The sequence below is a fragment of the Bradyrhizobium sp. MI1.3 genome (assembly GCF_055811695.1).
This window is the reverse complement of record NZ_JBVVPQ010000012.1, coordinates 121,537-168,030: the sequence shown is the minus strand read 5'-3', so window position 1 is coordinate 168,030 and position 46,494 is coordinate 121,537. Positions and strand designations below refer to the sequence as shown.

42 protein-coding genes and 2 pseudogenes (1 of these 44 only partly in view) are annotated in these 46,494 nt (G+C 64.5%); 34 read left to right on the top strand and 10 right to left on the bottom strand.

Annotated elements, in window-relative coordinates; translation table 11 throughout:
- The 4 genes and pseudogenes from AC0L3A_RS11910 to AC0L3A_RS11895 all read left to right on the top strand — a co-directional run.
- A partial coding sequence (locus AC0L3A_RS11910; protein ID WP_473254396.1) for a (2Fe-2S)-binding protein occupies window positions 1-522 on the top strand: 522 nt, incomplete at its 5' end.
- On the top strand, window positions 519-1,640 hold the full coding sequence (locus AC0L3A_RS11905; RefSeq protein WP_007596368.1) for an NAD(P)/FAD-dependent oxidoreductase: 1,122 nt from the start codon (window positions 519-521) through the stop codon (window positions 1,638-1,640). The genes AC0L3A_RS11910 and AC0L3A_RS11905, both read left to right, overlap by 4 nt.
- Window positions 1,641-1,655: 15 nt before the next feature.
- Window positions 1,656-2,003 (top strand): RidA family protein, encoded by a 348-nt coding sequence (locus AC0L3A_RS11900; RefSeq protein WP_007596366.1) that lies wholly within the window; start codon window positions 1,656-1,658, stop codon window positions 2,001-2,003.
- Between the two features lie 171 nt (window positions 2,004-2,174).
- Window positions 2,175-3,757: pseudogene (locus AC0L3A_RS11895) on the top strand (ABC-F family ATP-binding cassette domain-containing protein).
- Window positions 3,758-3,931: 174 nt separating this feature from the next.
- Here the strand turns inward: AC0L3A_RS11895 and AC0L3A_RS11890 are convergent.
- Window positions 3,932-5,266 (bottom strand): dicarboxylate/amino acid:cation symporter, encoded by a 1,335-nt coding sequence (locus tag AC0L3A_RS11890; RefSeq protein ID WP_007596363.1) that lies wholly within the window; start codon window positions 5,264-5,266, stop codon window positions 3,932-3,934.
- Window positions 5,267-5,391: 125 nt separating this feature from the next.
- On the opposite strand from AC0L3A_RS11890, the gene AC0L3A_RS11885 reads away from it, so the two are divergent.
- The 8 genes from AC0L3A_RS11885 (at window position 5,392) to AC0L3A_RS11850 (ending at window position 15,343) form a co-directional block, all read left to right on the top strand.
- Window positions 5,392-6,711 (top strand): solute carrier family 23 protein, encoded by a 1,320-nt coding sequence (locus AC0L3A_RS11885; RefSeq protein ID WP_007596361.1) that lies wholly within the window; start codon window positions 5,392-5,394, stop codon window positions 6,709-6,711.
- Between the two features lie 73 nt (window positions 6,712-6,784).
- Window positions 6,785-7,621: an SDR family oxidoreductase gene (locus tag AC0L3A_RS11880; RefSeq protein ID WP_007596359.1), complete on the top strand. Its 837-nt coding sequence runs from the start codon at window positions 6,785-6,787 to the stop codon at window positions 7,619-7,621.
- A 53-nt stretch (window positions 7,622-7,674) separates the two neighbouring features.
- Window positions 7,675-8,481, top strand: a complete 807-nt coding sequence (locus AC0L3A_RS11875; protein WP_007596352.1) for an NAD-dependent protein deacetylase — start codon at window positions 7,675-7,677, stop codon at window positions 8,479-8,481.
- 140 nt (window positions 8,482-8,621) lie between these two features.
- Window positions 8,622-10,706 (top strand): hydantoinase/oxoprolinase family protein, encoded by a 2,085-nt coding sequence (locus AC0L3A_RS11870; RefSeq protein WP_473254395.1) that lies wholly within the window; start codon window positions 8,622-8,624, stop codon window positions 10,704-10,706.
- A 2-nt stretch (window positions 10,707-10,708) separates the two neighbouring features.
- Window positions 10,709-12,367, top strand: coding sequence for a hydantoinase B/oxoprolinase family protein (locus tag AC0L3A_RS11865; protein WP_007596349.1), 1,659 nt, complete (start codon window positions 10,709-10,711; stop codon window positions 12,365-12,367).
- Window positions 12,368-12,406: 39 nt separating this feature from the next.
- Window positions 12,407-13,405 (top strand): TRAP transporter substrate-binding protein, encoded by a 999-nt coding sequence (locus tag AC0L3A_RS11860; protein WP_007596348.1) that lies wholly within the window; start codon window positions 12,407-12,409, stop codon window positions 13,403-13,405.
- A 9-nt stretch (window positions 13,406-13,414) separates the two neighbouring features.
- Window positions 13,415-14,008, top strand: coding sequence for a TRAP transporter small permease subunit (locus tag AC0L3A_RS11855; RefSeq protein WP_007596347.1), 594 nt, complete (start codon window positions 13,415-13,417; stop codon window positions 14,006-14,008).
- 30 nt (window positions 14,009-14,038) lie between these two features.
- Window positions 14,039-15,343: a TRAP transporter large permease gene (locus AC0L3A_RS11850; RefSeq protein ID WP_007596346.1), complete on the top strand. Its 1,305-nt coding sequence runs from the start codon at window positions 14,039-14,041 to the stop codon at window positions 15,341-15,343.
- Between the two features lie 50 nt (window positions 15,344-15,393).
- On the opposite strand, the gene AC0L3A_RS11845 is transcribed toward AC0L3A_RS11850, so the two are convergent.
- Window positions 15,394-16,038: a glutathione binding-like protein gene (locus AC0L3A_RS11845; RefSeq protein WP_007596345.1), complete on the bottom strand. Its 645-nt coding sequence runs from the start codon at window positions 16,036-16,038 to the stop codon at window positions 15,394-15,396.
- 116 nt (window positions 16,039-16,154) lie between these two features.
- Here AC0L3A_RS11845 and AC0L3A_RS11840 point away from each other — a divergent pair, with 116 nt between their 5' ends.
- Window positions 16,155-16,799: a TetR/AcrR family transcriptional regulator gene (locus tag AC0L3A_RS11840; RefSeq protein WP_007596344.1), complete on the top strand. Its 645-nt coding sequence runs from the start codon at window positions 16,155-16,157 to the stop codon at window positions 16,797-16,799.
- 142 nt (window positions 16,800-16,941) lie between these two features.
- Here the strand turns inward: AC0L3A_RS11840 and AC0L3A_RS11835 are convergent.
- Both AC0L3A_RS11835 and AC0L3A_RS11830 read right to left on the bottom strand, forming a co-directional pair.
- A pseudogene (locus AC0L3A_RS11835) lies at window positions 16,942-18,909 on the bottom strand (methyl-accepting chemotaxis protein).
- 117 nt (window positions 18,910-19,026) lie between these two features.
- Window positions 19,027-19,992, bottom strand: coding sequence for a 2-hydroxyacid dehydrogenase (locus AC0L3A_RS11830; protein WP_007596341.1), 966 nt, complete (start codon window positions 19,990-19,992; stop codon window positions 19,027-19,029).
- A 143-nt stretch (window positions 19,993-20,135) separates the two neighbouring features.
- Here AC0L3A_RS11830 and AC0L3A_RS11825 point away from each other — a divergent pair, with 143 nt between their 5' ends.
- The 4 genes from AC0L3A_RS11825 to AC0L3A_RS11810 all read left to right on the top strand — a co-directional run bounded on the left by AC0L3A_RS11825 (window position 20,136) and on the right by AC0L3A_RS11810 (window position 22,901).
- Complete coding sequence (locus tag AC0L3A_RS11825) at window positions 20,136-20,504, top strand: YciI family protein (protein WP_007596340.1); 369 nt, start codon at window positions 20,136-20,138, stop codon at window positions 20,502-20,504.
- Window positions 20,501-21,817, top strand: coding sequence for an RNA polymerase sigma factor (locus AC0L3A_RS11820; protein WP_007596339.1), 1,317 nt, complete (start codon window positions 20,501-20,503; stop codon window positions 21,815-21,817). Before AC0L3A_RS11825 ends, AC0L3A_RS11820 begins: the two co-directional genes overlap by 4 nt.
- Before the next feature lie 95 nt (window positions 21,818-21,912).
- A complete protein-coding gene (locus AC0L3A_RS11815; RefSeq protein ID WP_007596338.1) occupies window positions 21,913-22,449 on the top strand; it encodes an SRPBCC family protein in 537 nt (178 codons plus the stop codon).
- 38 nt (window positions 22,450-22,487) lie between these two features.
- Window positions 22,488-22,901 (top strand): VOC family protein, encoded by a 414-nt coding sequence (locus AC0L3A_RS11810; RefSeq protein WP_007596337.1) that lies wholly within the window; start codon window positions 22,488-22,490, stop codon window positions 22,899-22,901.
- Window positions 22,902-23,007: 106 nt separating this feature from the next.
- Here the strand turns inward: AC0L3A_RS11810 and AC0L3A_RS11805 are convergent, their stop codons facing one another.
- The 3 genes from AC0L3A_RS11805 to AC0L3A_RS11795 form a co-directional block, all read right to left on the bottom strand.
- Complete coding sequence (locus AC0L3A_RS11805) at window positions 23,008-23,361, bottom strand: hypothetical protein (RefSeq protein WP_007596336.1); 354 nt, start codon at window positions 23,359-23,361, stop codon at window positions 23,008-23,010.
- A gap of 433 nt (window positions 23,362-23,794) precedes the next feature.
- Window positions 23,795-24,232: a hypothetical protein gene (locus AC0L3A_RS11800; protein ID WP_007596334.1), complete on the bottom strand. Its 438-nt coding sequence runs from the start codon at window positions 24,230-24,232 to the stop codon at window positions 23,795-23,797.
- Between the two features lie 82 nt (window positions 24,233-24,314).
- On the bottom strand, window positions 24,315-25,103 hold the full coding sequence (locus AC0L3A_RS11795; RefSeq protein ID WP_473254392.1) for an SDR family NAD(P)-dependent oxidoreductase: 789 nt from the start codon (window positions 25,101-25,103) through the stop codon (window positions 24,315-24,317).
- Window positions 25,104-25,254: 151 nt separating this feature from the next.
- Here AC0L3A_RS11795 and AC0L3A_RS11790 point away from each other — a divergent pair, with 151 nt between their 5' ends.
- The 5 genes from AC0L3A_RS11790 (at window position 25,255) to AC0L3A_RS11770 (ending at window position 27,946) form a co-directional block, all read left to right on the top strand.
- On the top strand, window positions 25,255-25,620 hold the full coding sequence (locus AC0L3A_RS11790; protein WP_007596330.1) for a nuclear transport factor 2 family protein: 366 nt from the start codon (window positions 25,255-25,257) through the stop codon (window positions 25,618-25,620).
- A gap of 78 nt (window positions 25,621-25,698) precedes the next feature.
- Window positions 25,699-26,103, top strand: a complete 405-nt coding sequence (locus AC0L3A_RS11785) for a YciI family protein (RefSeq protein ID WP_007596329.1) — start codon at window positions 25,699-25,701, stop codon at window positions 26,101-26,103.
- A 38-nt stretch (window positions 26,104-26,141) separates the two neighbouring features.
- Window positions 26,142-26,504 carry a YciI family protein gene (locus AC0L3A_RS11780; RefSeq protein ID WP_007596326.1) on the top strand — a complete coding sequence of 121 codons (363 nt, stop codon included), beginning with the start codon at window positions 26,142-26,144 and terminating at the stop codon, window positions 26,502-26,504.
- A gap of 95 nt (window positions 26,505-26,599) precedes the next feature.
- A complete protein-coding gene (locus tag AC0L3A_RS11775; protein ID WP_007596325.1) occupies window positions 26,600-27,340 on the top strand; it encodes a TetR/AcrR family transcriptional regulator in 741 nt (246 codons plus the stop codon).
- Between the two features lie 120 nt (window positions 27,341-27,460).
- A complete protein-coding gene (locus tag AC0L3A_RS11770; RefSeq protein WP_007596323.1) occupies window positions 27,461-27,946 on the top strand; it encodes a DUF2852 domain-containing protein in 486 nt (161 codons plus the stop codon).
- 189 nt (window positions 27,947-28,135) lie between these two features.
- On the opposite strand, the gene AC0L3A_RS11765 is transcribed toward AC0L3A_RS11770, so the two are convergent.
- Window positions 28,136-29,299, bottom strand: coding sequence for an acyl-CoA desaturase (locus AC0L3A_RS11765; protein WP_473254391.1), 1,164 nt, complete (start codon window positions 29,297-29,299; stop codon window positions 28,136-28,138).
- A gap of 317 nt (window positions 29,300-29,616) precedes the next feature.
- On the opposite strand from AC0L3A_RS11765, the gene AC0L3A_RS11760 reads away from it, so the two are divergent.
- Window positions 29,617-30,384: a serine acetyltransferase domain-containing protein gene (locus tag AC0L3A_RS11760; RefSeq protein WP_007596321.1), complete on the top strand. Its 768-nt coding sequence runs from the start codon at window positions 29,617-29,619 to the stop codon at window positions 30,382-30,384.
- Between the two features lie 35 nt (window positions 30,385-30,419).
- Here AC0L3A_RS11760 and AC0L3A_RS11755 read toward each other — a convergent pair whose 3' ends face one another.
- Window positions 30,420-30,938: a DUF2231 domain-containing protein gene (locus AC0L3A_RS11755; RefSeq protein ID WP_007596320.1), complete on the bottom strand. Its 519-nt coding sequence runs from the start codon at window positions 30,936-30,938 to the stop codon at window positions 30,420-30,422.
- A 423-nt stretch (window positions 30,939-31,361) separates the two neighbouring features.
- Here AC0L3A_RS11755 and tolQ point away from each other — a divergent pair, with 423 nt between their 5' ends.
- From tolQ to AC0L3A_RS11700, 11 genes are all read left to right on the top strand, one after another.
- The gene (gene tolQ, locus AC0L3A_RS11750; RefSeq protein ID WP_007596319.1) at window positions 31,362-32,078 is read left to right on the top strand and encodes a protein TolQ; all 717 of its coding nucleotides are present in this window, start codon (window positions 31,362-31,364) and stop codon (window positions 32,076-32,078) included.
- A 43-nt stretch (window positions 32,079-32,121) separates the two neighbouring features.
- A complete protein-coding gene (gene tolR, locus AC0L3A_RS11745; protein ID WP_007596316.1) occupies window positions 32,122-32,571 on the top strand; it encodes a protein TolR in 450 nt (149 codons plus the stop codon).
- Between the two features lie 3 nt (window positions 32,572-32,574).
- Window positions 32,575-33,534, top strand: coding sequence for a hypothetical protein (locus AC0L3A_RS11740; RefSeq protein ID WP_007596315.1), 960 nt, complete (start codon window positions 32,575-32,577; stop codon window positions 33,532-33,534).
- A gap of 41 nt (window positions 33,535-33,575) precedes the next feature.
- Complete coding sequence (gene tolB, locus AC0L3A_RS11735) at window positions 33,576-34,922, top strand: Tol-Pal system beta propeller repeat protein TolB (protein WP_007596313.1); 1,347 nt, start codon at window positions 33,576-33,578, stop codon at window positions 34,920-34,922.
- Between the two features lie 243 nt (window positions 34,923-35,165).
- Entirely contained in the window at window positions 35,166-37,496 is a 2,331-nt protein-coding gene (locus AC0L3A_RS11730; RefSeq protein ID WP_007596307.1) for a putative bifunctional diguanylate cyclase/phosphodiesterase, read from the top strand.
- A 164-nt stretch (window positions 37,497-37,660) separates the two neighbouring features.
- Window positions 37,661-38,425, top strand: a complete 765-nt coding sequence (locus AC0L3A_RS11725) for an N-acyl amino acid synthase FeeM domain-containing protein (protein ID WP_007596306.1) — start codon at window positions 37,661-37,663, stop codon at window positions 38,423-38,425.
- A gap of 245 nt (window positions 38,426-38,670) precedes the next feature.
- On the top strand, window positions 38,671-39,159 hold the full coding sequence (gene pal, locus AC0L3A_RS11720) for a peptidoglycan-associated lipoprotein Pal (RefSeq protein WP_007596304.1): 489 nt from the start codon (window positions 38,671-38,673) through the stop codon (window positions 39,157-39,159).
- Window positions 39,160-39,346: 187 nt separating this feature from the next.
- Window positions 39,347-40,402 (top strand): tol-pal system protein YbgF, encoded by a 1,056-nt coding sequence (gene ybgF, locus AC0L3A_RS11715; RefSeq protein ID WP_007596303.1) that lies wholly within the window; start codon window positions 39,347-39,349, stop codon window positions 40,400-40,402.
- Between the two features lie 76 nt (window positions 40,403-40,478).
- Window positions 40,479-41,534, top strand: a complete 1,056-nt coding sequence (gene tilS, locus AC0L3A_RS11710; protein ID WP_007596302.1) for a tRNA lysidine(34) synthetase TilS — start codon at window positions 40,479-40,481, stop codon at window positions 41,532-41,534.
- A 268-nt stretch (window positions 41,535-41,802) separates the two neighbouring features.
- Window positions 41,803-43,725, top strand: coding sequence for an ATP-dependent zinc metalloprotease FtsH (gene ftsH / locus AC0L3A_RS11705; RefSeq protein ID WP_007596301.1), 1,923 nt, complete (start codon window positions 41,803-41,805; stop codon window positions 43,723-43,725).
- A gap of 288 nt (window positions 43,726-44,013) precedes the next feature.
- The gene (locus AC0L3A_RS11700; protein ID WP_007596300.1) at window positions 44,014-45,228 is read left to right on the top strand and encodes an ABC transporter substrate-binding protein; all 1,215 of its coding nucleotides are present in this window, start codon (window positions 44,014-44,016) and stop codon (window positions 45,226-45,228) included.
- Between the two features lie 151 nt (window positions 45,229-45,379).
- On the opposite strand, the gene AC0L3A_RS11695 is transcribed toward AC0L3A_RS11700, so the two are convergent.
- A protein-coding gene (locus AC0L3A_RS11695; protein ID WP_007596299.1) for a glycosyltransferase family 87 protein crosses the window boundary here: on the bottom strand, window positions 45,380-46,494 show its 3' portion. The gene runs 70 nt beyond the window's last position; the window shows 1,115 of its 1,185 coding nt (coding positions 71-1,185); the start codon falls outside the window, past its right edge; its stop codon occupies window positions 45,380-45,382.

Here is a 46,494-nt window from a genome sequence, read left to right as displayed (position 1 = left end):
CCGGCCTTTCGCCGCGCGGGCGCGGGGGCCGGCAGGGGGGGCGCCAACCCCGCGGGGGGGGGGGCCCGCAGCGGGGCGCGCGCGGCAGTGGAGGCGTTGGCGCCTGCGGCGGCGACAAAGCTTGCGACGATGGCGACGCTCCGCGCCGATCTCGCCAAGGCCGAGCGTGGCCGCGTTTTCCTGGACACGCTGTTCCGTCCGGCGCAGCAGTTTCGCATTCCCGCGGGCGACACCATCGTCTGTCGCTGCGAGGAGGTCACCGCAAAGGATATTCTCGACGCCGTCGCGATCGGCGCGACCGGGCCGAACCAGCTCAAGGCCTATCGCCGCACCGGCATGGGTCCGTGCCAGGGTCGGCTCTGCGGCCTCACCGTCACCGAGCTGATGGCGCAGGCACGAGGCAAGAGCCCGCAGGAGATCGGCTATTACCGGCTGCGCGCGCCGGTCAAGCCGATCACGCTCGCCGAGCTTGCCGCGGTTCCAAAGAGCGAAGACGACATCAAGGCGGTGGTGCGCGGATGACTAAAAACGTGGATGCGATCGTCGTCGGCGGCGGCATCCACGGGTGCTCGACTGCGCTGCATCTGTGTCTTGCCGGCCTGAAGCCGGTGCTGATCGAGAAGGACTATGCCGGCCGGCACGCCTCCGGCGTCAACGCCGGCGGCGTGCGCCAGCTTGCGCGGCACATCCCCGAAATCCCGCTTTCGATCCGCTCGATGGGAATCTGGGAGAAGATCACCGATCTCCTCGACGACGATTGCAGCTTCGAGAGCTATGGCCAGGTTCTCGTCGCAGAGAACGAGGAGGAACTCGCGGCCTGCCGTGCACGTGTGGCCGAGCTCAACGCGCTCGGCTTCACCCATGAGGAGCTGATCGATGCGGCCGAGCTGCGGCGCCTCGTGCCTGCGGTCGCCGAGACCTGTCCCGGCGGCGTGGTCTCGCGCCGCGACGGTGCAGCCAATCCCGCGCAGGCGACGACGGCGTTCCGGCGCAAGGCCGGGCAGCTCGGTGCGACCGTGCGCGAGGGCATTGCCGCCACGAACATCCGGCACACCGATGGCCTCTGGCATGTCGATGTCGGCGCCGAGAGCTTTGCCGCGCCCGTGCTCGTCAATGCCGCCGGCGCCTGGGCCGGGACCATCGCAGCCGCGCTCGGTGAGCCCGTTCCGGTCGAGACAGTTGCGCCGATGCTGATGATCACCTCGCGCGTGCCGCATTTCATCGACCCGGTCGTGATCCTGCGCGGTCGCAAACTGTCATTCAAGCAATTCAGGAACGGCACGGTGCTGATCGGCGGCGGCCATCTGGCAACGCCGTACCGAGATCGCAACGAGACCGTGCTGGACTGGAAGAGCCTCGCGACGAGCGCCCGCACCGTGTTCGAGCTGTTCCCGGTCATGCGCGACGCGACGATCATGCGGGCCTGGGCCGGCATCGAGGCCAAGACCAAGGACGATCTGCCCGTGTTCGGACCGAGCAGCCGCCACAAGGGCCTCTATCACCAGTTCGGCTTCTCGCTCCACGGTTTCCAGCTCGGCCCCGGCGCGGGCGCCGTCATGGCGGAGCTGATTGTCAATGGCGGCACCCAGACCCGCATCGGCGATCTCGGCATCGACCGTTTCCATCCCTCCACGCTCTAGCAACAAGAGGACATCATGAGCATCACCCGCAGCATCCGCACGCCCATCATGCACCGCGCCGTCGAAGCCAACGGCTTCGTCTTCATTGGCGGCACCATCGCCGACGACACCTCGGTGTCGATGGGCGAGCAGACCCGCAACATCCTCGGCAAGATCGCGGGCTATCTGAAGGAAGCGGGCACCGACAAGTCGCGCGTTGTGAGCACCTCGATCTTTGTCACGGATCTTTCCAAGAAGAAGGAGATGGACGCGGTCTGGACCGAGTTCTTCGGCGACAATCTGCCGACCCGTGCCACCGTCGGCGTCGCCGATCTCGGCGGCAGCGCGCTGATCGAGGTCGTGGTCACCGCGCTCAAGGGCTGATCGCGCAGGCCGGCGGGCACGTCAGCACTCCCGCGCGCTGTCGTCCCTGCGAGCCTCGCCTTGATCTCGCGCTTCGATGGGACTAGTTAGAAGCTCCTCAAACAGGATATTCGAGAGCCATGGATTTTACCCCGACCGCAAAGCCGACCTGCCTTGCTCACGGGGAATTCCATGCCTGCTTCAATCATCCTGTCCAACCTGTCGCTGTCCACGCCTGACGGCCGCTCTCTTTTTTCCAATATCGATCTGACGTTCGGCGCCGAGCGGACCGGCCTCGTCGGCCGCAACGGCGTCGGGAAGACGACGCTGCTTGCAGCGATTTTGCGCGAGCACATCCCCCAGTCGGGGCGCATTGCCGTCAATGGAACTGTCGGTCTGCTGCGGCAGGATGTCCAGCCGCTTGCGGGCGCGAAGGTGATCGATCTGTTCGTTGTGCGAGCCGCGCTCGATCTCCTTCGCCGTGCCGCGCGCGGGGATGCCTCGGCTGAGGAGGTCACCGAGGTCGATTGGACCCTCGAAACGCGGCTTGCATCCGCCCTTGCGCGCATCGGGTTCGATGTCGCTCCGGAGCTCGAGCTCGGCAGCCTGTCGGGCGGCCAGGTCACGCGGGTTCGTCTCGCCGCGCTGATCTTTGCGGAGCCGGATTTCCTGCTGCTCGACGAGCCCACCAACAATCTCGATCGGGAGGGGCGCAAGGCCGTGATCGATTTCCTTGCGTCCTGGCGCGGTGGGGCGATTGTCGTCAGCCACGATCGGAGCCTGCTCGAAACCATGGATGCGATTGTCGAGCTGACGTCGCTCGGAGCCGCGCGATACGGCGGCAATTGGAGCAGTTATTGCGAGCAGAAAGCTGCCGCGCTCGCGCTGTCGGGCACGACCTCGCGCATGCCGAGAGGCGGCTGTCCGCGATCGAGGGGAAGACGCAGGAGGCTGCGGAGAGGAAAGCGCGCAAGGACAGCGGCGGTAAGAAGAAACGCACCAAGGGCGACATGCCGCGCATCCTGGCCGGCGCGCGCAAGGACCGTAGCGAAGACACCGGCGGCAAGAACGCGCGGATCGCCGAGCGGCGGCGTGCGGATGCGCTTGAGGCCGTCGATAGGGCGCGGCGCCGCATCGAGATTCTTCAGCCGCTGTCGGTGAAGCTGCCCTCGACTCAGCTGCCGGCCGGCAGGGAGGTAGTCTGGCTCGATTGTGTCAGTGCCGGCTATCGGCCGGACCGGGAAGTCTTGCGCGAGCTATCGCTCGCGATCGTCGGTCCGGAGCGCTTGGCAATTGTCGGGCCCAACGGTTCCGGCAAGACGACGCTGCTGAAACTCATCGCTGGCGAACTACGTCCGCTCTCCGGCACCGTGCGGGTCAGGCCCGACCTTGCGCTGTTCGATCAGAAGGTCAGCCTGCTCGATCCCGCGGTCTCTATCCTGGACAATTTCAGGCGCTTCCATCCGAAGGCGGGTGCAAATGAATGCCATGCCGCGCTGGCCCGGTTCATGTTTCGCGCCGATGCCGCCTTGCAGATCGTAGGACATTTGAGCGGCGGGCAGATGTTTCGCGCCGGCCTCGCCTGCGTGCTGGGCGGAGCGATGCCGCCGTCCTTGCTGATCCTCGACGAGCCGACCAATCATTTGGACATTGAGGCAATCGAAGCCGTCGAAGCGGGCTTGAGGGCCTATGACGGCGCGCTGCTCGTCGTCAGTCATGACGAGGCGTTCTTGCAGGCGATCGGGATCACGCGCAGGGTCGAACTGGCCGGCTAAGTCCGCTGCCCATCGTTGATTAACAAAAACCCGACGCCCTGCCCCCAGCGCGTCGGGTGAAAAAAATGACTATCAATCCGTGATCCCAACGCAGCAGTTGTGACTCGCGTTGCGCCAATTTACCACTCCGGGAAACTACCGCGTTGGAACCGGACTCCGCCAAACCTGCGCGGCTTAGGAGGCGGCGCTGCCGCCCGGTTCAAGCGCCTCACCCATCTCCAGCGGATGGGCCATGGCGTCGTGCAGCGCATCACGGTCGAGCTCGCCTTCGGAGATGCTGATGACGACGCAGGCGACACCGTTACCGATCAGATTGGTGAGCGCGCGGCACTCGCTCATGAACTTGTCGATGCCGACCAGGATCGCGATCGACTGGATCGGGATGTCCGGCACGATCGAGAGCGTTGCCGCGAGCGTGATGAAGCCCGCCCCGGTCACGCCCGAGGCGCCCTTCGAGGTGATCATGGCGATGCCGAGAATGCCGAGCTCCTGCCAGATGGTCAGATGGGTATTGGTCGCCTGCGCCAGGAATAGCGTCGCCAGCGTCATGTAGATGTTGGTGCCGTCGAGGTTGAAGCTGTAGCCGGTTGGAATGACGAGGCCGACCACCGAACGCGAGGCGCCGAGATGCTCCATCTTCTGGATCATCTGCGGCAGCACCGTCTCCGACGACGAGGTGCCGAGCACGATCAGGAGCTCGTCCTTGATGTAGGCGATGAAGCGCAGGATCGAGAAGCCGGCGAGCCTTGCGATCGCCCCCAGCACGACCAGCACGAACAGCATGCTGGTGAGATAGAACGTACCGATCAGGGCGGCCAGGTTGAGCAGCGAACCGAGGCCGTAGGCGCCGACGGTGAAGGCCATCGCGCCGAACGCCCCGATCGGGGCGACGCGCACGATGATGCGGATGATGCCGAAGAACATCTTTGCGGCCTTGTCGATCGCTTCCGCAATGGGCTCGCCGGCCTTGCCGAGAAAGGCGATGGCGAAGCCCGACAGGATCGAGATCAGCAGCACCTGCAACAGATCGCCGCGTGCGATGGCGCCCAGATAGCTGTCGGGGATGATCGCCATCAGATGGGCGACGATGCCTTCTTCCTTGGCCTTGGTGACGTAGGTCGCCACCGATTTCGGGTCGATCGTGGCGGGATCGATATTGAAGCCATGTCCGGGCTGGAGCACCTCGCCGACCAGCAGGCCGACCGCGAGCGCCACGGTCGAGACGGTCTCGAAATAGATCAGCGACTTCAGCCCGACCCGGCCGACGCGCTTGAGGTCGCCCATCGAGGAGATGCCGTGCACCACCGTGCAGAAGATCACCGGCGCGATCATCATCTTGATCAGCGCGATGAAACCGTCACCGAGCGGCTTCAGGGCCTTGCCGAGATCGGGATAGAAATAGCCGACGAGCACCCCGAGCACGATCGCGATCAGCACCTGGATGTAGAGGATCTTGTACCAGGGCTGGTGCCGCCGGTGGATGGCTGGCTGGATCGCGATCTGTGTCATAGAATAGGCCCCGGAACGTATTGATCTTGTTTGATTTGCATCATGTGATGGCCGCTGCAGAAGCGACAATCACATTTTTGTCTGTTCGCACGAAGATCGGTCGCTGCACCGCAACTGGGGGGAACATGCCGATTGCAACGGGCTCCGACGAGCGAGCGCAAGGCTATTTCCCGCATTGGACTCTGAAGTCCTCCGGCGTGATCATGCCCGAGGAGCGGCTGCCGCTTGGCCAGACCGTGGTCTCCGGTCTCCAGCATTGCGTCGCAATGTCGGGCTCGACGATCATCGCGCCGCTGCTGATGGGGTTCGATCCCAATGTTGCGGTGCTGTTTTCCGGCATCGGCACGCTGATCTTCTTCGTCATCGTCGCGGGGCGCGTGCCGAGCTATCTCGGCTCGAGCTTCGCGTTCATCGCGGTCGTGATCGCCGCGACCGGTTACGTTGGGCACGGGCCGAACCCGAACCTGTCGGTTGCGCTTGGCGGCATCGTCGGAGCCGGCGTCCTCTACGGCGTGATCGCGCTGATCGTGATGTGGTCGGGGGTTGGCTGGATCGAGAAGCTGTTGCCGCCGGCCGTCACCGGCGCCGTGGTCGCCGCGATCGGCCTTAATCTCGCGCCGGTGGCGGTGAAGGCCGTGAGCGCCAATGCGTTCGACACGGGAATCGGGCTCGCGACCGTTCTGATCATCGGCGTGGTTGCCGTTGGCGCGCCTGGCCTGTGGCGCCGCCTGCCGATCATTCTCGGCGCGATCGGCGGATATCTTTTGTACCTGCTGTTCGCGAACGGCTTTGGCTTCGGCAAGCCGATCGACTTCACGCAAGTTTCGGCCGCGCCGTGGATCGGCCTGCCGAGTTTTACCACGCCGACCTTCCAGACCGATGCGATCGTTCTGATCGCGCCGGTCGCGATCATCCTCGTCGCCGAGAACCTCGGTCACATCAAGGCAGTCGGCGCCATGACGGGCCGGAGCCTCGATGACTATCTCGGCCGCGCCTTGCTCGCCGACAGCCTCGCGACCATCGTGGCGGCCTGCGGCGGCGGCACCGGCGTTACCACCTATGCTGAAAACATCGGCGTCATGGCGGCGACGAAGGTCTATTCGACCTTGCTGTTTGCCTTCGCGGCCCTGGTGTCGATCGTGCTCGGCTTCTCGCCGAAGTTCGGCGCGCTGGTCCTGTCGATCCCGGGCCCTGTCATCGGTGGACTCTCGATCGTGCTGTTCGGATTGATCGCCGCGATGGCCGGCCGGATCTGGGTCGAGAACAAGGTCGACTTCTCAAGTCCGGCAAACCTGATCACCGTCGCGGTCGCGCTCACCGCAGGCGCCGGAGACCTCACGCTCAAATTCGGTGCCTTCACCATCGGCGGGATCGGCACCGCAACCTTTGGCGCCATCATCCTGTACCAAATTTTGACATCGCCATTCGCGCGCCGCGCTGAATGAATCGCAGCGATGCGCTGAGGGATGGAACAAAAGGCCGGTTCCGTCGCTGATCAGGGCATCCCGGAGAGAACCCATGCCACAAACCGATCGCTCGACCTCGTTTCACTCGCGTCTTGTCGGCCAGTACGCGCTGGTGACCGGCGCCTCCCAAGGCATTGGCCGTGCCGTCGCAATCCGGCTCGCGCAGGAAGGTGCGACCGTCGCCATCAACTATGTCGATCACCCTGAAAAGGCCGAGGAGACGCTCGCGCTGGCACGGACGGCATCGAGCGATCGGGGCCACGGCAGGCTCGATCATGCAATCGTCAAGGCCGACGTGAGCAATGAGCAGGAGGTCGCGGCGATGTTCGAGATGGTTTTGGCGCGCTGGAAGCGCCTCGACTGCCTCGTCAACAATGCCGGCTTCCAGCGGGAATCGCCGAGCGAGTCGCTCGACATCGAAACCTATCGCCGCATCATCGACGTCAATCTCAACGGCGCCGTATTCTGCGCCCAGAAGGCGCTCGCGCATTTCGTGGCGCGCGGCGCAGGCGGCAGCATCATCAATTGCTCCAGCGTGCACCAGATCATCCCGAAACCCGGCTATCTCGCTTATTCCATCAGCAAGGGCGGCATGGCCAATCTGACGCGCACGCTGGCGCTGGAATTCGCGAGCCGTGGCATTCGCGTCAATGCGGTAGGTCCCGGCGCGATCGACACCCCGATCAACGCGGCCTGGACCGGCGATCCGGAAAAGCGCAGTGTGGTCACCAGCCACATTCCGCTCGGCCGCGTCGGCACGCCGGAAGAGATCGCGGCCGTGTTCGCCTTCCTCGCCTCCGATGAAGCCAGCTACATCACCGGCCAGACCATCTACGCCTGTGGAGGTCTGACGCTGTTTCCCGAGTTTCGCGACAACTGGGCGAGCTAGCGGGCGTCCTGGCCCATCTGGCAAAACCGAGCGCAGCAGACTACATCTGCGCCATGACAAATCATCCGCTCCGCGATTTCGTCGGCCGGCACGAAAATCTGTTCGTGCTGACCGGCGCCGGCTGCAGCACCAATTCGGGCATTCCCGATTATCGCGACAGTCACGGCAATTGGAAGCGGACCCAGCCCGTGAACTTCCAGGCTTTCATGTCGGAAGAGCATACGCGTCGGCGCTATTGGGCGCGCAGCCTGATCGGCTGGCGGCGGTTCGGCCAGGCGAGGCCGAACGATGCGCATCACGCGCTTGCCCGGCTCGAGGCGAGCGGGCGTTGCGGAATGCTGCTGACCCAGAACGTCGACCGGCTGCATCAATCCGCCGGCCACCGCCAGGTGATCGACCTGCATGGCCGGCTCGATCTGGTCCGCTGCATGGGCTGCGGAGCGAAGACGCCGCGGAGCGAATTCCAGGAGATGCTCGGCGGCGCCAATGCGGAATGGTTGACGCTCGATGCCGCCGATGCACCCGACGGTGATGCGGACCTGGAGCATGCGGATTTTTCGTCATTCAAGGTGCCTCCTTGCGAAGCCTGCGGCGGCATTCTCAAGCCCGATGTCGTATTCTTCGGCGAGAACGTCCCGCGCGACGTGGTCGCTACCGCGCAGGATCATCTGGCGCAGGCCGACGCCATGCTCATCGTCGGCTCGTCACTGATGGTCTATTCCGGCTTCCGCTTCGTGCAGGCTGCCGCGCACCGGCAAATCCCGATCGCTGCGGTCAATCTCGGACGCACCCGCGCCGATGATCTCCTTACGCTGAAGGTCGAGGAGCGCTGCGAAGCGGCGCTTGCATTCCTGCTCTGATGGCGCGGGCTGCGAACACGCCTTGCCTATTGCATGGGTGCCAAGCAGAATAGCTGGACACAGCATGTTCCTGTCATCCATGGCATGGAAATTGCTGCGCTTTTGTCCTCAGTCTTGACGATCAGCACGGAGAATTTGGAATGCTTGAGGGAGCCGAGGTGCGGCTTGCCGTTGATATCGGTGGCACGTTCACCGACATCGTGCTGGACGTGGGCGAGGTGCGCAAGACGCGCAAATTGCTGACGACACCGCAGCGGCCGGAAGAGGCGGTGCTGGACGGCATGCGACTCATTCTCGCTGATGCGCGCGCCCATATCAGCGACATCGACGTCTTCATTCACGGCACGACGCTCGCGACCAATGCCATCATCGAGCGTCGCGGCGCCAAGACGGCGTTGATCGCGACCGAGGGCTTTCGCGACGTGCTCGATATCGGCACCGAGAGCCGCTACGACCAGTATGACCTCAGCATCGACAAGCCCAAGCCGCTGGCGCCGCGATCCCTGCGCTTCACCGTGCCCGAGCGTATCGACGCCCACGGTGCCGTCCGCCTCCCGCTGGACGAAGCGGCGGTGCGTGCGCTCGCGCCACGATTGCGCGCGCTGAATGTCGAGAGCGTCGCGGTCGCCTTCCTGCACTCCTACGCCAATCCCGAGCACGAGCGCCGCACGGCCGCGATCATCAGCGAGGAGATGCCCGGCATTTCCGTGACCGTGTCTTCCGCGGTGTGCCCGGAGATCCGCGAATATGAGCGCACATCGACTGCGGTGGCCAACGCCTATGTGCAGCCCCTGATCGATGGTTATCTCGCCCGCATGTCCGACGCCTTGCAGGTCGAGCAGTACCGCGGCGCGATCTATCTCGTCACCTCCGGCGGCGGTGTCACCTCGATCGAGACGGCGCGGCGCTTTCCGGTGCGCCTTGTCGAATCCGGTCCCGCCGGCGGCGCCATTTTCGCGGCGCAGATCGCGGCGCGTCTCGGCGAGAGCAAGGTGCTGTCCTTCGACATGGGCGGCACCACGGCCAAGATCTGCCTGATCGAAAAATACCAGCCCGAGACCTCGCGCGTGTTCGAGGTCGATCGCGCCGCGCGCTTCCTGAAAGGTTCTGGTCTGCCGGTGCGGATTCCCGTGATCGAGATGGTCGAGATCGGCGCCGGCGGCGGCTCGATCGCCCATGTCGACGCGATGAAGCGCGTCACGGTCGGCCCCGAGAGTGCCTCCTCGGAGCCCGGACCCGCCTGCTACGGCCGCGGCGGCCTGCGCCCCGCCGTGACGGATGCCGACGTTGCGCTCGGCCTGATCGACCCCGACGCTTTTGCGGGTGGAACGATCAAGCTCGACTCTGAGCTCTCGAAGCGGGCGCTGCTGCGCGCCGTGGGCGAGCCGCTGGGCCTGTCGGCGGAGACTGCGGCCTATGCCGTGCACGAGGTCGTCTGCGAGAACATGGCGAGTGCGGCCCGCGTGCATGCGGTCGAGCGCGGCGAGATTGTCGGTCAGCATACGCTGATCGCCTTCGGGGGCGCGGCACCGCTGCATGCGGCGCGCGTCGCCGAAAAGATCGGCGTCTCCCGCGTGATCGTCCCTTCCAATGCCGGCGTCGGCTCGGCCGTTGGCTTCCTTGCGGCTCCGATCGCCTACGAGCTGGTGCGCAGCCGTCATGTCCGGCTCGACGATTTCGACACCGATGGTGTTTCCGACCTGCTCCAGGAGATGGTGACCGAAGCGCGTACGCTGGTCGAGACGGGTGCGGCCGGTGCGCCGGTGCGCGAGCGCCGCGCCGCCTTCATGCGCTATGTCGGCCAGGGCCATGAGATCTCGATCGAACTGCCGAACCGCCGGTTGGCGACGGCCGACCTGGCCGGACTGCGCCAGAAGTTCGAGGCGGATTATGCGGCGATGTTCGAGCGGTCGATCCCGGGTGCGGCAATCGAGGTGTTGAGCTGGTCCGTGCTCGCGACGACCGAGGCGCGCAATCCGGCTATGGTCGCGGCCGTTACGCGCAAGCCCGCCGGGAAGGCGACCGGCAGCCGCAAGTTCTTCGATGGTAGGGCAGGGGAGGTGATCGAGATCCCGCTCTATCGCCGTGAAGACATGGCACCGGGCGCGACGATTGCAGGTCCCGCGGTGATCGCGGAGGACGAGACCTCGACGTTCGTCTCTAACAGTTTTGATGCCCATATCGATGGTGCTGGCAGCATCGTCATGGAACGGAAGGCGGCCTGATCATGAGCAAGGCAAGCGGCGCGAGCCTGATCGACCTTCAGATCATGTGGCACCGGCTGATCGCCGTGGTCGAGGAGCAGGCGCAGGTGCTGCTCCGCACCGCCTTCAGCCCGATCGTGCGCGAATGCGGTGACCTTTCGGCCGGCGTGTTCGACCTCAAGGGCCGGATGCTGGCGCAGGCGGTGACCGGCACGCCCGGCCACGTCAACTCGATGGCGGAATCGGTCAAGCACTTCATCGCCCACTTTCCGATCGAGACGATGAAGGAGGGCGACGCTTACATCACCAACGATCCCTGGATGGGCACCGGCCATCTCAACGATTTCGTCGTCACCACGCCCTGCTTCAAGGACGGCAAGCCGGTGGCGCTGTTTTCCTGCACCAGCCATCTCATGGACATCGGCGGCATCGGCTTCGGGCCTGATGCCACCGACGTGTTCATGGAGGGGCTCTACATCCCCATGCTGAAGCTGATCGACCGGGGCGTCGTCAACGAGACGCTGATGGCGATGATCCGCACCAACACGCGGCTGCCGATCGACACCGAGGGCGACACCTACTCGCTTGCCGGCTGCAACGACGTCGGCTGCGAGCGCCTGGTCGAGATGATGACCGAGTTCGGCATCGACACGCTCGACGCACTCGGCGACTACATTTGCGACCGCTCGCGCGAGGCCGTGCTGGCTGAGATCGCCAAGCTGCCGAAGGGCACCTGGCGCAACACCATGGTGGTCGACGGCTATGATGCGCCGGTCTCGCTTGAGGCGACGCTGACCATCTCGGACGCGGGCATTCACGTCGATTTCGACGGCACCTCGGCCGCGTCCAGGTTCGGCATCAACGTGCCTCTGTCCTACACCATCGCCTACACCGTGTTCGGTCTCGGCTGCGTCGTCGCCTCGCAGATCCCGAACAATGCCGGCTCGCTCTCGCCGCTGACGGTGTCGGCTCCCCCTGGCGCAATCCTCAATGCGCCGAAGCCGGCGCCGGTCGCCTCGCGCCATATCATCGGCCAGATGCTGCCCGACGTCGTGTTCGGCTGCCTGCGCCAGATCATTCCCGAGCGCGTGCCCGCGGAAGGCACCTCGTGCCTGTGGAATCTCAATGTGCGCGGACAGACCCGCTCGGGCGCCGGCGGCAATTACGGGTTCTCGATGGCGGTGACCTCCAATGGCGGCACCGGCGCGCGCTTCGCGAAGGATGGGCTGTCCGCGACCGCCTATCCCAGCGGTGTGCGCGGCACGCCGGTCGAGATCGCCGAGACGCAGACGCCGCTGATCTTCTGGCGCAAGGAACTGCGGCCGGATTCCGGCGGGGCAGGGCGCACCCGCGGCGGCCTCGGCCAGATCATCGAGGTCGGCAGCGGCGTCGATGCGCCGTTCGACATTCTGGCGGCGTTCGACCGCATCGATCATCCGCCACGCGGCCGCGATGGCGGCAAGAACGGCGAGGCCGGCTATGTCGGCCTGAAGTCCGGCAAGAAGCTGCGTGGAAAAGGCTTTCAGCAGGTGCCGCCAGACGATCGGCTGGTGGTGCTCACACCAGGCGGCGCCGGCATCGGCGATCCCAGGGAGCGCGCGCCGACAGCCGTCAACGACGACATCGAAAGCGGCCTCGTGTCGGCCGACAACGCGGTTGCAGTTTATGGGCATACGCGATGACGCTTCAGGCGTCGTGCGCGTAGCAAACGGAGGGGCCTAATGATCACGCGACGGAATTTTACAGCGGGCGCAGCGACACTGCTCGCAGCCGGCCACATTTCGACCCGCGCGCGAGCTGCGACGGTGAGCTGGGACATGTCGACGGTATGGCCCGACGGCAATTTCCACACCCAGAACGCGTTTGCCTTCGCCGACGAGGTGAAGAAGCAGAGCGGCGGTTCGGTCGCGATCACCGTGAAGGCCGGCGGACAGCTCGGCTTCAAGGGCCCCGAGCATCTGCGCGCCGTGCGCGACGGCCTGGTGCCGCTTGCCGACGTCCTCAACATCCAGCAGGTCGGCGACGAGCCCTTCATGGGCGTCGAAAGCATTCCCTTTCTCTGCGGCTCCATGGACGAATTGAAGGTGCTGCACAAATATGTGCGGCCCGAATACGAGAAGGTCGCCGCGCGCAACAACCAGAAGATCCTCTACATCGTGCCCTGGCCGACGCAGTATCTGCACCTCAAGGTCAAGGTCGCCGATGTCGACGGCTTGAAGAACATCAAGATCCGCGTGCCCGACAAGAACGCCGTCGACATGCTGGCCGTGGTCGGCATGGCGCCGGTGATGATTCCCTGGGGCGAGACCATCCCGGCGCTGGCGTCGGGCGCAGTCTCCGGCGTATCGACCTCGGCGGTGTCGGGCGTCGACGGAAAATTCTGGGAATTCTTGAAATACATCTACCCGACCAATCACGTCTGGTCGTCGCAGATGCTCACCGTCAACCTCGATTCCTGGAAGGCGCTGAGTGCCGATCAGCAACAGCTCGTCGTGGGCATTGCCGCCAAGATGGAGCCGGGCTTCTGGGCGAACTCGCTCAAGGCCGACGTCGACAGCCTCAACCGGCTCAAGGAAGGCGGCATGGAGGTGGTGCCGGTCTCGGAGGCCATGATCACGGACATTCGCGCCAAAACCGCGCCGCAGCTTGACGCTTTCGTCAAGCGCGTGCCGGCGGCCGACAAGCCGGTGCGGGCCTATCTCGCCGAAATGAAGCGCTGAGGACGGGCCGTGGTCAGCGTTTCGCCCGCAGCTCCGCACAGTCTTAACGCAGCGGCGCCGGCGCCGCTGCGCATCCTGCTCGACGGCATCGATCGTCTTGGCCGGCTGGACGGCTGGATCGGCGGCGGCTGCCTCTTGATGCTGACGCTGCTGATGCTGTGCGAGGTCGCAACGCGCTTCCTCTCGAACTTCCTGCCGTTCTTTCCGCCCACGATCTCGATCGCGTGGGAGTATTCCTCCTATCTGATGGCGGCGTCCTTCACCTTCGGCGCAGCCATGACCCTGCGTGTTGGCGGCCATATCCGTGTCGTGCTGCTGCTGAAGAACGTCCCGGCCCCCTTTCAGCGCGCGATCGAAATCCTGTCGGCCGCCGCCGGCTTCGCCTTCATGGCCTTCCTGACATCGTCGATGGCGAAGTTCGCCTTCGGCGCCTATGTGCGCGGCCAGGTTTCGACCTCGAGCGACACCCCGCTGTGGTTTCCGCAGGCCGTCGTCGCCTTCGGCATGCTGCTGCTGACGCTCCAGTTCCTGGCGCGCGCGATCCAGGCCGTGCTCGGCCTGCCGCTGGAGGATCATCGCATGAAGGCCTCGCCCGTCGAATGATCGCCCTCGCGCCAGCGGACACCGGATTCCATGACCATTGAAGTCGTCGCTCTCTTCGCGATCCTGTTTGCGCTTCTAGCCTGCGGCGTCTGGATCGGCCTGACGCTTGCGCTCACTGCGACGCTGCTGCTGGCGATGTTCCGCTCGATCCCGCTCGACAAGCTGCTGCCGCAATACGCCTGGAACATCTTGACGACGCAGGAATTGCTGGCGTTGCCACTGTTCATCCTGATGGGCGAGTTGCTGTTTCGCACCCGCTTGTCACGTTCGCTGTTCCAGGGGCTCGCGCCCTGGGCAGGGCTTCTGCCGGGTCGTCTTCTGCATGTGAACGTGATCGGCTGCACCATCTTCGCGGCGATCTCCGGCTCGTCGGCGGCGACGACGCAGGTGATCGGCCGCATGTCGCTCAACGAACTCACACGCCGCGGCTATTCCCGCGACATCGCGATCGGCTCGCTCGCCGGCGCCGGCACGCTCGGCTTTTTGATCCCGCCGTCCAACATCATGATCATCTATGGCGTGCTCGGCGACGTTTCTATTCTCAAGCTCTTTACCGCCGGCGTGCTGCCCGGCCTCCTGCTGGCGGCCACCTTCATGGGATGGGTGATGCTGCACACGACGTTCAACCGCACGCTGGTGCCGGAGTCCGAGGCAAAGCTCTCGCAGGTGCCGTGGCGCGAACGTTTTGCGGCGCTGAAGGACCTTGCGCCGGCGCTGTTCCTGATCGCCTGCGTGCTCGGCTCGATGTATGGCGGGCTGGCCACGCCGTCGGAGGCCGCCGCGGTCGGCGTGCTCGGCGCGGCACTGGTCGCCTGGGCGCAGGGCTCGATGTCGCAGCAGGTGATCCGCGACGTGCTGATCGGCTCGATCGTGACCTGCTCGATGATCGCACTGATCGTGCTCGGCGCCTCGATCCTCGGCAACGCCGCGGCCTTCCTCGGAATCCCGCAGGCGGTCGCCGCCTTCGTGAAAGGCTTGGGGCTATCGCCCTTCATGCTGATCGTGGTTCTGATTATCTTCTACCTGATCCTCGGCTGCTTCCTCGACGGCTTCTCGATGATCGTGATGACGCTGCCGATCGTGCTGCCGATCGTGAAGGGCGCGGGCTTCGACGAGATCTGGTTCGGCATCTTCCTCGTGCTCGCCGTCGAGATGGCCCAGATCACGCCGCCGGTTGGTTTCAACCTGTTCGTGATCCAGGGCTTGACCGACGACGGCCTCGGCTACATCGCGCGGGTCACGATGCCGTACCTGCTCATCATGGTCGGCTTCGTTCTGCTGCTGACGCTCTGGCCCGGCATCGTCACGATCCTCCCGAGGGTGCTGTACGGATAGATTGCGCCGCCCCGGCCGCTCAGCCGGGACGGCGCCTCAATCGTCAAAGCTTACGCCGCGGCCTTCTTCCGCGCCTGCTCGGCCTTGTACAGCTCGAACTCTTCCGCGATCGCCTTGGCGATCGACGGCCGTTGACGCAGGCGTTCGTAATAGGCCTTCACATTTGGCCATTTCGCGAGCTCGATCGGCGGCGTCGCCATGGTCCAGTTGATGACCGTGATGAGATAGGCGTCGGCAACGCTGAAATGGTCGAGCAGGAAGTCGCGCCCCTTCAGGTAATTGTCGAGATAGTCCAGCCGCGACAGGTTCTTCTCCAGCGCATACGCTTTCGTTTCCTGCGGCGCCTTGCGGTCGAGCACCGGGATGAACAGGCCCTTGTGCAGTTCGGTGCCGATGAAGCAGAGCCATTGATGCAGCCGCGTGCGATCGATGCCCGCTGCAGCGCCGAGGCCCGATTGCGGGAAGCGGTCGGCGATGTATTGCAGGATCGCGGCGTTTTCGGTCAGCACCACGCCCTCGTCGGTGCGCAGTGTCGGCACGAGGCCGATCGGATTCACGGTTCGGAAGTCAGTGCCGTCGCTCAGCACTGTCTTGGTCGGCGGATCGACTTCGAGATAATTGGCTTCGGCGCCGGCTTCATACAGCGCGACGCGGCTCGCCATCGAACAGGCGAGCGGCGAGAAATAAAGATCCATCTTGAGCCTCCTTGGGCAATTCTTCGATGTGACATTCGGAGTGTCGCTCAACCCGGCCAGATTGATTTTTGTACTGTCTTGCATATTATGGAGGCGGTCAAGGATTAAATTGCGAAATGGTACAAAAATCGAAGCCGCCAACTGCTGCCACGGAGCCTAAACGCCGCGGCCGTCCGCGCGCTTATGAACCCGACATCGCGCTTGGCAAGGCGCTCGACCTGTTCCGCACGCAGGGTTTCGCGGCGACCTCGCTCGACGATCTCAGCGAGGCCACCGGCATGAATCGCCCGAGCCTCTACGGCGCCTTCGGCGACAAGCGCGAGCTCTACATCAAGAGCTATCAGCGCTACCGCGAGGACGCGCGCGCATCGATGGTGGAGATCTTTCGCCAGGAGATGCCCGTGCGCCGGCGGCTGGAGCGTATCTTCGCCTCCGCGCTGAACATCTATCTCTCCGGCGAGACCGGCCCGCGCGGCTGCTTCACCGTGGTCACGGCGGCCTCCGAGGCGGTCGGCGATCCCGACATCCGCGCCATGGTGCTGGATGGCCTGTCTGAGCTCGACAAGGCATTTGCGAGTTGCTTCCGCCGCGCCAAGGAGAAAGGCGAGTTGCCCGACAGCGCCGATCCCGCCGTGCTGGCGCAGCTCGCTTCAGCGACCGTGCACTCAATTGCCATCCGCTCCCGCGCCCGCGTATCGCGGAAGGAGCTCGAGGCGATCGTGAAGGGGGCGATCGACATGATGGTAGGAGGAAAGAGCTAGGCGGTTGCGTGCGGCGAGCTATCTCCCAAACGTCGTCCTGGCGAAAGCCAGGACCCATAGCCACCGAGTCTGGTTTGGCGAAGATTCGGAGTTCCCGCCGTCGCGCCGCAGCTCCAGGACGACATTGAGTTTGTAGCCCCGCCTACGCCGCGCGAATATGCGCCAGGAAACGATCCACCTCATCGCGCAGCCGCTGCGATTGTTTCGACAGCTCGATCGCCGAGCCCAGGACTTCCTCCGCCGCTGTTCCCGTCGCGGCGATGCCGGCGGTGACGCCCGCGATGTTTTGCGAGACCTCGCCGGTGCGGGCGGCCGCCTGCTGGACGTTCTGCGCGATCTCCTGCGTCGCGGTGCCCTGCTGGCCGACGGCGGCGGCAATCGCGGCGGAGATCTCGTCGACTTCCTGGATCGTTGCGCAGATCGATTGGATGCCGTCCACTGCGCCGGTGGTCTCGCCTTGTACCGCCGTCACCTGGGCGCCGATCTCCTCGGTCGCCTTGGCGGTCTGGGTTGCCAGCGCCTTCACCTCGGAGGCAACCACCGCAAAGCCGCGGCCGGCTTCGCCCGCGCGCGCCGCCTCGATCGTCGCATTGAGTGCCAGCAGATTGGTTTGCTCGGCGATGCCGCTGATGAAGGAGACGACGTCGCCGATTTTCTGCGCAGCGTCGGCCAGACTCTGCACGCGCTCGTTCGACCGTCGCCCGTCGCTCGCAGCTTTGCCGACTACCGCGGTCGCGTGCGCAAGGCGCCGGCTGATCTCGGCCATCGACGACGACAGCTCTTCCGCGGCGGCAGCGACCGTCTGCACATTTTCCGAGGCGAGCGCCGAGGCCGACGACACCGTGCCGGTCTGCTGCCGCGATCGCTCGACGATATCAGACATCGAGCGCGCGGTGTTCTCCATCTCGACCGCGGCCGAGGAGACCGTGGTGACGACGTCGCGGATGCTGGCTTCGAAATTGTCGGCGAGAGCGGCGAAGGCGCGCCGTTTCTCCGCTTCGGATTGCGCCTTGGTGTCGGCCTGTTCGGTCTGGAGCCGGTTGAAGTTGACGGCGTTGTCGCGGAACACCGCGACAGCCTTGACCATCGCGCCGACCTCGTCATTCGCTTTGCCGACGGGGACGGTGACATCGAGGTGTCCGTCGGCCAGCTCGCGCATCACGGTGGTGATGGAGATGATCGGACGGGAGATGCTGCGGGCGATGAGATAGCCGACGATGGCGGCGAGCACGAGCCCGAGCGCGGCGATGCCGAATGCCAGCAGCCAGGCTCGGTCGGCGGAGGCCACATAGTCGGCATTGTCCATCACCAGTTCGACCGCGCCGAGGGACTTACCGGAAAAATCCCTGATCGGTCCGAGCAGCGCGGCCACTGGCGTGGTGTCGAGCTTGGCCTGTCGTATCGTGAAGTCGCCGCCGGCGGCGCGGCCGTAATCGGCCGCATCGAAGAAGCTCTTGCCCTTCAGCGTGCCGCCGAACAGCTTGAAGCCGCCGCCGTCCGCGAGATGGAAGGCGATGTCGACATGGCGGTTGGTCTTGAAGTCGTCCAGGAAGGACTGGCCGAAGGTCAGGCCAAACTCCACCGAGCCGAGATGCTTGCCGGCTTGCGCGATCGGCACCACGCCGCGGATACCGAGCCCGGCCAAGCCGCCCTCGAGGCCGACCACGACCTTGTGCTCCTGGTTGGCCATGATCACGGTCCTGCGGAAGCCCGAGAGGTCGTCGCCAAATTTAGCAGGCTGGTGTACGCGCAGGAACGAGGTCGCGGGCGCCACATGGAACTGGAACTGTTCGATGCCGTACTCCGATTTGGTCGCGGCAAACACCGGCCCGAACAGGCCGATCAAAGCGTTGCGATCCTGTTTGGCCATCGCGTCCTGCGTCGCCGGTATTGCGGCGACGACGGCGCTCATGGCGGCGGCACGCTGGGATTCCTAGGCAATTCGCGACTGGAGCGCGTCGTAATGGCTGCGCAGCTCGCGCTGATCGGCGCGGTCGATGATGCCGGAAATGATCCACATCGCCCCGAGCACGGCGAACAGGGCGGTCGCCGCCGCCGTCACCGCCAGCGCAACCGTGATCCGCATCCTGAGGCCGAGCGTGAAGCGCATGTCCGACTCGTTCGTTGAGCGTTGATTAACAACGCCTATCAACTTCTCGCTAAGAGAGGGTGAACGGGATACCGGCCGACGATCAGTGATTTTACGGGCTCGATGGCACGTGAGGTCTCAATACCCCCGCGCCCGGTCCACCACGTTCTCCAGCACGCCACCGGCCTCGAACCGCGCGATCTGCTCGGCGACATAGGCCGAGATCGCGTCAGCGTCGGTGTCGGCGGCGTTGTGCGGGGTCAGCAGCACCTTGGGATGGGTCCAGAACCGGCTGTCCGCCGGCTGCGGCTCCTGCACGAAGACGTCGAGCGAGGCGGCGCCCAGCGTGCCGTCGTCGAGGCAGGCCAGGATGTCGGCTTCGTTCTGAAGGCCGCCGCGGCCGGCGTTGATCAGCACGGGCGCACCGAGCGGGCTTTTGCGGTTGAGCTTGGTGAAGACATCGCGGTTGAGGATGCCGTGTGTATCAGGCGTCAGCGGCAACAGGCTGACGAGGATATCGGTCGTGCGCAGGAATGCATCGATCTGCCCGGCGCCATGGAAGCATTCGACGCCCGCGATGGTGCGCGGGCTGCGGCTCCAGCCGGCGACGCGGAAACCAAGCCGCCGCAGCACATCGGCCGCGTCGGCGCCGAGCGTGCCCAGTCCCATGACACCGACCGTGACGGCGCTCGCCGGCCATTGATAGGTCGGCTCCCAGCGCTTTTCGCGCTGCGACTGGCGCAGATAAAGCTCCTGGCGGTGGTGCATCAGCACGTGCTGCACGACGTATTCGGTCATGCGGCCAGTCAGATCGGGCACGGCGACACGCACCAGCGGCACGTTCGGCAGGCTCTTGTCCGCCATCAGCGCATCGACGCCGGCGCCGAGATTGAAGATCGCCCGCAGATTGGGGAAGGAGCCGAGGTCGCCCGGCACCGGCTTCCACACCGCGGCATAGTGCACCTCGGCCGGATCGAGCCCGGCATCGGGCAGCAGCACGACGCGGCGGCCGCCGCAGACCGCGTCGAACCGGGCCTTCCAGCGCTCCGGCAGCCAGTTTTGCTGCGTGCTGTTGATCAGGACGGCCAGTGTGCCTACGGTCATTCGAGTGCCTCTATAGGTTCCGTTTTTGAGGGCCCTCCTTGGCACGATCTTCCGGATTTTTCTTGCAAATTTTTTCCGCAGCCCTGTCGGGGCGAGGCATATTGGATCGTCTTCAAAACAAGAGGTCAGGGAAGGTACTGCCCATGCTTTATGCGATCCTTTGCTATCACGACGAGGACTTCGTCGGCTCCTGGAGCAAGGACCAGGACGAAGCCGTGATGAAGAAGCTCGCCGTGGTGCAAGAGAAGCTCACGAGCCAAGGCCGGCTCGGTCCGGTGGCGCGGTTGCTGCCGACCACCGCGGCCGCGACGTTGCGTAAAGAGGACCCGCCGCTGGTGCTCGACGGCCCCTACGCGGAGACCAAGGAGCAGTTGCTCGGCTTCTATATCGTCGATTGCAAAAACCTCGACGAGGCGCTCGACGTTGCGCGCGACCTCGGCGCCGCCAATCCCGGCGGCGCCTATGAAGTGCGGCCCGTGGGCGTGTTCAGGCCCGGAGGAAATCTGACGTGAGCGAGGCCGATACCGCCTGGATCGAGACCGCGCTGACCTCGGCGCGCCCCCAGGCGGTCGGCGCGCTGCTGCGCTATTTCCGCGATCTCGACACCGCCGAGGAGGCATTCCAGAACGCCTGCCTGCGCGCGCTGAAGACATGGCCGCAGAACGGGCCGCCGCGGGACCCCGCGGCCTGGCTGATCATGGTCGGCCGCAACGTTGCGATCGACGAGGTGCGCCGCACCCGCAAGCAGCAGCCGCTGCCGGAGGACGACCAGGCGATCTCCGATCTCGACGACGCCGAGGGCGCGCTCGCGGAGCGGCTCGACGGCTCGCACTACCGCGATGACATTCTGCGGCTGATGTTCATCTGCTGCCATCCAGGGCTGCCGGCGACGCAGCAGATCGCGCTGGCGCTCCGTATCGTCTGCGGCCTGACCGTGAAGCAGATCGCGCGCGCCTTCCTGGTGTCGGAAGCGGCGATGGAGCAGCGCATCACGCGTGCCAAGGCCAAGGTCGCGGAGGCCGGGACGCCGTTTGAAACGCCGGGCGCGGTCGAGCGCGCGGAGCGGCTCGCCGTTGTCGCCGCGATGATCTATTTGATCTTCAACGAGGGCTATTCGGCGAGCGGCGACACCGCCGAAATCAGGAAGCCGCTGTGCGAAGAAGCGATCCGGCTGGCGCGGCTGCTGTTGCGGCTGTTCCAGAGCGAGCCGGAGATCATGGGGCTCACGGCGCTCATCTTGTTGCAGCATGCGCGCAGTGCCTCGCGCTTTGCCGCGGATGGTTCGCTGATCCTGCTGGATGACCAGGATCGTTCGCTGTGGAACGGCACCATGATCGCGGAAGGCCTCGCGCTGATCGACAAGGCGATACGCCATCGCCGCAGCGGGCCCTACCAGATCCAGGCCGCGATCGCCGCGCTGCATGCCCGCGCGGCGACGCCCGAGGAGACCGACTGGGCGCAGATCGACCTGCTCTATGGCGCGCTGGAGGTGGTGCAGCCCTCGCCGGTGGTGACGCTCAACCGCGCGGTCGCGGTTTCCAAGGTGCGCGGACCGCAAGCCGCGCTCGACCTGATCGAGCCGCTGGCGCCAAAGCTTGCCAACTACTTCCATTTCTACGGCGTGCGCGGCGCCTTCCTGATGCAGCTTGGCCGCAACGACGAAGCCCGCATCGCCTTCGACCGCGCCATCGCCCTCGCCAACACGTCCGCAGAAGCCGCTCACATCCGCATGCATCTCGATCGCCTGATCCGCGACAGCCAGCCGAACGGCGCAAATGGCGGCGCCAGGCAGGGCGCGAAGGTCGAAGGCGCCAAGGTGAAGTAGGGAGCGCCTGCTTCGGGCATCGCAAAAATTTTCGCTTCGCCTTGTCGGGCCCGGTCCCCTCCCTTCGTCCTAGGAGCGTATCCAGGGAGCCATTCATGCTGAAAGCCATTGCCATCATCGCCGTCGTGCTCGCTATCGGACTCGCGGGTGTCCTCGTCTTCGCATTGACGAAATCCGGCACCTTCCGCGTCGAACGCAGCCTCGCCGTGAAGGCGCCCGCCGATGCGATCTATCCGCTGGTCGCCGACTTCCATCGCTGGACCGCCTGGTCACCTTACGAGGGCCGGGACCCCGCGATGAAGCGCAGCTTCGGCGGAACTGCGCCGGGCAAGGGCGCGACCTATGCCTGGGACGGGAACAACAATGTCGGCGCCGGCCATATGGAGATCCTCGAGGCGAGTGCGCCGTCAAAACTCCGGATCAAGCTCGACTTCGAGCGGCCTTTCGAAGGCCACAACACCGCCGAGTTCACCTTTGTGCCGCAAGGCGATGCCACACTGGTCACGTGGGCGATGTCCGGTCCGGCGCCGTTCCTGTCCAAGGTCATGCAGGTGTTCATCAACATGGACAACATGATCGGCAAGGATTTCGAGGCGGGCTTGGCCAGCCTGAAGAAGCTCACCGAGAAGTAGCGCCGTCACCCCGAATGAAAGCAAAACGGAGAGAAACGATGCTCAATCCCTATCTGTTCTATCAGGACACCTGCGAAGCGGCGTTCAACTACTACGCCAAGGTCTTGGGCGGCAAGATCGATGCGATGATGCGCGCCTCGGATGCGCCGCCGGAGGTGCCCGCCACGCCCGGCCGCGAGAAGATCATTATGCATGCGCGGATGTCGCTGCCAGACGGCAGCGTCCTGATGGCCTCCGACGCACCAGGCGAGCATTTTCACAAGCCGCAGGGCTTTTCGATCTCGCTCACGGTCGCGGATCCCGCGGACGGCGAGCGCAAGTTCAACGCGCTGGCCGACGGCGGCACCGTCACCATGCCCTTCAGCAAGACTTTCTGGGCCAAGGGTTTTGGCATGTGCGTCGACAAGTTCGGCATTCCCTGGATGGTGAACTGCCCGGCCGAGGGAATGTGACAGCCGCGATCGCTTGACGCGCCAAGCGGCGATCCCCTCTCCCTGACGATGCGGAGAGGGGCGCGCATGAGACGTTGCGTGATGTGCCGATCGACCGCATGCCGCCTCAGCGGATCGATCCGGTCACGTCATTGCTCGGTGGTTGGGAGGAGGGAACGCAGCGCGGGCAGATCACGAGCTTTGTCCCGAGCTGCTTGTCATTCTCCGCTTCGATTTCGTCATGGATTGCCCACCACGCCGCGGAGTACGGGCGCAAGGTGCCGAGGACTCTTTCTCGCTCCTGATTCGGATCACTCGCCGCGGGAGCTTGGGTCGCCACGCGACGCTTGATGACGTAGGGACGGTTCGGATCCTGACCGAGGCCGTCCCATGCGATCGGACGGCGTTCCTGAGCAGGCGCGACCACGCATCCCATGAGCGTTGCGCAAAACGTGAGCAAGACAAAGCCGTGTCGCATCATGCCGAACCCTTGGGTGTTGTATGCGACGCGCCAAATTCGCTTGCCGAAGCTTGCGTCGCACCGCTCAAATGGAACCTAAGGGAAACGCCTGGCCGACACGGCCGAATATGAATTTTAGTGTCGCACCACATTGCGAGAGCAGTGAGGCCGCTTCGTGAAATGATGCGGACCGCATCGCACAACAACTGGCGCAATATTAGGCTGTGAACTCCGGGGCAGAATCGTTATTTATTTCGTCATAAACTCTAAAAACTGGGGCGGGCGGACTTGGAAGGGGAGCGACCGATGGCGGCGGCGCTGCAGATCAACTTTGCACTTTGGGGTATGCTCATCTGCGCGAGCATGGAATTGACCCAGCTGATCCAGAGTTTTTATTAGGCCTCACGAAGCAGGTGACCGGCGCGATTTGGCGGGCGCTTGCGTCCGCTGATCGTCACCGGCAGCGCGGATAGATCGCGGCGAGGTCGCGTCCCTTCAACAGAAGCAACCGCGACGAGAGGCCGCCGCGGCGGCTGATCCAGTCGCGCACCGGGCCGGGATAGGCCGCAAGCACCGCATCGGATGCTTCCGGCTCGGCGTAGAAGCGTCCGCGCCGGTCGACCGAGCGCGCCGCATGAAAGCCAAGCACGGCACGCTTGGTGACGCATATCCGCTCGCCCGGCACGATGCTCAGCACCAGCGTGCAGGCGGACAGGCAGGGACCGTCGATCACCACGCGCTCGCCGCTCTCGCGCACTTTCTCGAACAAATCGAGGAACGGCCCGACCTGTCCACCGGGCGACTGGATGATGCGGATTTCGGCCAAGGCAGGCGTGGCGGCGAGCAGCGCGGATACGAGCATCAAAGCCCTGAGGAAGGTGACGCGTCGCATGAAGCCTCCGCGAATTCGAGTCCGTAGGATTGGCCGACGAGAAGAGGTGGGTGACGCTTCGCTAGGCCAACCTACGCCGTGCCTACCCGTTCCGCCGTTCGCCGCGCAGCGTCGGCAGGCCGATGCCCGCCGCATCGAAGCCGCCATCGACGGCCAAAATTTGTCCGGTGATGTAGCTGGATCGTTCCGAGCACAGGAAGTAGATCGCTTCGGCGAGTTCCTCTTCCAGGCCGTAGCGGTTGAGCGGGATGGCGTCGTGGTAGTCGGCGCGGATCTCCCTGGTGTGCACCTGCTTCGCCATCGCGGTGTCGACCGGTCCCGGTGCGACCGCGTTGACGCGGATGTTGAAGGACGCAAGCTCGACCGCGAGCTGCTTGGTGAGGTGCGCGAGGCCCGCCTTGCTGGTGCCGTAGGCCGAGCGCAGCGTCGAGGCGCGCACCGCCGAGATCGAGGTGATGTTGACGATGGCGCCGCCATTGCCGTCGCGCATCAGCGGCACCGCCGCCTTGGTGCAGAGAAACGGGCCGGTGAGGTTGACCTCGAGCACGCGCCGCCAATCGGTCTCCGACGTCTCCATCAGCGGCGCGAACACGGCAATGCCGGCATTGTTGACGAGCGCGTCGAGCCGGCCGAACCGCCTTTCGACCGACATCATCGCGGCGGCAACCGCGGCTGCGTCCGAGAGGTCGCAGGTCAGCGCCAGCGTGGCCTCGTCCCGGCCGATCTCGGCGACCGCGCGGCCGAGCAGCTCGCCCTCGATGTCGAGCAACGCAACCCGCCAGCCCTCGGTCAAAAACTTCTTCGCGGTCGCAAGCCCGATGCCACGCGCGGCTCCGGTGACGAGGGCAACGCGGTGCGGGGTAGGGGGCATTGGCTGATCGGTCCTTATGAAAGATCGCGCGAGCGCGAGCCTCTTTTACTTCGCTTTCGTTCCGACGAGGAAGGCCTTAACTCGAAGCCACGATGTCGGGACGGTCCTCGATGGATCGTCTTCCAGGGGATCATTGCCAGGGAGACCCGGAATGTCCAACGATCACGAGCGCCTGATTCGAGACCTTTTCGCCGCATATCTCGACAACGACCGGCAACGGGTCGCCGACGCGTTGGCGGACGATTTCCGCTTCACCAGCCCGTTCGACGAGGACCTCGACAAGGCGGCCTATTTCGAGCGTTGCTGGAGGGACACCGGCTGGATTGCGCGGCACGACATCGAGCGGATTGTCGTCCAAGGTGACGAGGCCTTCGTCACCTATCTCTGCCTGGCGACAGATGGCAGGAGCTTTCGCAACACCGAGTTCTTCACCTTCGCCGGCGGCAAGGTTCGCCGCATCGAGGTTTATTTCGGCGCTGCCCGGCAGGACGGGCGTTTCCTGCCGCAGGCGCGCTAAATAATTGTCGCCACGCTGTCGGTTCCGTCAGGGTTCGCTCGTCTTGGGTAAGGGCGACTAAGCAAGCAAGGAACCTCCATGCGATTCATGATGCTGATGATCCCGCTCGGCTACGAGACCGCAGCGCCCGACGTTCAGCTCGATCCCGAGCGGGTCGCTGCGATGATGCGCTACAACGAGGTGCTGAACGACGCCGGCGTGCTGATCACGCTCGACGGCCTGCACCCGCCCTCGATGGGCGCGCGCGTCTCGTTTGCGGCCGGCAAGCCCATCGTGACCGATGGCCCGTTCGCCGAGGCCAAGGAGGTCCTGGGCGGGTACTGGATGATCGAGGTTGCATCGCGTGCCGAGGCGATCGCCTGGGCCAGGCGGTGTCCGGCCGCACCGAACGAAATCATCGAGATCCGTCAGGTGCAGGAGATGAGCGACTTTCCGCCTGACGTGCAGGAGGCCGCCGCCGGTTTCGGCGACCTCAAGAAATAGCCGCAGCTTTGTCTATCCATCAGCAAAGGAGAGAACCGATGAGCACCGATACCTATCTCGCCGTTTTCCTCGGCAGCAAGACCAGCTCCAAATGGGCCGCATGGGATGCGATGCCCGAGGCCGAGCGCAAGGCGAAGGAGCAGGAGGGCATGGCGGCCTGGAAGGGCTGGGTCGAAAAGCACCAAGGCGCGATCCAGGCCATGGGCGGGCCGCTCGGCAAGACCAAGAAGGTCGACGGCAAGGGCCTCGCCGACATCGCCAACGAGATGGGCGCCTTCACCGTGGTGCGTGCGGCCTCGCACGAAGCCGCGGCGAAGATGTTCGAAAACCACCCGCACTTCACGATCTTCCCCGGCGAACGCGTCGAGATCATGCCGGTGCTGCCGATCCCTGGCGGCTAGGGCTTCGGCCGCTGCCCCGGACCGGGGAGAATACGGGCTGATCAACCCGTCGCCGCTAGTGACCTTCCTGCCCAGCTCATGTAAAGGTCGTTCACATGAGCTGGCGCAAGGAGACGCGCCGCGCCGAGCGCGGCTATCACCACGGCAATCTGAAGGAAGCCCTGCTGCAGGCCGCCCTTGGATTGATCGCCGAGAAGGGCGCGGCCGGCTTCACCTTTGCCGATGCCGCGCGCATGGCCGGCGTCAGTGCGGCGGCACCGTACCGGCATTTTCGCGACCGTGACGAACTGCTGTCCTCGATCGCGCAGCGCGGTTTCGAGCAGTTCGAATCGCGCCTGACCGCGGCCTGGGACGACGGACGGCCCGACACCGTCACGGCGTTCGAGCGTGTCGGCAGGGCCTATCTCGCCTTCGCCCGCGAGGAGCCCGCGTTCTACAACGCGATGTTCGAATCGGGCGTGCCGGTGGATGTCAATCCGGCGCTACAGGCCGCTAGCGAGCGTGCTTTCAACGTCATTCGTGCCGCGGCGGAGCGGCTTGCCGCGCTGGCGCCGCCGGGCACGCCGCGGCCTCCGGCGATGATGATGGCGCTGCACATCTGGTCGATGGCGCATGGCGTGGCCTCGCTGTTCTCCCGCGGCGATGCCGCGCGTCGAAAGCTGCCGATGTCGCCGGACGAGCTGCTCGAAGCCGAGGTGCTGATTTATCTCCGCGGTCTCGGCTTCCCGACCGATCGCCGTCCTCCGGCGAAAAGCGCCGAGCCGCCGCCGGTGCCACCGGAGGCATCCTCCGGTTCCGGCGTGCCGCCCGGTGGTCCCTGGGGCAAGCCGAAATAAAGTTACCCAAATAATTGCCTCGCCCTGTCAGGCGGTCGGCTTGACAAAATCGCGGGATGATCTACCTATGTAAATGTTATTTACATTCACAACGGCGCTGATGCCGTCATGGAGAGGGAAATGGCCTACACCGCTGATGTCAATCGATGGCGCGGCCCTTCGGACCAACACTACGAGCGCCCCCACATGCTCAACACGCCTTGGCATCCCGGCTGGATCGCCGTGACCATCCTCGGCTTCATCATCTGGTGGCCGATCGGACTTGCCCTTCTCTTTTTCACACTCGGGAGCAGAAGAATGTCGTGCTGGAGCAACCAGGATCGCTGGCAGAACAAGATGGAGCGGATGCAGTACAAGATGGACCGTATGCGCGGCCGCATGGAGCGCCACGGTTTCGGCTTTGGCTTCGGCCCGCCCTCGAGCGGCAACCGCGCCTTTGACGAGTACCGCACCGAGACATTGCAGCGGCTCGAGGAAGAGCAGGTCGAGTTCAAGAACTTCCTCGACCGTCTGCGTCACGCCAAGGACAAGGAAGAGTTCGACCAGTTCATGGCGCAACACAAGACGCGCCCGACCCCGCCGCCGACCGACCAGCAGCAGGGTTGATCTCAAGGTTGATCTCGAGACTGACGCTTCTCAAAGCCGTCAGGCGCATGCCCCCAAAGTCCTGATGGCCCCAAGCCGCCCGCCTGCGCAACCCGCAGGCGGGCGGTTTGTTTTTGGGAATGCGCGGCAGGCCGCCGCGACCGTCTGGAAATGTCCTGGCCTGGAAAGTCTTGGCCTGGAGAGACTTGGTCAGCGCGCCGTGGCGAGCTGCGCGCGAACCGACTCCAGGAAGTGTTCGTAGGCGTAGTCCACGATCTCGTTGAGTGATCGCGTTCGCGCGAACATCGCCTTGGCCTCGGTGAGAAACTCCTCGCGGGTGGGAATCTTCGGCAAATGCAGATGGGTCAGTGCATCGACGCCTTCATGCGCGCGACTGAGGATGTCGTGCAGCGTCGGCAGTTGCAACTGGGCCAAATCGGCTCGGCGTAGCGCCGACGAGATCGCGTGCGCCAGGGTCTGCGCATCGAACCGTCCGGCAAGCTCGCGGGCCGCCCGGTTGATGACGCGTGCGCCGAGCGGCTGCTCGTTGCGCAGCACCTGCTCGGGCGGCGACTTCATGTTCCAGACGATGCCGAACCAGGACAGCACCTTCAGGATGTAATAGGTGATGTCGATCTCCCACCAGCGAAAACCCTGCCGCACGCTGCTCTGGTAGGCGTGATGATTGTTGTGCCAGCCCTCACCGAGGGTGAATAAGGCCAGCAGCCAATTGTTGCGGGAATCATCGCCGGTCACGTACCGCTTGCGTCCATGCACGTGGGCGAGGGAATTGATACAGAAGGTCGCGTGATAGACCAGCACGGTGCTCCACAGGAAGCCGACGACGAGACCGGACCATCCGCCAACCAGGAAGCAGAGCGCAGCCAGCGTCACGGCCGGCAGGAGTTCCAGGCGATGCAGCCACATCAGCTCCGGATAGGCGGCGAAATCGCCGACCTTCACGAGGTCGGTGCCATCGTGCTCCCAGTAAAAAATCCAGCCGAGATGGCTATAGAGGAAGCCTCGGTGACGCGGCGAATGCACGTCGTCCTCGGTATCGGAATGCAGATGATGATGTCGATGCTTGGCCGCCCACCACAAAACGCTTTTTTGCGCGGTGCTTTGCGCAAGCCAGGCCAGGATGAACTGAAACACCCGGCCGGTCGCAAAAGCCCGATGGGAGAAATAGCGGTGGTAGCCCGCTCCGATCGCAAACATGCGCACGACATACAGCGAGGCGCAGATCGCGACGGCCTGCCAGGTAATGCCGGTCCAGATGGCGGCAACGCAGCCGAGATGAACCAGCAGGAACGGCAGGGCGGAGGGATACATGATGTCGTCGTGTTGGTCGTCGGCGGGGGCGTTGGGCGACATGTATTGGCGTGACCTTGGATGACAGAGATTCGAGTTTCGCTTCGGCAGCATTGAGGGCCGCTGTGTACGAAAAACCCGGCGATGGCGGACCACCGCGGGGTCTTGAACGAGGTGCTTGGACAACCCTGGCCCAAGGCGGCCGCACGCGGCAAAGTCAACCTGAGGCCATAGCTTCGACCGCGAACTCGACGGCCTATATATGATCCAGGCCGCTTGGCATGCAAGCTCGTAGCGTCACGGGGTGCGTGGCGCGCGGGCTGCCGACGGTTTATATCCGACAGTGAAAAGGAAGCGTCAAAATACCGCAGGCAGCAACGATGGCGGAAGCGGCGATGACGGCGAGCGAGGCCCTCTGGCAGGAGATCCGCGACGAGGCGCAGCGCGCAGCGGCAGCCGACCCCATATTCGGCAAGGCTCTTGTCGGACTCATCCTCGTCCATGACGATTTTACCGCCGCACTGTCCGATCTGATCGGACGCCGGCTTGGCGACAGCGCGGCCGAACGCGAGCGCTTCACGACGTTTTCCCGCGACGCCTTCCATGGCCAGCCGGATCTGATCGAGGTGGCCGGCTGCGACTTACAAGCCATTGTTCTCCGCGATGCCGCCATCACCGGACTGTTGGCGCCGCTGCTGCATTTCAAGGGCTACGTCGCCTTGCAGGCATGGCGCGTCTCGAACTGGCTCTGGCATCACGACTATCGCGACGCGGCGCTGCTGTTTCAGAACGAGGCCTCCAACGTCCTGCAGGTCAGCATTCATCCGGCGGCGAGCTTGGGATCATCGGTGTATCTCGACCACGCCACCGGCATCGTGATCGGTGCAGATGTGGCGATCGGCGACGACGCCACCATCCTTCAGAACGTCAGCATCGGTCGTGGCACGGAACTGCCGGCGCGCTCGCCTCGCATCGGTCGCGGCGTCTTCATCGGCTCCGGCGCCACAATTCTCGGCAACGTCAGGATCGGCGCTTGTGCGAAGATCGGCGCCGACACCGTCGTGACGAGCGACGTGCCCCCGGGCTGCACCGCAATCGGCAATCCGGCGCGGCTGACCAATTGCCCCGAACCCGCCTCGGCGGCCTGACTCGCCCTCACGTCATCAAGCGACGTACTCCTCGTTCAGGCGGCGCGGCGGCGGCTCTCGCCACCATGATGCGGGGTGACCGGTTCCGAACTGGTCTGGCCCGGCGCGTCCAGCACCGCGACATGATGCCGGTAGACCATTTCCCAGCCTTTCCATCCCGTGAACAGGAGGATGCCGACCACAATCAGCGAGAGCACCACGCCCCACGGTTTGACCGCAGCCTCCGCGCCTTGCGCGTAGCGGAGGTAGAAATTGATCGCAGCCAGCACCACCGCCACGAGATTGCCGATCATGTGATACCAGGCATCGTTGAGGCTGCGGATACGGGCGTCGCTGAAGAAGTCGGTGAATCCTGCCACGGCAGCAACGAGCGCCATGACGATGCCGGCGCCGATCAGCCACATGGCAGCTCTGGCCCAGAAGCCGTCGCCGGTTCCGATGAAGGCGAGATCGGCGATGGGCGCGCCGACCAGGAAGGCGACGGGGAACGGGATGATCATGGGGTGGAGCGGATGATCGCCGATGGCGGCGGTCGTCTTGGGGTTGACGCTCATGGCAAAACCTCGCGAGAAGTGATTTTCCAGACAATTTTTCGGGCGAGGGCTGGTTCCTCCAACGTGATGTCAGCAACAGCCGGGGCCGGCAGCTTGCCAACCGCCTGCGCCCGCTCGCTTTCCGGCAGCCAAATCCGCCCGCGGTAACCCAGCATTAACCATCGCCGGGCTCTGGTAATTGCGGACAATCGCGCCCAAAGCCGGAAGTCTGAGCCTTGGGGGCGGGCCCATAGTTTTGACATCTTGGCAGGGAATGCAGGCGGCTGGCTTTGGAAGAGCCCTGCACCCCAGAAAGACAAGGCTTTGAGCGGGCTTGCCGGCCGCGCCGGTTCTAGCGCGGCTATTGGGGAACCGGCGGCCATTTGCTGGCCGGGACATTAGATCGGGACATCAGGTAACGATCGCCTTGAGAGGATACTGCTTATGAATCCGGCCGACGTGGCTCAGTCAGCCCTTCCGGTTGCCGCTTCCGCGGACGTGTCGCTGATCGCGCTGTTCTGGCAGGCTCACTGGATCGTGAAAGCGGTGATGCTGGGGCTTCTCGCCTGCTCGGTCTGGGTCTGGGCGATCGCCATCGACAAGATCTTCCTGTTTGCCCGCACCCGCCGCTCGATGGACCGTTTCGAGCAGGCTTTCTGGTCCGGCGAGTCAATTGAAGACCTCTATCGCACGCTCTCGGCCAAGCCGACGCATTCCATGGCGGCCTGCTTCGTCGCGGCGATGCGAGAGTGGAAGCGTTCGTTCGAGAGCCAGGCCCGCTCGGTCGCAGGCCTTCAGATGCGCATCGACAAGGTCATGAATGTCTCGATCGCCCGCGAGGTCGAGCGGCTGGAACGCAGGCTACTGGTGCTCGCCACCGTCGGCTCCGCAGGCCCCTTCGTCGGCCTGTTCGGCACCGTCTGGGGCATCATGTCGAGCTTCCAGTCGATCGCGGCGTCGAAAAATACCTCTCTGGCGGTGGTGGCCCCTGGTATCGCGGAGGCGCTGTTTGCGACCGCCGTCGGCCTTATCGCCGCCATTCCTGCCACTATTTTCTACAATAAGTTCACCTCCGAGGTGAACCGGCAGGCCCAGCGCCTCGAAGGCTTCGCCGATGAATTTTCAGCCATCCTGTCGCGCCAGATCGACGAGCGGGGCTGACGGACGGCATGTATAGTGTGAAGGGCAATTTGGGCACCAGACCATGGGCATGAACGTCGCGAGTTCGTCCGGAGGCGGTGGGCGCCGTGGCCGGCGTAGGCCGGTCGTGGCCGAAATCAACGTCACGCCGATGGTGGACGTGATGCTGGTGCTGCTCATCATCTTCATGGTGTCGGCGCCAATGCTGACGGTCGGCGTGCCGCTCGACCTGCCGCAGACCCAGGCCAAGAGCCTCGAAAACAACGACCAGAAGCCGATCCAGATGTCGGTCGACATCAAGGGCAAGGTGTTCATCAACGACGCCGAGATCGCGATCAACGAACTGATCCCCAAGCTGAAGGCGATCACGGACGCGCGCGGCGGGCTCGAGGAGCGCATCTATCTGCGTGCCGACAAGAAGGCGGATTACGGAACGGTGGCCAAGGTCATGGGCCAGTTGTCCGGCGCAGGCTTCAAGAAGCTGGCGCTCGTCACGGAAGCGGATCAGGGGTAGACCGTGAAGGTGAAGGTCGACAAGACACTCGTTGCGTCGATTGCCCTCCACGTCCTCGTGCTGGGATGGGGGCTCGTCACCTTTAGCAGCAGGGCTTTCGTTCCGGCCGAAGAGTCGCTGCCGATCGACATCATCTCCACCGACCAGCTCGCGCAGATGATGTCGGGGCAGAAGACCGGCGACAAGAAAGAGCCGAAGCCGAAGGTCGAGAAGATCGCGGAAGCCAAGCCCGAGGAAGACGCCGTCGGCAAGGTCACCGAGAAGAAAGAGCTGATCAAGACCAACTCGACGCCCGAACCGCCGCCAAAACCCGTCGAGAAGCCGGTCGAGAAGAAGCCCGAGCCGCCGAAGCCCGTCGCCGAGGCGAAGCCCAAAGAAGAACCGAAGCCGCCGGAAAAAAAGCCTGACCCGGCCAAGGAAGATCCGATCGCCGAGCTCCAGAAAAAGCTCGAAACCAAGAAGCCGCCGCCCAAGCCGCCGGAGCAGAAGGTCGCAGCGGTGCAGCCGCAGCAGGTGCCGAAGCCCAAGGAGCGCAGCTTCGATCCCGCGCAGATCCAGCGCGATCTCGACAAGCGCGCGGCGACCCGGCACGAACTCGCCGGCTCGACGCTGAATGCGTCGGCCTCGCTGGGATCGACGAGCGGAACGGCCGCCAACAACATTGCGACCTGGCGGGGGGCGTTCCAAGGGGCGGTGAAGCGCTGCTTCACGCCGACCTATAACGGGCAGGATGCGGATCAATACGAAGCCGACATCGACATTCCCATGAAGATCGACGGATCGCTCGCGTCCGAGCCGATCGTCGTCGCGGTGAGGGGGCCGTCGCGGTCGATCGCACAGGCGGTGGCGGAGAGTGCCAGACGCGCCATCGTGCAGTGTCAGGTCTATTCGTTCATGCCGAAGCAGCAATACGAGAGCTGGAAGCTCATTCCGATGACTTTCGGCCTGAAAGACATGTTGTGACATCCGAACAAAAGAATTTTGCGATGAATGACGTTCGATCGATGAACCGCCGCCGCTTCATGACCCTGACCGGATCGACGCTCGCGATGCTCGGAGGCGGGCAGGCCTTCGCCCAGCAGCCGCAGGGACGGCTCCGTATCGATCCCACGGAGTTTCGGCCGATCCCGATTGCGATCACCAATTTCGTGCCCGGCTCGCCGGCCGACGGCGACGTTGGCAACGGCGTCACTCAGGTCATCACCAACAATCTGAAGCGCTCGGGCCTGTTCGCGCCGGTCGACCAGGCTGCCTTCATCGAGCGCATCAGCAACATCGACGTCGCGCCGCAATTCGAGAACTGGAAAACCCTCAACGCGCAGGCCCTCGTCACCGGCCGCATGACGCGGCAGCCGGACGGGCGCCTCAAGGCCGAATTCCGCTTGTGGGATGTGGTCACCGGCCAGCAGCTCGCCGGCCAGCAATATTTCACCTCGCCGGAATATTGGCGCCGCATCGCCCACATCATCTCCGACCAGATCTATGAGAAGCTGACCGGCGAGAAGGGCTATTTCGACAGCCGCGTCGTGTTCGTCGACGAGACCGGGCCGAAGGAGCGCCGCGTCAAGCGGCTCGCGATGATGGACCAGGACGGCGCCAATGTGCGCTATCTGACCCGCGGCTCCGACCTCGTGCTGACGCCGCGCTTCTCGCCGAACTCGCAAGAGATCACCTACATGGAGTTCGGGCAGGGCGATCCGAAGGTCTACCTGTTCAACATCGAGACCGGCCAGCGCGAGATCGTCGGCAACTTCCCGGGCATGACCTTTGCCCCGAGGTTCTCGCCGGACGGCCAGCGCGTCATCATGAGCCTGCAGCAGGGCGGCAATTCCAACCTGTTCGTGATGGATCTGCGCTCGCGCTCGACCACGCGCCTCACAGACACGCCCGCGATCGACACCTCTCCTTCCTACTCCCCGGACGGCGCCCGCATCTGCTTCGAGTCCGATCGCGGCGGCAGATCGCAGATCTATGTCATGGCCGCGGGCGGCGGAGCGGCGCAGCGCATCTCCTTCTCCAAGGACGACAACAACGCCACCTATTCGACGCCGGTGTGGTCGCCGCGCGGCGATTACATCGCCTTCACCAGGCAAGGTGGCGGGCAGTTCTCGATCGGCGTGATGAAGCCGGACGGCTCCGGCGAACGGCTTCTGACTTCCGGCTACCACAACGAAGGCCCGACCTTCTCGCCGAACGGCCGCGTGTTGATGTTCTTCCGCGATCCGGGCGGCAGCGGCGGGCCGTCGCTGTTCTCGGTCGACATCTCGGGCCGCAACGAGCTGAAGGTGCCGACGCCGGGCTTCGCCTCCGACCCCGCATGGTCGCCGCTATTGTCCTCGACATCGGGCTAGCCGCCCGTCCTCGATGCGCAATGATTTGACCGCGCGCCTTTTTCGAAAACTTGGCGCGATGTTTCCCCGCGATAATTGTTCTTTAAGGTTGCACTCGGCAAACTTTTCCCATGGGTTTGTTTCTATTGATCTATTTCGACTGTTGCTCGTTCAAAACAACTCGACTTTAACGATATTCCCTCAGAAAGACTTCATACCGGATCGGTAAAACTGCGCTCCAGACAGGACGCGCGTAAACACCAGATGCAGTTTGCAAGTCAGAGCGGAGAGCCGGAACAGCGGCCGCCGAAAACTTCGGCGGCGCAAATCGATTCGCTGTTCGAAGCGCCTGGTCCGCTGCTGGCAGGACTCATTTTCGTGTCGATCGGTGCGGCCCTGACCGCGCTGAGGACGGGCGAGCCGCTGATCTGGGCGTGCGTCGCACTTCTTGTCCTGGCGGGGACTGCGCGGGCGATCGACCTGCGCCTCTATCAGGCACGTCAGTCGGTCATGACCATCGAGGCGGCAGCACGCTGGCAGAAGCGCTATCAGATCGGGGCAAAGATCCAGGCGGCTGCGATCGGCATCTGGTGCGCCACCGCCCTGCTGGCCACCGACGACGCTGTGGCCCACATGATCGCCTTATCGGTCACCACCGGAATCGCGGCGGGCGGCGCGGGCAGGGCATATGGCCGGCCTGCGATCTTCCACCTCCAGGCCGTGCTGATTTTCGGTCCGGCCGTGCTTGCCTTGGCACTGCGTGGAACGCCCTACTACATCGCGATGGCGCTGGTCAGCGCCGCGTTCCTGATGGCGATCATGCAGCTCTCGGTGAATCTGCACCGAATCTTCATGGGAGCGGTCGTGGCACGGGAGCGTGAAGCCGCGCTCGCCGGCCAGTTCGATACGGCGCTGAACAACATGCCGCACGGCCTCTGCATGTTCCGCGTCGACGGACAGCTGGCGGTCATGAACCACCGCTTCGGCGCAATGATGAATCTGCCGGAAGGTCTGGCGCAACGCGGCGTCAACGCGCGTGACATCGTCGCGGCGTGCGTCAGCGCCGGGTCCATCTCGGCTGGGAGCGGCGAGCGGATCGTCACGGACATCGAGAGTTCGCAAGCCAAGGAGATCATCACCGCCGATCCCGATACGCAGCGAAACAGGTCGTTGTCCTGGACTGTCCAGCCGATGGCTGACGGTGGCGCGGTGGTGCTGGTCGAGGACATTACCGACCGTCGCAGCGCCGAGGCCAAGATTACGCATCTGGCGCGCTACGACGACCTCACCGCGCTTCCCAACCGCGTTCATTTCCGCGACGAGATCGAAAGGCTGCTGGCGATCTCGCACGACGCCGAGCGCCTGTCCGCGCTGCTGTTCGTCGACCTCGACCAGTTCAAGCAGGTCAACGACACGCTCGGCCATCCCTGCGGCGACCAGCTGCTGTGCGCGGTCGCCAACCGTCTGCGCGAGATGCTGCGCCCCGAGGATTTCGTCGCCCGCTTCGGCGGTGACGAATTCGTCGTGTTCCAGGAGAACATCTCCTCGCCCGAGGACGCCGCTGCGCTGGCGCGCCGGATCGTCGAGCGGCTGAGCGAGCGCTACCGCATCGACAATCATCTGGTCGAGATCGGCGCCAGCGTCGGCATCGCGTTGACCGCGCCGGAGGGCGTCAGCGCGGACACGCTGCTCAAGAACGCCGATATGGCGCTGTACCGGGCCAAGGCCGACGGTCGCGGCACATTCTGCTTCTTCCGCGACGAGATGGCGGCGACCGTCGAGGCGCGCCGCATCCTCGAGCTCGATCTGCGCAAGGCGCTCGCCAATGAGGAGTTCGAGCTGTTCTACCAGCCGCTGGTCAATCTGAAGTCCGGCAAGATCACGACGTGCGAGGCGCTGCTGCGCTGGAATCATCCGGTGCGCGGCACGGTCTCGCCGGTCGACATCATCCCGGTCGCCGAGGACATGGGGCTGATCGTCGATCTCGGCCGCTGGATCCTGCGCCGCGCCTGCATGGAATGCATGAAATGGCCGGAGGGCGTCAGCGTCGCCGTCAACTTCTCGCCGCAGCAATTCCACCAGCGCGACGTCTTGAGCGAAATCCGCTACGCGCTCGAGGTTTCGGGGCTGCCGGCGCATCGGCTGGAGATCGAGATCACCGAATCCTCGCTGTTGCGCAACACCCAGCTCACGCACGACATCCTGTCGCAATTGCATGCGATCGGCGTGGGCATTTCGCTGGATGATTTCGGTACCGGCTATTCGAGCCTCAGCTACCTGCACAATTTCCCGATGCAGAAGGTGAAGATCGACCGCTCCTTCCTCGAAGGCATCGATGCCGACCGGCCGCTGACGCTGCTGCGCGGGGTGGCGCGGCTGTCGGCCGATCTCGGCATGGCCGTCGTGGTCGAGGGCATCGAGACCAATGATCAGCTCGAGCTGATCAGCGCCGACGGCACCGTGACCGAAGGGCAGGGCTATCTGTTCAGCCGGCCGGTGCCGGCAGTCCGGATTCGCCAATTGCTCAATGCCTCGCATGGCCGTCGCGGGGCTGAGGACCAGATCGTCATGGTGTCCTCGCGATCGATCGCCTGATCTTTCGCTGCCCCACTTCTTCAACGCCCTCGGCTCTCGTTCGCGCCCCGTGTTTTTGCGGGCCGCAAGGTTAACCCTAACGTTTCTAAGCCTTTGCAATTCCGTTAATGAACCATTAATCTCGTCACACTCGCAGAAGTTGCTTTGGAGTGTAGGGGTACTGGATGACGTCTGGGGCTGAACCGCAAACGGTGCTCCTTCCGCGGGGAGCCGCTCTGTTTGACCGCATCGATTACCGCCTGATCGAAACTCCTGAGGACCGCGACAACCTCTATCTGATGCGGTACCGGGCCTATCTGCACGCCGGACTGATCGAGCCGTCGGAGTCGCGGCGCGTGACCGATCGCTTCGACGATGCGCCCAACACCTGGAATTTCGGGGTCTATGTCGATGGAGAGCTCTGCAGCTCCGTTCGCATTCACGTCCTGACGTCCGACTGGCGAATGTCCTACACGACCGAAGTGTTTGGCGACGTCCTGCATCCCCGGCTCGACCGCGGCGAAGTCCTCATCGATCCGTGCCGGTTTGTTGCCGATCCCGAAAAGCACCAGCGTTTTCCGGAGCTACCCTATCTGACGGTGCGGCTGGCTTTTGTGGCTTGCGATCATTTCAACGCCGACACCGGGCTGGCCATGATCCGGACCGATCATCAGGCGTTCTATCGTCGCATCTTCCTGCACGAGACCATTTCACCGGAGCCGCGCGGGTTTCCGGGCTGGCCCACCAAGAAGGCCGTGCTGATGGCGTCCGATTTCCGCAACCAGCGGGAAAAGGTCCTGACGCGCTTTCCGATCATGCGCTCCAGCGCTTTTGAGCGGCGCATGTTGTTTCAACGCAGCGGCCCGCGCCAGGCGGCCCCGCGCCCGGTGTCGCTGGCGACGCAGCGGACCCCGGACGTAGCCGCCTCGGCAACGGGTTCTGCCCGCTAGGCGCTAGGGTCTCCACACGACGAGCCTAAAATTCCAGCAAAGCCCGCGGTTTTTGCCGGTCGGCGCGGCTTGCCTTCACCATCGCGCCACATTTACAACCCATTAACCATGACGGTTGCTTTTCGCTGGTTGGGGGCATTTGACCGGCTGTGGCAAGGTTCCATCAAGGTTGACGGAACGTTCGCTTAACCAACCCCCTGTAGACCGGACAGCAGTGGACGAAACGTGAGCGTGGAGGCTCCGGAATGAAACATCCTATGCGCATCCTCCAGGGATTGAAGCTGGCCGCGGTGCTTGCCGTCGCGCTGTCGATGGGGGCCTGTGCCAACAAGAACGCTGCCACGGATGCGATGGCCAACGCGGCGACGCCGGGCAGCCAGCAAGACTTCGTCGTCAATGTCGGCGACCGCGTGTTCTTCGAAAGCGACCAGACCGATCTGACCCCGCAGGCGATCGTGACCCTGGAGAAGCAGGCGCAGTGGCTCCAGAGCTATCCGCGCTACAGCTTCACCGTCGAAGGTCATGCCGACGAACGCGGCACCCGCGAATACAATATCGCGCTCGGCGCCCGCCGTGCCCAGTCGGTCCGTTCGTTCCTCGCCTCGCGCGGCATCGATCCGAACCGCATGCGAACGATCTCGTACGGCAAGGAGCGGCCGGTGGCCGTTTGCAACGACATCTCCTGCTGGTCGCAGAACCGCCGCGCCGTCACCGTGCTGAACGCGAGCTCCTGACGATCGGTCAGGCGCCGTTCATCTTCAGAAACCGATTATGCCGGCGCCCTCTCGGGCGCCGGTTTCGTTTCAGCGATCTGTGACGGAAACCCGTTTGTTACAGTCACAGTTTTGGCGTACTCCCCTTCAATGTGTGGCGCGTCGAATGTTCGGTCGCAGGCCATTTCGCTTTCGTCGTCAGGGCAAGATGTCATCCAGATTTAAGGTTTTCACCGGCACCGTGGCGATCGCCGCGCTGCTCTCTTTGTGCTCGCCCGCCCTCGCACAATCGGACGATGCAGATCCCGAGATGCGGATCGAGCGGCTGGAGAATCAGCTGCGCCAGCTCACCGGCCAGAACGAAGAGCTGCAATATCGCAACCGCCAGCTCGAAGAGCGGCTGCGAGCGCTCGAGGGCGGCGCGCAAGCTGCACCCGGCCAGGCGCCGGTCCAGCCCAATGTCGCGGCCATGCCGCCCGCGCAAGCCGCGCCGGCCTATCGCCAGCCGCCGCACCAGCAAGCGGCCCAGCCGAATTACGAGCAGCCGCAGATCGCCTCTCCGGCGCCGATCGTTCAGGAGCAGCCTGCGCCCGGCGCGCCGGGCACGCGCCGCCGCGGCGATGCCTTCGACCCGAACCAGAGCCCGAATGCGCCGGGTGCGCCACGCGCGCTCGGCGGCGGGCAGCAACCGATGCCCGCCGGTGCCCCGAGCGGCGCGCCCGGCGGCCGTGGCGCCGGCGAACCGCTCGATCTCGCCAATAGCGGCCCCCGCTATCCGCAGGCGGCCGCGCCCCAGGCTGCGCAGCCCGGCTATCCGCCGGCCCCATCCGGCTCTCCCGCGCCGGCAGGCGCCCCGGCGCTGACGACCCTGCCGCCCTCGGCAACGCCGCGCGACGAATTCGATCTCGGCATCGGCTACATGCAGCGCAAGGACTATGCGCTGGCCGAGCAGACCATGAAGAATTTCTCGCAGAAATATCCGAGCGACCCGCTGCTCGGCGACGCCCAATACTGGCTCGGCGAGAGCTATTTCCAGCGCCAGCAATATCGCGACTCCGCGGAAGCCTTCCTCGCCGTCACCACCAAATACGACAAATCCGCCAAGGCGCCGGACGCCCTGCTGCGGCTCGGCCAGTCGCTGGCGGCGCTGAAGGAGAAGGAGGCCGCATGCGCCGCCTTCGGCGAAGTCGGCCGCAAATATCCGCGCGCTTCGGCCGGCGTCAAAGCCGCGGTCGACCGCGAGCAGAAGCGGGTGAAGTGCTGACCCGCGGCGATTGATCCTGACAAGATTGATGGCGCTGCGCTAAACATTCGGTCCATCCGCGGACGATTGCAGCGTCATGTCAGACGACGACAATTCACCGATCTCGGCGCGTGAGGCCAAGCGCCTCTTCGCAGGCCTGAAAGGCGCGCGGGGACTGTTGCTCGCGGTCTCCGGCGGGCCCGACTCGGTGGCGCTGATGTGGCTTGCGGCGCGCTGGCATCGCAGCCTCGCACACGGCCCGCGTCTCACCGTCGTCACCATCGACCACGGCTTGCGGCCGGAGGCGGCGCGCGAGGCGCGCGAGGTCAAGCATCTCGCGACCGGGCTTGGCTTGCCGCACCGGACCGTGCGCTGGCGCGGCGCCAAGCCGAAAACGGGACTGCCGGCCGCCGCGCGCGAAGCCCGCTACCGCCTGCTGGTGCAGGCCGCACGTGTCGCCGGCGCGAGCCACGTGCTGACCGCCCACACCCGAGACGACCAGGCCGAGACCCTGTTGATGCGTCTTCTCCGCGGCAGCGGATTAGCCGGGCTGTCGGCGATGGCCCGTCTCACCGAGCGCGACGGCGTCATCCTTGCGCGTCCACTGCTCGACGTTCCGAAGTCGCAGCTGATCGCGACCTTGAAGCGGGCGAAGATCGGCTTTGCCGACGATCCCACCAACCACGACGCTGCCTTCACCCGGCCGCGGCTGCGTGCGCTGCTGCCGCAGCTCGCGGGGGAGGGCGGTGATGCCCGCAGCCTGGCTCGGCTCGCGGCAAGGCTGGCGCGCGCCAATGCGGCCGTCGAGGTGCTGACCGATGGAGCCGAGCGCTTCCTCCGTTTGCGGGATCGCGGCGATGCGCCGCAGGCCGGCGTTCGAAGCTTCGAGGCCCCCGTGTTTGCCGCCCTGCCGGAGGAGGTCCGGCTGCGGATCCTGCTGCGGGCCATCAACGCGTTCGGGCATGAGGGACCAGCGGAACTCGGCAAGGTCGAATCTCTCCTGGCCGTGCTCGATCAGGCCATGGCGGCGGGAAGTACGGCTGCAAATGGCCGGCCGGTGGTGAAGCAGACCCTTGCGGGAGCCTTGATCAGCCTTGCCGGGGGGCGTATCCACATCGCGCCGGCGCCGGCGCGGCGGCGCAAGGGGAGCTAAGCCGCGGACCATGACACCAGCCGTTTCGGCGGCGCGACGTCAGGTCACCTTAACCAGGCGGGAAAAACCCCTGTCCGGGCGCCATTATTTCAGCGGGAATCGCTCTAAGATGGGATAAATAGTCCCATCTCGTTCCCTTGGCAGCGACCGGGGCGGCACCTAAATTGTAATGCGTCTAACCGAGAGGATTCCTTGGGATTTCCTCGTACGGCTTAAAGTAACTGCCCGAGGATCAGGCCGCGATCCGCGCGACCACGAAGGAAGATCGATGAACGCCAATCTGCGCAATTTCGCCCTCTGGGTCATCATTGTCCTGCTGCTGTTGGCGTTGTTCACGCTCTTCCAGAATCCGGGTCAGCGCGCCTCCTCGCAGGACATCGCCTTCTCCCAGCTCTTGAGCGAGGTTGATCGCGGCAATGTGCGCGACGTCGTGATCCAGGGGCCGGACATTCACGGCACCTTCACCAACGGCTCGAGCTTCCAGACCTATGCGCCGAGCGATCCGACGCTCGTGAAGCGCCTCTATGACAGCAAGGTGCAGATCACCGCGAAGCCGCCCGGCGACAACGTGCCGTGGTTCGTCTCGCTGCTGGTCTCCTGGCTGCCCTTCATCGCGCTGATCGGCGTGTGGATCTTCCTGTCGCGGCAGATGCAGGGCGGCGCCGGCAAGGCGATGGGCTTCGGCAAGTCGCGCGCAAAAATGCTGACTGAAGCGCATGGCCGCGTCACCTTCGAGGACGTCGCGGGCGTCGACGAGGCCAAGCAGGACCTGCAGGAGATCGTCGAATTCCTGCGCGACCCCGGCAAATTCCAGCGCCTCGGCGGCCGCATTCCGCGCGGCGTGCTGCTGGTCGGCCCTCCCGGCACCGGCAAGACCCTGATCGCGCGTGCGGTCGCGGGCGAAGCCAACGTGCCGTTCTTCACCATTTCGGGTTCTGACTTCGTCGAGATGTTCGTCGGCGTTGGCGCTTCCCGCGTCCGCGACATGTTCGAGCAGGCCAAAAAGAACGCGCCCTGCATCATCTTCATCGACGAAATCGACGCCGTCGGTCGTCACCGTGGCGCCGGCCTCGGCGGCGGCAATGACGAGCGCGAGCAGACGCTGAACCAGTTGCTGGTCGAGATGGACGGCTTCGAGGCCAACGAGGGCGTGATCCTGATCGCCGCGACCAACCGTCCCGACGTGCTCGACCCCGCGCTGCTGCGTCCCGGCCGCTTCGACCGTCAGGTCGTGGTGCCCAACCCGGACGTCGTCGGCCGCGAGCAGATCCTCAAGGTCCACGTCCGCAAGGTGCCGCTGGCGCCGGATATCAACCTCAAGACCATCGCGCGCGGCACCCCGGGCTTCTCTGGCGCCGACCTGATGAACCTCGTCAACGAAGCTGCGCTCACCGCCGCCCGCCGCAACAAGCGGATGGTGACCCAGGCCGAGTTCGAGGAAGCCAAGGACAAGGTGATGATGGGCGCCGAGCGCAAGTCGCTCGTCATGACCGAGGAAGAGAAGCTTCTGACGGCCTATCACGAGGGCGGCCACGCCATCGTCGGCCTCAACGTCGTTGCGACCGATCCGATCCACAAGGCGACCATCATTCCGCGCGGTCGTGCGCTGGGTATGGTCATGCAGCTGCCCGAGCGCGACAAGCTGTCGATGTCGCTCGAACAGATGACATCGCGCCTTGCCATCATGATGGGTGGCCGCGTCGCCGAAGAGCTGATCTTCGGCCGCGAGAAGGTGACTTCGGGTGCGTCGTCGGACATCGAGCAGGCGACGCGTCTTGCGCGCATGATGGTGACGCGCTGGGGCCTGTCCGAGGCGCTCGGCACCGTGTCCTACGGCGAGAACCAGGACGAGGTTTTCCTGGGCATGTCGGTGTCGCGCACCCAGAACGCATCGGAAGCGACGGTTCAGAAGATCGACACCGAGATCCGGCGCTTCGTCGAAGAAGGCTATAACGAGGCAACGCGTATTCTCACCGAGAAGCGCGCCGATCTTGAAGCTCTCGCCAAGGGCCTGCTCGAATTCGAGACGCTCTCCGGCGACGAGATCATCGACCTGCTCAAGGGCAAGAAGCCGAACCGCGAATCCGTGCTCGAGCCGACCACCCCGCGCGCCTCGGCCGTGCCGCCGGCCGGCAAGTCGCGCCCGCGACCCGATCCGGATCCCGGCCTGGAGCCGCAGCCGCAGGCGTAACCGCGCACGGCAGATTGAATTGAAAAACGCGGCGGAAACGCCGCGTTTTTTGTTGCGTGGTGCTTTTCGAACGTGGGCAACTGAGCATCTCGCGACGAACAGGTATGTGCGCAAAGCCGCCCTTGCGCAGTGCCGACCATCTATGGGCGCCGCCATTGGTGGCACCCTTACCTTTACTCGCTCTCCGACCCCGCGACTCATCGCGATTGGAGTCTGCGATGAAGTCGTGGCATGCTCTTCCCAATTAAGGCGCGGCTCGACCGCGCAGACAAAGGGGAGGGCAAGCCGATGCGCTTTGCGAGGACATTGGGCGCGCTTGGCGCCGTTTCGTTCCTGATAGTCTCATTCCCGTCCGCTCCATCCGCCGCCGCCGAAATGCGCGGCGTCACCGCGACCGAGATCAAGATCGGCCAGACCATGCCCTACAGCGGGCCGGTGTCGGCCTTCGGGGCGCTCGGCAAGGGCGAGGTCGGCTATTTCAAGATGCTGAACGAGAAGGGCGGCATCAACGGCCGCAAGGTCAATCTGATCTCGTTCGACGACAGCTATGCGCCGCCGAAATCAGTCGAGCAGACCCGCAGGCTGGTGGAGAGCGACGAGGTCGCGCTGATCTTCTCCTCGATCGGTACCGCCCACAACACGGCGATCGCGAAATACCTCCAGTCCAGGAACGTGCCGCAGCTCTTCATCGGCTCCGGCGCCTCGAAATTCGCCGACGTCGCACAATATCCGCAGGCAACGATGGGCGTGCAGGCGCCGTTCCGCTACGAAGCGCGGCTCTATGCGCGTTACGCGCTGGCGAAGAATCCGAACGCGAAGTTCGCCGTTATCTCGCAGAACGACGATTACGGCCGCGATTATCTCGCCGGGCTGAAGGACGTGCTCGGCGAGAAATACGATACAGTGGTCACCGGCGCGACCTACGAGATCCAGGACCCGACCATCGATTCCCAGATCGTGAAGCTCAAGGCCTCGGGCGCCGATGTATTCGTGATCGCGGCGACGCCGAAATTCGCGGCGCAAGCGATCCGCAAATCCTTCGAGATTGGCTGGCGGCCGATGACGTTCCTATCCAATGTTGCGGTGTGGGTTTCGACGGTGATGGAGCCTGCGGGACTGGAAGCCGGCACCGGCATCCTCTCCACCGCTTACGTGAAGGACCCCGACGATCCCGCCTGGAAGGACGATTCCGGCGTCAGGGGCTGGCGCGAGTTCATGACCAAATATTTGCCGGAGGCCGACCAGCACGACACCAATTATGTCAACGCCTACAACAGTGCGATGGCGCTGGAGGCTGTGCTGAAAGCCTGCGGCAATGATCTGTCGACCGAGAACATCCTCAAGCAGGCTTTTGCAATTCGCGATCTCGAATTGCCGATGCTGCTGCCCGGCATCAAGGTCAACACCGGCACGACCGACCATGTCCCGGTCGACCAGATGCAGTTCATGCGCTTCAACGGCAAGAGCTGGGATAGATTCGGCGAACTGCAGACGGGCAATTGATGATTAATGAGGGATCGGCTTTTTGATCGGGCCGATGCGAGTCCAGAACTGAGATCATCTCTCCCTACCGATAAGTCCGATCTGCCCGCGAATGCATGTCCTGTCCGCTACTCATCACTTCGGCGTCCCCATCGCCAGCCGCAGATTGGATTCAGGAATGCGGCGACATTGCCGGCTTGCCAGACCCTGCCGGACTGCGCAACGCGCCGAAGACGACGCCAATGAGAGCGACGATGAGGAGCGGCGATAGTCGTCCCGCCGGAATATACACCGCCGGGCTGAGCAACGGCACCATCCAGATGCCGAGCCCGATCAGCCAGTCGCGAAAGCGTGGAGCATCGATCGATGCGGCAAGCCGCAGCACGACGGCGACCGTCAGCAGCGTCGCGTCATAAGGGCCCGAATGCGGGGCCGCCAGCACGGTTGCCGCAAGCAGTACGATCAGCTTGTTGTTGGTGCTGAGCGAGGAGCGAAAGGCCGCGAACGTCGCCGCCGCGCTCGAAAGGATCGCGGCCAGCTGCAGGATGGAGGCCAGCCGCTCCGGCAGGCCCAGCAGCATTGCGCAGGCCCATACGCTGTGACCCCAGATGCGGCCATAGGCGAGCCATTTCGCGTCGGGGCTGACCAGATTGTTGTACGCCTGCGGTATCCACCAAAGCCACAATTCGACGCCAAAAATCATGGCACTTGCAGCCGCCAATGCGAATGCCGAGCATGCAGCAGCGCACAGGCTGCCATAACGGCGCGACCCCACCAGCGCGAAGGCGACGAGCAGGAAGAATTGCGGCTTGAAACTCAGCAGCCCGAGGATTGCCCCGGCCAGGAGCGGTCGCGGTCCGAGCAGCCTGACGCCCGTGACCAGCAGTGCGGCAACGAGAAAAGCGCATTGTCCATCGGCCAGGTTGAGAGATGCCGATGGCGAGACCAGCACGGCCGCGATGATGTAGGGCGTCAGTTGCGGCTGATCGGCCCGGTTGCGAAGCGCCCAGCCCAGGAAGCCTGCGGTCGCGGCCTGGAATGCGACATAGGAGCCGATGAAGCCAAGCGGCGCGAATGGCAGCAGCAGAACGAGGAAGCCGGGCGGATAGAACCATGGACGGAACTCCAGAGGGACCGAGAGCCATGATGCGAACGACTGGTTGAGATAGGCCGTGAACGCGTCACCATCGATGACCAGCGCAAGATTGCCGGCGAGCAACGATCTGATGGCGCCGTAAAACACCATCCAGTCCGTGCCGGGAGCGACGTGGTTCAGCCCGATCCAGC

Excerpts from the sequence above, each read along its gene's own strand:
- tilS (WP_007596302.1), top strand. The coding sequence starts at position 40,479 with ATGTCAGACGACGACAATTCACCGATCTCGGCGCGTGAGGCCAAGCGC.
- AC0L3A_RS11795 (WP_473254392.1), bottom strand. The coding sequence starts at position 25,103 with ATGCCCCCTACCCCGCACCGCGTTGCCCTCGTCACCGGAGCCGCGCGT.
- AC0L3A_RS11730 (WP_007596307.1), top strand. The coding sequence starts at position 35,166 with ATGCAGTTTGCAAGTCAGAGCGGAGAGCCGGAACAGCGGCCGCCGAAA.
- AC0L3A_RS11785 (WP_007596329.1), top strand. The coding sequence starts at position 25,699 with ATGCGATTCATGATGCTGATGATCCCGCTCGGCTACGAGACCGCAGCG.
- AC0L3A_RS11830 (WP_007596341.1), bottom strand. The coding sequence starts at position 19,992 with ATGACCGTAGGCACACTGGCCGTCCTGATCAACAGCACGCAGCAAAAC.
- AC0L3A_RS11885 (WP_007596361.1), top strand. The coding sequence starts at position 5,392 with ATGCCGATTGCAACGGGCTCCGACGAGCGAGCGCAAGGCTATTTCCCG.
- AC0L3A_RS11755 (WP_007596320.1), bottom strand. The coding sequence starts at position 30,938 with ATGAGCGTCAACCCCAAGACGACCGCCGCCATCGGCGATCATCCGCTC.
- AC0L3A_RS11800 (WP_007596334.1), bottom strand. The coding sequence starts at position 24,232 with ATGCGACGCGTCACCTTCCTCAGGGCTTTGATGCTCGTATCCGCGCTG.
- AC0L3A_RS11845 (WP_007596345.1), bottom strand. The coding sequence starts at position 16,038 with ATGGATCTTTATTTCTCGCCGCTCGCCTGTTCGATGGCGAGCCGCGTC.
- AC0L3A_RS11815 (WP_007596338.1), top strand. The coding sequence starts at position 21,913 with ATGCTGAAAGCCATTGCCATCATCGCCGTCGTGCTCGCTATCGGACTC.
- AC0L3A_RS11840 (WP_007596344.1), top strand. The coding sequence starts at position 16,155 with ATGGTACAAAAATCGAAGCCGCCAACTGCTGCCACGGAGCCTAAACGC.
- AC0L3A_RS11780 (WP_007596326.1), top strand. The coding sequence starts at position 26,142 with ATGAGCACCGATACCTATCTCGCCGTTTTCCTCGGCAGCAAGACCAGC.
- tolQ (WP_007596319.1), top strand. The coding sequence starts at position 31,362 with ATGAATCCGGCCGACGTGGCTCAGTCAGCCCTTCCGGTTGCCGCTTCC.
- AC0L3A_RS11825 (WP_007596340.1), top strand. The coding sequence starts at position 20,136 with ATGCTTTATGCGATCCTTTGCTATCACGACGAGGACTTCGTCGGCTCC.
- AC0L3A_RS11725 (WP_007596306.1), top strand. The coding sequence starts at position 37,661 with ATGACGTCTGGGGCTGAACCGCAAACGGTGCTCCTTCCGCGGGGAGCC.
- AC0L3A_RS11865 (WP_007596349.1), top strand. The coding sequence starts at position 10,709 with ATGAGCAAGGCAAGCGGCGCGAGCCTGATCGACCTTCAGATCATGTGG.
- pal (WP_007596304.1), top strand. The coding sequence starts at position 38,671 with ATGAAACATCCTATGCGCATCCTCCAGGGATTGAAGCTGGCCGCGGTG.
- AC0L3A_RS11905 (WP_007596368.1), top strand. The coding sequence starts at position 519 with ATGACTAAAAACGTGGATGCGATCGTCGTCGGCGGCGGCATCCACGGG.
- AC0L3A_RS11860 (WP_007596348.1), top strand. The coding sequence starts at position 12,407 with ATGATCACGCGACGGAATTTTACAGCGGGCGCAGCGACACTGCTCGCA.
- AC0L3A_RS11875 (WP_007596352.1), top strand. The coding sequence starts at position 7,675 with ATGACAAATCATCCGCTCCGCGATTTCGTCGGCCGGCACGAAAATCTG.
- AC0L3A_RS11700 (WP_007596300.1), top strand. The coding sequence starts at position 44,014 with ATGCGCTTTGCGAGGACATTGGGCGCGCTTGGCGCCGTTTCGTTCCTG.
- ybgF (WP_007596303.1), top strand. The coding sequence starts at position 39,347 with ATGTCATCCAGATTTAAGGTTTTCACCGGCACCGTGGCGATCGCCGCG.
- tolB (WP_007596313.1), top strand. The coding sequence starts at position 33,576 with ATGAACCGCCGCCGCTTCATGACCCTGACCGGATCGACGCTCGCGATG.
- AC0L3A_RS11850 (WP_007596346.1), top strand. The coding sequence starts at position 14,039 with ATGACCATTGAAGTCGTCGCTCTCTTCGCGATCCTGTTTGCGCTTCTA.
- AC0L3A_RS11765 (WP_473254391.1), bottom strand. The coding sequence starts at position 29,299 with ATGTCGCCCAACGCCCCCGCCGACGACCAACACGACGACATCATGTAT.
- AC0L3A_RS11770 (WP_007596323.1), top strand. The coding sequence starts at position 27,461 with ATGGCCTACACCGCTGATGTCAATCGATGGCGCGGCCCTTCGGACCAA.
- AC0L3A_RS11890 (WP_007596363.1), bottom strand. The coding sequence starts at position 5,266 with ATGACACAGATCGCGATCCAGCCAGCCATCCACCGGCGGCACCAGCCC.
- AC0L3A_RS11805 (WP_007596336.1), bottom strand. The coding sequence starts at position 23,361 with ATGATGCGACACGGCTTTGTCTTGCTCACGTTTTGCGCAACGCTCATG.
- AC0L3A_RS11810 (WP_007596337.1), top strand. The coding sequence starts at position 22,488 with ATGCTCAATCCCTATCTGTTCTATCAGGACACCTGCGAAGCGGCGTTC.
- AC0L3A_RS11900 (WP_007596366.1), top strand. The coding sequence starts at position 1,656 with ATGAGCATCACCCGCAGCATCCGCACGCCCATCATGCACCGCGCCGTC.
- AC0L3A_RS11790 (WP_007596330.1), top strand. The coding sequence starts at position 25,255 with ATGTCCAACGATCACGAGCGCCTGATTCGAGACCTTTTCGCCGCATAT.
- ftsH (WP_007596301.1), top strand. The coding sequence starts at position 41,803 with ATGAACGCCAATCTGCGCAATTTCGCCCTCTGGGTCATCATTGTCCTG.
- tolR (WP_007596316.1), top strand. The coding sequence starts at position 32,122 with ATGGGCATGAACGTCGCGAGTTCGTCCGGAGGCGGTGGGCGCCGTGGC.
- AC0L3A_RS11880 (WP_007596359.1), top strand. The coding sequence starts at position 6,785 with ATGCCACAAACCGATCGCTCGACCTCGTTTCACTCGCGTCTTGTCGGC.
- AC0L3A_RS11760 (WP_007596321.1), top strand. The coding sequence starts at position 29,617 with ATGGCGGAAGCGGCGATGACGGCGAGCGAGGCCCTCTGGCAGGAGATC.
- AC0L3A_RS11870 (WP_473254395.1), top strand. The coding sequence starts at position 8,622 with ATGCTTGAGGGAGCCGAGGTGCGGCTTGCCGTTGATATCGGTGGCACG.
- AC0L3A_RS11775 (WP_007596325.1), top strand. The coding sequence starts at position 26,600 with ATGAGCTGGCGCAAGGAGACGCGCCGCGCCGAGCGCGGCTATCACCAC.